Source organism: uncultured Nostoc sp. (genome assembly GCF_964247315.1).
GTDB lineage: Bacteria > Cyanobacteriota > Cyanobacteriia > Cyanobacteriales > Nostocaceae > Nostoc.
Map to the genome: position 1 here is coordinate 1 of NZ_CAXTTT010000005.1, position 57,671 is coordinate 57,671.

Consider the following 57,671-nt stretch of genomic DNA (forward strand, 5'->3'; position numbering starts at 1 on the left):
GTTCATTTTGCATTGGGCATTGGGCAATGGGCATTGGGCATTGCTTCTTTCTTTCCTCTGCTCCCCTGCTCCCCTGCTCCCCTCCTCTGCTCCCAATTGTGCAGTGGAAACTTCTATCCTCAAATCTCCGTCCCATATGATTGTAGAATAATCATTTGTTTATAATTTCTACCAGCATTCAGAATGTTACTTAATTTCTAGTCTCCTTCGGCTTGTGAGCCTTTATCTAAATATTTTTCAGATAATTGGGGAGTAACACCCATAAATTTTGCTAGATCGTTTGACAGTAATGGGAATTATTTACTCAGTGCATCAATGCCAACAAAGAACAAACACTTATCAGTAAACAGCTATCAATTATCAGTTTTCTAGCTTTATTGGGAGTCAGAGTTCTCTACCTGTAAAGGTAGAAGGTTTCGCATGGGGATTTAAACTGAATTTGAAACCCGATCAATGATTTAAGTGTGTCTAAATTCCAGCTTAAAAATCAAACAAGGGATTCAAAGGTCAAGTTTAGGTGGTGATGGTGTGATGATTTACCAATGAGTTGAGATATTGACGGCTCCCATGAATGTGAATTAGGAGAAAGGACTGTGAAATTACACTGGTTACTACCCAGCACTATTGGAACTATCTTCATGCTATCGTCGCCAGCAATGGCCGCGAGACTTGAATCTTGGCGCTTTGATGCCAATCAAAACAGGCTGGAAATTAATACTGTGGGAGCAGTTCAACCCCAAGCACAATTAATTTTCAACCCGACTCGGTTGGTCATTGATTTGCCAGGAACTACATTTGGTCGTCCGCAGTTAACCCAACAGGTGGGTGGTGGAATTCGCTCAATCCGTGTTGGGCAGTTTGATGTAGATACAACACGTATAGTTGTCGAACTGACTCCTGGTTACACTTTAGACCCCAAACGAGTGCAATTTGTTGGTAGAACTGGCGATCGCTGGACGGTGCAATTACCGAAGCCAGCAGTCGATAGAGTAGCCTCATCTCCTATCTCATCTCCCAGAAGTGCTTACACTGTTGTTACCCCAGACTCCGAACCTCAACCTAGTATTTCAAGGGTTGCCACTACTACACGAGGAGCGACTCAAATTGAGAACTTGACAGTAACAGGTGATGGGTTGTTTATTCGTACCAGTGGTGCTAATCCTCCCATTCAGGTAATTCGCAGCCGCGATCGCGCTACCATCTTTGTAGATATCTCTGGTGCATCTTTATCACCACGTCTGACGCAGCAGAGGAATATACCCGTTAACAAACATGGTATTAGCCGCATCGAATTCACCTCATTGCAAACCCAACCTCCTGGTGTTCGCCTAACTTTGCGGGTAGATAGAAATAGTCCCGATTGGCGAGCAACTAATAGTAACGATGGTGGTTTGATAGTTCTACCTAGTCGCATTGTTAGATTGCCTAGAAGTAATAATTCAGACAATCAGTCAGAAGCCGTTTCCTTTCCCAGTAGAGCATCTGTCAATAACTCGCCAGCAACAATTGAGTCTGTGCAACTTGCCGATAATGGCAAACAACTGCTAATTCGAGGCAACCAACCTTTATCTGCTACCGGAATCTGGGATAGATCCTCAGGTATCTTCCGCGTCACAATTACCAATGCCAAGTTAGCTACCAGAGTTACAGGGCCTACTTTTGCTCCCAATAGCCCGATTCTTCGAGTACGTCTGCAACCTCAAGCATCTAATACAGTGGTTGTTTTAATTCAACCAGCAGGAGGAGTGCAACTTGGGCAACCCCAGCAAATTGGCAACCAGCTTTTGGCTTTACCAATACAAGGTTCTCGGCGAGTTGTCACCCTCCCCGGAAGGCCACCCTTTGCTTTACCTGGGCTACCACCACCAAACCGCGGGCCATTCCCAGACCCAAACAATCCAAATCCTCAACCCATAATACAACCACAGCGCCGAGTTACCAATGGGCGAGTGGTAGTGATTATTGACCCCGGACATGGTGGTAAAGACTCAGGAGCGCTTGGCATTGGGGGGGCGCGTGAAAAAGATGTTATCTTGCCTATTGGTAAAAGGCTGGGTGAGATTTTGCAGCAACATGGTGTACAAGTGATTCTGACGCGGGATTCTGACTATTTTGTTACCCTTCCGGGACGGGTGCAATTAGCAGAGCGAGCTAATGCTGATGTGTTTGTAAGCATCCACGCTAATTCAGCAGGTGCAAGTCGTCCCGATGTTAATGGCTTAGAAGTCTATTATTACGACAGCGGTCTAGATTTAGCTCGCATTGTCCGCAGTAGCATTCTTCAAAGTATTAGTACTCTCAAAGACAGGGGAGTGCGGCGAGCCAGATTTTATGTTCTCAGAAAAAGTTCTATGCCCTCGATTCTCGTAGAAACGGGTTATATGACTGGTCGACAGGATATGGCTAGGCTCAGAACTTCAGCTTACCAAAATCAAATGGCAGAAGCGATCGCTCGTGGCGTTCTTCAGTATCTCAAGAGAAGATAAGTAATTTAGTCTAAATTTCTAAATTGTTGAGTAAGTACATCTAACTCTTTACCATTTTTATCCAATTTAGTAGTAAAACAATTTAAGTATTCTTGCGGCGGGATAGGAGTAGCTTCTTTGTTATTGTCATTTGATACTTTGCAAGTCAACAAATTTTGGATTTTGGATTTGTATTACCAACAACAGGTGTTAATGTAGCAAGACGCTAGTTTAGCAGAAAACTAAAATCGGGAATCTAAAATTTAAAATTAGCAGTCCTATTTATATAGGCTAATCACATGGCAAAATCAGAGGAGCGTGCTATATTTTACGCCATTAGCTGTGTCTTAAATAACAACGCAAAACTCAAGTGTGCGCGGTGACGGTGTGAGGATTAGCCAATATGTTGAGATGTTGACGGCTCCCATAAATGTGAATTAGGAGAAAAGACTGTGAAATTACGCTGGTTACTATCCAGTACTATTGGAACCATCTTCATGCTATCGTCGCCGGCAATGGCCGCGAGACTTGAATCTTGGCGTTTTGATGCTAATCAAAACAGGCTAGAATTTAATACTCAAGGGGATGTTCAACCCCAAGCACAATTAATCTTTAACCCGACTCGTCTAGTAATTGATTTACCAGGAACCTCATTTGGCCGCCCGCAGCTAACCCAACAAGTAGGCGGTGCAATTCGTTCGATCCGTGTTGGGCAGTTTGACGAACAAACAACGCGCATAGTGGTTGAACTGACTCCTGGTTATAGTTTAGACCCCAAACGAGTGCAATTTGTGGGTACAACTGGCGATCGCTGGACAGTGCAATTACCTACGCCAGAAGCCGACAATCTCCCCTCAAGAAACACTGAGGGGCAACCAGAACAAGCTATAGCCACTGATACTTCACCCAGAACATCTACACCAAAATTCCCTCCAAGGAATATTTACAATGTGGTAACAAACGGCTCTGTAAATCCACGTAATAGCGGAACGCTTGTCGCCAAAGTTACTCAAATAGAGAAATTACAAGTCACAGGTGATGGTTTTTTCATTACTACAAATGGTGGCAATCCTCAGATTCAGGTAAATCGTAGCAACGATCAAAAGGCAATTAACATCGACATTGCTGGTGCAACTCTATCACCAAGTTTAGAGCAGCGAGATTTATCGATTAATCGCTATGGTGTCAGCCGTATTCAGTTCACTCAGCTGCAAACCAGCCCATCTGTTGTTCGCCTGACTTTACAAGTAGATGAAAATAGTCCCAATTGGCGAGCAACCACTAGCAGTGCTGGTGGTTTTGTAGTTCTACCCAGTCGTGGGGTTGCCCAGCTGCCTGGAAATAACAGTCCACGTCCCATAGCACCAAGTAACACAACTGCTAGCATTCAGTCTGTGCAACTAGCTAATAATGGCACACAATTGCTGATTCGAGCCGACCAAACTTTATCTGCTACAGGAGGCTGGGATAGAACCTCTGGTCTGTTCCGCATCACTATCAACAATGCTAAGTTAGCTCCTAAAGTCACAGGTCCTACTTTCAATCCTAATAGCCCGATTCTGCGAGTACGCCTGCAACCACAAGAATCCAACACTGTTACCGTCTTAGTTCAACCAGCAGCCGGAGTCCAAATTGGGGAACTCAACCAGGTTGGCGACCAGCTTTTAGCTTTAGAATTACGACGCTCTAGTAGCAGCATCACACCGCCCATTACTTTACCTCCCCTGCCATCGCCAGACCAAGGTCAATTACCGAATCCCATAGATAATCCCCGTCCAATCTCCCAGCCACGACCACGCCCCTCAGTTCCTAAAGGGAAATTGCTGGTAGTTATTGACCCAGGACATGGTGGAAAAGACTCAGGTGCCCCTGGTCTAGGGGGACTTTTAGAAAAGAATGTAATTCTGCCTATTGGCAAAAGGGTAGGAGCAATTTTAGAGCAAAATGGCGTACAAGCGGTGCTAACGCGGGATGCTGACTTTTTCGTAGAACTTCAGGGACGGGTAGATATTGCCAAGCGGGTTAATGCGACTTTGTTTGTTAGCATTCACGCTAATTCCGTTGATAATCGCCCTGATGTCAATGGCTTAGAAGTATATTATTACGATAGTGGTTACAATCTGGCTGAAGTAGTTCGTAAAACCATCCTCCAGGACATCGGTACTATCAAAGACCGGGGAACCCGCAAAGCCAGATTCTACGTTCTCAGGAAAAGCTCCATGCCTTCGATTTTGGTAGAAACAGGCTATATGACTGGTTACGAAGATAATCCCAGATTGGGAACACCAGAATATCAAAATCGGATGGCAGAAGCGATCGCTCGTGGCATCTTAAAATACTTACAGCAGAGGTAATATAATACAAATTACTAATTAAAGAGGTGGTATTTAAACTTCTTTGACGCACAGAATTTAGTGGTCAATTTGGAGATTGTTTGCTAAATTCTGTATTTTAAATCCCAAAACCTAAATATATATCTGCCTGTGTATTCATCTTCCATTTTTGAAGGGAATCTTGACGATTTTTCCGAGCGAGAACCCCAACGTGCCCCAATTGGCATCTTTGATAGTGGTGTGGGTGGGCTGACAGTACTACGACAAATATATCGACAACTCCCGAATGAATCAATTGTTTACTTTGGGGATACAGCTAGACTTCCTTACGGAATTCGTTCACAAGCAGAAATTTTACGATTTACACGTGAAATAATTACCTGGCTACAACAGCAGCAGGTAAAAATGGTAATTATGGCTTGTAACACCAGTTCCGCCTTAGCCCTAGAAACCGTGCGTCAAGAATTTAGCATACCTATTTTGGGAGTAATCCTACCGGGTGCAAAAGCTGCGGTGCAGCAAGGAAAGCGGATTGGTGTAATTGCCACTCCAGCTACAGCTAAGAGTAATGCTTATAAGCACGCTATTCTCGAAATTGCTCCCGATGTCCAAGTCTGGCAAGTTGGATGCCCGGAGTTTGTGCCACTGATTGAGCAAAACCGCATTCACGATCCTTACACTGCACAAGTCGCACGAGCCTACCTAGAGCCTTTATTAAAGCAGGAAATTGATACCCTAGTTCACGGCTGTACTCATTATCCCCACCTTACACCAGTACTGCGATCGCTCCTTCCCTCTCAAGTTCAGTTGGTCGATCCGGCTGTTCATGTTGTGGCAGCTTGTGCCCAAGAACTAGACTTACTAGGCTTAAGAAATACTCACCTACCACTTCCAACTCGCTTCGCCGTCAGCGGTTGTCCGCAACAGTTTTCCCAGTCAGGAGTGCAGTGGCTAGGCTATACCCCGATGGTTGAAGAGGTTTCCTTCACTGATATTGCTATTTCCCAACTCTAATAAAACTAATTAGTCCTTAGTCATTTCTCAAAACAAATGACCAAGGACGAAGGACAAATGACAAATGACTATTGACTATTAACTGATATCTCCTGCTTGCGTTTTCCTTCAGATGATGAAGGGAAACTTGTAGGAACAGTTTTTGTACCCGTTCGCTTCGCGAGTGCTAATAATAGGTAGACTGTGAACAAATATCCAGAGGCTAAAATAAAAATCATCATAGGTATACTTCCGTAAATCATTGTTCTACTAGCACCCTTCTAAACGAATATAAAATTCCATAAAATTAGTAGAACCTCAGCCAAGCAAGTGCATTCTTAATGGCTGTAGTTTCTTATGGTAAAACTACCTATAGAGATAAAATCCTCTACGGACAAAGAATTTATAATTTAACGCGACTTCTAGCAGACCATAGATCCCACAGCAGTTAGCTTGCCGTTTAACAATCTAAACTACGATTCTCAGCGGTCTACTCGATCTGCTTTATTTTTGCTCAAACTGCTGTGAAAAGAGCAATCCTTGCACTCAACGTGCGCTGAGGACGTGTAGCCGCTTCCCATAGGGATATCACATAGCTCCAAACCAGGAGTTTCGCGTATCGTAGGAAAAATTAAAGAATTTATTCCTTTAACCTAACCAACGAATATTTATTTTATACTCACAACACCAAGGCAGTAAAATCAACTAGTAGCTGACTTTACTTTTAGAGTGTAAATATCTTACAAAATTTAAAATTCCTATATTTTAGCGTAACACAACGACCCTGAATTTTGAGCTTATTTGGCTGCTAAATTTCAAATTTTTTCAAGAGCTAGACCTCAATCTAGAGAAATTTAGCCTTGCTCTTGGCAACAAATTGAAATTGCTTCATTTTTGTCAATAAGTAATATTGCTTAAATGATCTTGAAACCTGTGGCAAGAAAGGTGAAATAAGAAACTACTTAACATAATTTAATTTAACATTCATCCTGTGTACTGAGAATTCATGTTTTAAATTAGTTTAAAGTTTAAGTAGCCACAAATTAAGCATAATTGCTTATTGACAAAAACTTCAGTAACCTTAATCATCACCCATAGACTCATAAAAATGGGATTACCTGATGAAAACTTTGCGCTGGCACAGGGTTATCTTAAAATGAGTATAGGATATGTAAACTTTCGTAACCTAAGTCAGAGTCCGCCCATCCATGACCCCAGCCACCTCCTTGTTTACCCCTGTGGAAGCAGACCTGCGACTACTAGCAGATAATCTAAAACAGCTAGTTGGAAATCGCCACCCCATTCTGTTTGCAGCAGCCGAACATTTATTCGGAGCTGGGGGAAAGCGTATCAGACCAGCAATTGTCCTGCTAATATCGCGGGCAACAATGTTAGAACAAGACATTACGCCGCGTCATCGTCGCCTTGCTGAGATTACAGAAATGATTCACACAGCAAGCTTAGTACATGACGATGTGGTAGATGAATCAGACGTGCGGCGAGGCGTTCCCACCGTTCATAGTTTGTTCGGGAACCGCATTGCCATCTTAGCAGGAGATTTTCTCTTTGCCCAATCGTCCTGGTATTTAGCAAACTTGGACAATTTGGAGGTAGTGAAACTGCTCTCAGAAGTCATTATGGATTTGGCTACTGGGGAGATTCAGCAGGGACTAAATCGTTTTGATGCTGGTATCTCTATTGAAACGTACATTGAAAAGAGTTATTACAAAACAGCTTCGTTAATTGCCAATAGTTCTAAAGCTGCTGGGTTACTCAGTGAAGTCTCGCGAGAAACTGTTGAGCATCTGTATAGTTACGGTCGTCATTTTGGTATAGCATTTCAAATTGTTGATGACATTTTAGATTTCACCAGTACAACAGATACCTTGGGTAAACCAGTGGGGTCTGATCTCAAAAGCGGTAATCTGACTGCACCCGTTTTATTTGCTTTAGCCCAAAAACCATCCTTGGAAGTGCTGATTGAACGAGAGTTTGCTCAAGAAGGAGATTTAGAGCAAGCACTAGCACTGATTCAAGATAGTCAAGGTATACAGCAGGCGCGAGAGTTAGCTGCTCACCATGCTAAGTTGGCAATTGAACATCTTGCGGTTCTCCCATTCTCAGAATCCCATCAGGCATTGATTAACATCGCTGAGTACACACTGAGTCGCCTCTATTAAATCAGTTATCAGTTCTCAGGTAGAAAGTGGGGATTTAGATGTAGGTGTGTTGTGGCTTCCGTAACCCACCGAAAACCTAAAATGTTGTGTTATGCAACGCTTTAACACACTAAGGCAGCTTTATGTTTAATTTAATCCACTTATTTAGCAAGTAGAAAGTGGGGTTTTGATTTGAAAGTTCTTAGAGATTTCTAAAAAATAAATTCCTACTACTTGTGGGGTGGATAGTGTTTGACTGAGTGTTTACTTTAAAGACTTGCCTGCTTTTGGTTACTAAACACCTCACAATAAAAAATGAGATATTTTTTGATGTGAAAGTTCTTAAGTATAAGACTCTACTTCACTGGGAAACTAAAACTTTAAAATAGAAAAATGTTCACTAAGAACTCTTTTTTAATCAATTTTAGGTCTCACGAGAGTTGAGTTAGTCGCATGGTGTAACGGAAAGAAAAAATTTCTTTTTTCACTGATTTAGAAAATTTTTTAAAAGAATTTGAGATTTAAAATTTTGGATGTGGGATTGTATCTAAAAAACTCCACATCCAAATTTTTTCTATGCAATATCAGGGGGTATCTGTTTAGGCGATCGCTTTTGTCGTAACTGTTTCTGCATGAGTTTTTCTAGTTCAGTACGTCGAACTTCGACGGTATGAGTGGTCTTACCCGGCGTCTCCAAAAAAACGATACTATCTACGGGTTCTAATGCCACCAATTGAAACAAAATATGGGTGGCAGGAGTAATTTTAGCTAGCATTTGAGGGTCAAGCCCATCAGGGGAAATTAGAGAGACATCCTGTATGGTAGGGAAAGCGTAAATCACACGTTTTTCCAATCCTGGGTTAGCACGATTGCTTAATGTAGTTAAAACCCAGCTTGACTCCAAATTTTGGAGAATATAGTACTGGGAGTAGCGTAATTTTTGAGCGATCGCTCTAAGGGCAGGAGCAATTGCTGCAACAAGATGTGGTGTCATACCATCGCGGGGTGCATTGTCAATCAGCAATTGAATTTGTGCTTCTAAATCCATAATGACTTGTATACGACTCTTAGGTAATGGCAATAACATCTATCAAGTGTGAACAATCCCATTAAAATTGGGAATAATAAAATCAGCCACATCCTCAATATAGGATTGGTCTGCGTTTAGCTTATACGTAAAACCAAAAAAGCCAATACCCACAGTCCTACAGGTTGTATTTAAGTAAGTTAGGGTCTTTTGAAAACCGAGACTATGAATTCAGCCGCAACCGCAACTATTCCATCTGCAACTATTCTGGGAGAAAATTCTACAGGCGTGGAGGCGATCTTTCAACTCCTGTCCAAGGAGTTTCAGCAGTCAACCAAAGCTTCGGAACAGAATTGCCATGATGTCGCAACACGTATTACCACCGAAGTCTACCGGATTTGTCATGAGAGTAAACGTATCCAAGCTTCTGGATCTGTAGAAAGCTCGGCGATCACCTTGGCTCGGCATCGGCTGCAACAGTGTCTCAGATACTATCAGTTGGGTTCCAATCGGGGCAGAGTCGAATTACACAGTACTCTGAGTGCAATTATTTATCGTTATATTAATCCTCCTCAGAGACAATTGAGCTATCAAGGGCGGCTGACGATAATTGAAGATTTTCTCCAAAGTTTTTATTTAGAGGCGTTGAACGCTTTCCGGCGAGAAAATCAACTTGGTGCTACTTATCGCCCTCAGACGCTCTTGGAATTGTCCGAGTATATGGCATTTACCGAGCGTTACGGCAAGCGACGCATTCCCTTACCAGGTCGTCAGCAACAGCTAATTATCCTGCGGGCACAAACTTTTTCCCAACAGCAGCCCCCAGAAACCAGTGTAGATATAGAACAAGCCGCAGAAGGTAGCAATAATGAAGGTGACGGTTCTTGGGAAGAACCAGCAATTCACCAATTACGCTCCACAATGGCAACGCAAGCCGAACCCGAACCTGAAGAAGACACTTTGCGTTCCGTTGTCGTTACAGAATTAATGACTTATCTCGAACAACGGCAACAATCTGACTGCGCTGATTACTTTTCCCTCCGCCTCCAGGATTTATCAGCACAGGAAATTGAGTCGATTTTAGGTTTAACTCCTCGTCAGAGAGATTATTTGCAGCAGCGTTTTAAGTATCATTTGATTCGGTTCGCCCTGTTGCACCGTTGGGAATTAGTTCACGAGTGGCTGGAAGCATCTTTGCACACCAATTTGGGTTTAACTCCTCAGCAATGGCTAGTATACACAGCACAGCTGGACAATAAGCAACGGTCTTTATTAGAGTTGAAGCAACAAGGACAAGCTGATGAAAAAATAGCAAAAACTTTAGGGCTGTCAATGGCACAACTGCAAAAACGATGGTTTAAGATTCTTGAGCAAGCTTGGGAAATTCGTAACTCATTAGTTTCCGGATCGGGTGCATCTACTCATGAATAGTGACTCAGAATCCTTACAACACCAGTGTCTCGATTTGTTATTGACAGATGATGTCAAAAATAACGAGCAATCGGTAGAATGTGAGGAAAATGACGGGGTAAAAAACCTCCTCAAGGAAGCCACTGCTTCAAAAAGCAGTCAGCCAAAATTGGGAGGAACGCCCCAGACCTTTCAACTGGGAGAAATTCCTACTGTGCAAGATCGTTTTCAAGCTGTCCTTAAGCATCGGCTACAAATCCAAGCCCAAGACCACCCGCCGTTGTTTCCCTGGGAAACACAATTAATCGAATATCCTGATTTTGTTGATGAGCCGTCAATGACACTCGTTCCTAGCTGGGGATGGATGGTACAACAGTCAAAGTTGACCTTGCCGACTCGCTTACCGGAAAGAGTTTTCCAGCAATTGTTAGAACAGTGTCAGGCTTTAGTGACATCTTCAGTGCCGTTGGGGGCAAAATTAGTTCAAGTGGTGGAGAACTTTTTTCCCAATGAGTCTCAAGCACTAAATGACATAGCTGGATTGGTGCTAAGAAGCACCTATAGGTCTGTAAATACTCTGGAGCCAATGCCCGCTATTCAGAGCGATTACTCAGATTTACAACCGCGTCAACAGATGGCCTTATCATTGCTAGCAGCTAAACAACTGCTGGAAAATCTGACTCTACCACTTTCAGCAACCAGTCCGGTGGTAGAAAGACAATGGCTAACCAGTGTTGGTGCTTTAAATATCAAAGTAGAGTACCAGTCCCTAGGTAAACTTACGAAGTTACTTGTTCAAGCTGAGTTACCTGTTAAAGGAACTTTGACGCTGCGGGGAAGCGGCACTTTAGCAATGACAACATCTTCGACTTCCGGATACTTAAATGTAGAGTTAGGCTGCGAGCAACTTAACCCAACTTATACGCTGGAAGTTGAATTTCCAGAAATAGACGAACAGTCGTTGTTGTTTGTGATTAATCCCACGATTTAGTTTAAATTTCCACCGCTAGCACACTATGTCAATCAACACCGATATATATTAAGAGGATTTTCCTGGTTTTGAAGCTTATGCCATTTTGCAATAAACGGTCATTAGGGTGTCTACAAGAAGCAGTTATTACAAAGACACAGGGACACGGGGATATGGGGACATGGGGATATTGAGAAAGTATTTGATTTCTCGATTCACCGCGTCACCCATTTCTCGTGTATCTCCATTACCCCTTATCTATAGCGGTTATCGCTTGAGTGAAGTACAAGAACCCCTCCTCGCTTACGGGGAGGGGTCGATGATGTACCTTACTTATGATTAGGAAACGCTACGTCATTTTTTGACACAGTAGTAGGGTAAGTAATTATGTCCCCTGCATTGTGTTTGTTGCATCTACATCATTGCTTCTATTAGACTCAAATGTTTAACTTATCCAGGATGAATCGGTTTTGGCGTATCCCTGTAGGTAATTTCTGGCGGCAAAATCCGCAGGGGTCGCCTTTGATTGAAGTGGAAGATTGTATTTTATTGCGGGTGCTGGTGCTAGCGTTGGTTATTTTGGGAATTGTAGCGACGGATATTGCCGCCGAGACTTCATTCAGTTTTTGGGCTTTACCCCTAAGTTTTGTGGGTGCAATTTGGAGTTATTATCGTCGCCGCGATCGCAATGTTGCAATTAAATTCTGCATCGCCATCGGAATGTTAGTAGCATTGGGTGCTTTCTTTGGGCGATTAGTGGGAGAGTTGAATGATACGCGCTTGGGTCTGGCAGAGTTATTAATTCAACTCCAGGTGTTGCATAGCTTTGACACACCCCGCCGGAAAAATTTGGGCTATTCGATTGTTATCGGACTGATTTTATTGGGTGTGGCAGCAACTCTAAGTCAGACTTTAGCATTTGCACCTGTGTTGCTGTTATTTTTAGCGATCGCTCTGCCAACTCTAGTATTAGATTACCGCTCACGCTTGGGTTTGCAGCCATTAAAAATAAAAAATGAAAAATTAAATCAGCAGAATTCCTCAAGTCTGAATTTCAAATTTTTAATTCTAACTTTTTTACTAATTGTTGGTCTGGGGCTGGCAATTTTTGCTGTTTTACCGAGATTTCCCGGCTATCAATTACGAAATTTTCCTGTAAGTTCTGCTGTTCAAGTAAAAAGTAATTTTACCGGACGTAGTATCATTAATCCCGGTTATGTCCGCCAAGGTAAAGGTGAGAATCAAGGCAGTGGTAGCGGTGGTACGGGACAAAATCAAACTGGCCAACCAGGTAAAGTAGATAATAACTTTTATTACGGTTTTAATAGCCAAATAAACCAAAACCTGCGGGGCGAGATGAAACCCAAGGTTGTCATGCGGGTGCGATCGCAAGCTGAGGGTTTTTGGCGAGTATTAGGATTCGATCGCTATACAGGTAAGGGATGGGAAGTTTCTCGCAATGAAGATGTGACGACTGTTAGGCGATCGCCTTGGTCTTACCAAATTTTTCTTTCTCCATCTGTGCTTACTGGTAAAACCCAACAGGTAGTACAAACTTATACAGTGGTGTCAGATTTGCCTAATCTGATTCCAGCGATGACTTATCCCAAGGAACTTTACTTTCCAGCACCAGTGATCGCTGTTGATAAAGAAGACGGATTGCGATCGCCTGTAGAATTATCACAAGGTCTCACCTACACAGTAGTTTCCGAAGTACCATACCGCGATCGCACTTTGTTAGGTGAAGCTTCTACTAAATATCCACTACAAATTAAAAAGTATTATCTGCAAATTCCTCCCGAAATTGCCGAAAAAGTTCGGCAACGTACCGAAGAAATCCTCGCTAACTACAATCAAGAAAAAGTCGCAAAGTCTGCTAAAAGCTTGGATTCACCTTATGAGAAGGCTCTCTACTTAGCTCAATATTTAAAGCAACGCTACTCTATTCCCCGAAATCCTTTAGAATTACCTTATTTGAGTGAAAAAGAAGACTTGGTAGAAACTTTTTTGTTTAAGCAAAAAGGAGGCTATCCAGACCACTTTTCAACAGTTCTCACGGTAATGTTGCGTTCTATTGGCATTCCAGCGCGGTTGGTAGCAGGGTTTAGTGCGGGAGAGTTTAATCCATTTACAGGGCTGTATGTTGTCCGTAATACTGATGCTTATGCGATGACGGAAGTGTATTTTCCGAAATATGGTTGGTTTGCCTTTGACCCTATTCCCAATCATCCTCTGATTCCGCCATCCATTGAAGATACTCAGACTTTTAGTGTGTTGCGCCAATTGTGGCATTGGGTTGCTGGCTGGCTACCTTCTCCGGTGACAGGTTTGTTGAATAATCTATTTGAGACAATATTTAAGTGGGTGATTAGAGCGATCGCTTGGTTTTTAGCTTTATTCTCTCAAGGTTGGTTCGGCATATTAACTGGCTTAATTGTGGGGACTACAACGGCTTTCTTCGCTTGGCTAGGTTGGGGTCAGTGGCGAGAGTGGCGCAACCGCCGATGGTTAAAGAAATTGCCAGCGATGGAGAGCCTTTATCAACAAATGTTGCAATGGACAACCGAAAAAGGTTTAGGCAAACATCCAGCACAAACTCCTTTAGAGTATGCCAGAGTCTCATACCAGCATCATGCTCTAGCAACTGCTGAGGTCATAGATGAAATTTGTCAAGCTTATGTTGGCTGGCGTTATGGTGGTCATACACCTAACTTGCAGCAACTACGACACAGATGGCAAGGTTTAAAAAAGGCTGCTAAGACTACTAAGTAATTTAAGAGTTCGTATAAATTACTCATAAAAAGACATAGAAGAATGTAGAGACGTAGCAGTGCTACGTCTTTACAACATTTTTCAACATAATCGTTAAGGCTGAATGTGGGTTTAAATCTAATACACTTGGGTTAATATTAAGCTGACACTGAAATCTGCTAAGTGTGCATTTCCATAAATCTAGCAATAGCTAGATGCTGAAATTCTCTCAAAGGCTATAATTTACATCTGTTGCACCGAGAGATTAACTTGTGGATGTCATATTAGAACGATCGCACGAATTAAAACAAGCCTTAGTTGATTTTGTCCTTGATGCTGAAGGCGAACTGGCACAAGCGCTGGAAAGTTATGCAGCAGCACAGTTGCGTCGTGGAAGTGGGGATAGTACGCAGCAGGACTTAACCATCGATAGCTTTTTGACCGATGGAAAAGTCGGCGATAAGTCACCATTAGACTTGTTTATCGAAAGCCATCCAGATTTAGCAGAAAGCGATCGCAGCCTGATAAACAGTTGGCATCATAGTTTTATTGGCTTGTTTGCCATCACTAGTATTTTACCTGATGGCTTTGAATTGACAAACTGGTTGACAGATAAACGCTACATTGTCAAGCCAAACAATACTCAAACATTACAGGCAATATCTCGGTTGAAAGTTGGAGAAATCTTACTAACTCGCATTTCTCCCGTTACCGATAGCTACTGGATGTTTTCTGGCCCCTACACAATAATGGGTAAATTAGGTAAACCAAAACTTGCTGTAGCAATTGGTAATTTTAAAGAAAACTATAAAAGTAATCTTTACAGCGATGCTCCAGACTTGTTAGAGGAAGCTTGGCAGTCAGTAGAAAAATATCATCAGCAGTTTGTGGACTTTTTTGGCACTGATGAAATCACACTACCTGGATACCAGCTTAATAAAAAAATAGCGGAATTTCAAGAAGTAATTACTGAAAAAACCTTTGCAGCCGCAGGAATTGATACTTCTAAATCTCTCGCTGAAGTGGCAGAAGCAGCTGGAATTGGTGACGAGGAAATAAAAGCAGCCGCACAAGAATTCGGTGCAGATTCCAATGTAGTCTCTGAGATGTTTAACAGCAAAAACAGCAAGAGCAAAATGGTGATGCCAAAGGTTGATTTGCCTGCTGAACTTAAGAAAGCAGAACAGGTAACGGCTCTTTCTCATCCCCGTTGGGGACAAATGTTTTTACCAACATATAGTAAAGTACAAGCAATTTTATCGGCAGAGGACTGGCAAAGTGTGCAAGGAGCAGAAAAACTAATTCGCTACTACCTCGAAGATAAAAGTATTAATGCTTTCATTTGGCATCGATTAGCGCAACAGTATCCAACTCAATTAGAAAATGTCTTGCAAACATTTTTGCAACGTCCATTTAGGCTTGAAAGTGACTTGGATGCACTTTTACAAGAATTCTACAAACCTATTGAGCCAGAGTTGCCAGACATTGCCAGTGTACCCATACATTTGCATAACTTATTTCAGGAAGCTTTGGGAGAAGTTAACAAATCTAAGCCTAAGGGTAAGGGGCAACAAAAGCCAGCAAAGGGTTTTCAACGAGGTTAACAAATATATCCAACATTTTACCCTACTCACTTAGGGTTGTATGGTTTCTTTTCTTAAAGTTCTTTGTAGGAGTGTATAGTTAGCTGTGCGCTCCCACAGCGTATTGCGTAAAATCAATATGAAAAACGAGATCGAGGCTATCTAGTTATATTTAAAGATCGATAGATAACAGGTGAACAATCTCATCTACAATTTCTTCTGGACTCTCAAGCTTGACTAGAAATCGATCAAAACCAGCATTCAAAGCCTTATAGCTTGAGACTTCCCGTGTATAAGAAGTGATAGCGATCGCAGGCAACTCTCTTATAGATGGGCAAGAATGCACTCGAATTTGCTCAATTAACCAATTTCCATCACGAGCGGGCAACTTCATATTGCACAGCAAAATATCGGGATGAAGCGATTCCACTAAATCAAGGGCTGTTTCTGCGTTGCTTAAAGTCATTACCTCTGCACCTGCTGTTTCCAAAATGAAAGTGAGCAAATCTGCAATATCTGGCTCATCTTCTACCAGTAAGATAGTGGTTCCAATCAGGTGCTGGAGCGAATTTAACTCAGTTTCTTGATTGATTTTCTGATCCGTTGTCATGCCGTCCTTTTATTGCCTGCTATACTTTGCTATTTCTATTGCAACGCATTTAGCAGAATAAGTATTCTCCCTAAATACACAAACTTGGGGTGAAAAGCTTTATCAATATGAGGAACTTAATTCACCGCTCAATATTGAGCGTCCTGTTAGGTGAGCGATCGCCCCAACCAATTCATCTATGTCCACAGGCTTTAATAACCATTGGTCAAACCTTGCTTGCGACTTTGGAAATCGAGCTTCTAACTCTCCAAGTCCCGTAACTGCGATAACGGGAGTGGATTTGTCGAGCCTATCTTCGATTTGCCGGATCTGACGTAGCAGCGAATAACCATCTTCATCGGGCATGGCAATGTCACTGAGTACTAAATCTGGGCGAAGTTCAACAAACGCTGCTAAAGCTTGATGTACCGTGAAAGTTGAATGAACTTCAATCCCATACAACTCAAGCAAATAAGTCATCCAGACACAGGAATCGAGGTCATCATCGACCACTAGTACTCGCAATCCTTCCAACGTAGAAGTGTTGGGAATGGGCATACCAGGAGCCTTACTCTAAGTGAATGTCACAGTATCTAATGAGAATTTAAGAATTAGTGCATTTTTCATAGAAAAATAAGATTTACATAATTTTACTTAACATTGTGCAATGCAATTCTCATAATTTAACGGCTTGAACAGATGGCGTAGGAATCTAGAGAATTATACTATATAGTTTCCATAAGTAAAGTGTTGTTTTCCATAATAGTGGAAGTCCAGGGCTTTGCAATCATAATCATAAGTGTTTAGCCGATGCTGATTTATCGTTATTATCAAATGATGAAAAACTTAAAATAATTTTTATCTATTTAAAATTCTTAATATTTTCTCTAATATTTTTAGGTTTTGGTAATGGCGTTTTTGTAGTACTTACAAAGGGACTAATTTTTTGGTAATGGGAGAAAAGCTATTACCCATTACCCATAACTCATTACCGAGGTTCAGCTTGAGTTGAGACTGTTAATACTTGCGGTGGTGTAGCATCTGGTGGATAGAGAAAGTCTACTTCTACTAAAGAGCGATCGCCTGGTTTCATCTTTAATAAAACTAATGCTTCCCCTACTTGACCTCTTTTTTGCACTAAATGCACAAACTGAGTTTGTGGCTGATTTTGGTCATTTTTGTAACGTACCCGCACTGTGCCTCGGAAGAATACTTGAGGAGCAGGTGTACTCAGAAAGCGTAACCCTGGTTTGACTAATTGATCCTCCTTGAGTGGTGTTTGCATGGACACACTAACAGTTTGAGGACTTTGAGTATTGTTGTATAGCGGCAACTTGAGATTATATTGAATTCCATAGTTGCCATGAGCGCGATATGCGGTGTCAGGATAGCGCACCAGCATAGGCGCACTTTGAATTTGACCAGTTCCTAATGTACCGCCATGCAGGGTATTCAAAGCGTAGGAAAACACTTGACCAGGCTGGGGAATAGTTAGATAGCTGGCTTTAGGATTATCTACTAATAAGGCTCTCCATCGCGAACCTCCAACCACTCCTGCAACTCGCCCATAAATTCTTGGCTTGCCAGTTTCCTCTAAAGGAGTGGGAGTTTTATCTCGTGGCCCAGCCAAATCACCATTATCTAGTAAATTCTGCCATTCTTCTAAAGTAGGCGATCGCTCACTGCCATCAGGATTCTCCTGTGCAAACATCGCTAGGCTAGCTGCATAGACAGCGCCATTACTTTGGAGTCGGATTAATGTAGACCTACCATTAAGCGGTGGTGTCAATCCCTGTACAGGAATTGGTAAATTGAGTAACATCCGACTTTGCTTTGGTGGAATTTCAATTTGGGCAGGGAAAATCTCTTGTCGTACTCCCCTAAGTACATCAGACATGACGCGATCGCCTGGGCCAGCAAAAATTTTACCTAAAAGATTTTGGCTAAAAGATGGTAACTGAATAAATGGTGCATCGGGTTGACTCAAATAACTCGCCGCCTGCAAAATATTTACCTTCACTGGTTCCGAACCAGGGTTATGCAAAATTATCCCTAAATAGAGCGATGTCTCTGACGGGCTACGCCTACGCAAATTCTCCGGTGGTTCAGCCTTCGCAACATGATGAGCAAAAATATCAAATCGTCCCCGAAAAGGAAAATTCAGATGCGCTGTTGGCACTTTTTTCCCATTTGGTGGAAAGGTGGAAAGTAAAATTCCTTCTTTCAACACCAATTCTGGACTATTGCTGTTAAACGTTGGCACTGTATCCAACTTCCCTGGTAAAGGACGTACTTCTTGTGCTTGGACGACTTCTTCAGGTGGTGGTGTGGCAGGAGTTAATTGGGCTATTGGAAAAATTAGTAACAATGGCAACATATACTTAGATATTTCTTCCACCATACAGACATTAACAACTTGATGAAAGTGCCAGTTTGTTAATAATTAATACGAAATCGGCAAGAATCCCCATCAAATTTTCTTGATTGAGAACCGGAACGTGGACAAAAATACAACGTGCTGTGAGTTGATTTTGGCTTAAGTAGTCCAATACTGAATAGTAAAGACCTTCACAGACAAATTTCCCACAGTCATGGCTAATCTGAATTGCTGCTGCTCCCGCCACTAATTTTTCTAAATCAACTTCTGTCTGTAAAACAATTTCTTCATAGCTAGCAACTGCTTCCACACTTAATTGTGTGCGACTTGCAGCCATGCCACAACAAATGATGTAATCAGGTTGGATTGCCTTGATTTTTTCCATTACCAGAGTACTGGCAAGTTGCACATCTACAGGTAACTGGCGTAAAAAAGTTAAGTCATGCTGTATCAGATCGAGTTTGGTCACTTCAAGTAATAAATCATCAGAAGAATTTGACTGTTGATCTTTTAGCCAAATGTCAAAAGAAGTTAATAGAATTCTTTTTTTCATAACAAATATTATTTAGAATAGAAAAACCCTCCATAATAAATTTACAAGGAGCAGGTAAATGCCAGTAATTGCGGTCGTAGATTATGAGATGGGAAATTTGCACTCAGTTTGCAAAGGCTTGGGAAAAGCTGGGGCAACTCCTAATGTTACTTATTCTCCAAAGGAATTAGAGCAGGCAGATGCTATAGTCCTACCGGGAGTGGGAGCATTTGATCCAGCAGTGCAACACCTGCGATCGCGTGGTTTGGAACAACCTATTAAAGAAGCGATCGCATCTGGTAAACCTTTTTTGGGAATTTGTTTAGGATTGCAAATTCTTTTTGAATCAAGTGCAGAAGGTACTCAACCAGGACTAGGAATTATCCAAGGAAAAGTGCGGCGGTTTCGGCCAGAACCTGACATCACTATTCCTCACATGGGTTGGAATCAACTGGAAGTGACTCAACCAAAAAGTATTTTGTGGGAGCATTTACCGTCCGATCCTTGGGTGTATTTTGTCCATTCTTACTATGTTGACCCAATAGACCCGCTAATCCGTGCAGCAACTATCACTCACGGTACTCAAACCGTGACAGCTGCGATCGCTTATGAAAACCTCATGGCAGTCCAATTTCACCCCGAAAAATCCTCTAATATCGGATTGCAAATACTGTCTAATTTTGTTGCTCAAGTGCGCGAAAAAATTCCTGCCTAATATTCTTTTTGTCATTTTTTCTTTGTCTTTAGTCTAAAACTAATGACTAATGACCAATGACTAATGACCAATGATTAATAACAATGAGCTTGAGAATTTACGGCAATCGCCAGCTAAAAACTTTACCAGGAAAAGAAACTAGACCGACTAGTGCGCGAGTAAGAGAGGCAGTTTTTAATATTTGGCAGGGAGAAATTACAGGTTGTCGCTGGCTAGATTTATGCGCCGGTACTGGTTCAATGGGCGCAGAGGCTTTATGTAGAGGAGCCAGCCTAGTAGTGGGAATTGAACAATCGAGCCGAGCCTGTGCCACCATCCAACAAAATTGGCAGCAAGTAGCTAATGCCGACCAAGAATTTCGGGTATCACGGGGAGATATTACACAGCAGTTAAAAACTTTATCAGGTAAGCAATTCGATAGAATCTACTTCGATCCACCTTATGCCAGTGGATTGTACCAGCCAGTATTAGAAGCGATCGCTGATTATCAACTTTTAGATCCTAGCGGCGAAATCGCAGTTGAACACGCTTTACAAGGTTGGATACCGCCAGAGATTCCCGCTTGGGAAATTTGCCGCCAGAAAGTTTACGGCAACACATCACTTACTTTCTACAGAATTATGGAATGAAAAGAGTGGGGAGTGGGGAAGAAAAATTGCTTCCTTGTCCTCCTTGTCCCCCTTCCCTCATCCCACTCAGCACTCAGTTCAACACTCAGCACTGGGCATTGCCTCATCCCCCCAACTGATTGGGGCGCTTGTATTGCTTATATGCAGCGTAAAAAAGTCCGGCGAGAGTGACGAAAACTAAACCAAGGACAATACCTGATAGCAGGGGTTCGACCACTGTAAATCTCCTTTTTGTAATTATTAAATATTCGTTGCCTGTTTTTTATTTTACCAAATTTCGTATGAATCCTGTGCCCTACAACCTTTTAGAGGGCGACTACCCGCAAAAAAATAGTCTTCTGTGCTTGCAGACACAATCAAGAACTTTTAAGCTATGTGTAGGAAATGAAAACTTTTTAGCACACCTAGACTTTCACAGCAAACCTTTTGGATAACCAGATTACCAAACCTGAAATTTTGATTCAGCGGATCGTTTTATTGACGCTGGCTATACTGCTAGGAGTCCCTTTGGGCTTTTTTGGTATTCAGTTGGTTCAAGCCTCCGATCCATACGTCAAGAGTGTTCTATCCCTAACAGGAAATCCAGTTCAAGGACACGCGATCTTTCAAATTAACTGTGCTGGTTGTCATGGCTTGGAAGCAGACGGGCGAGTGGGGCCAAGTTTACAAGCTGTTTCAAAGCACAAGTCTCGGTATGGGCTGATTCACCAAGTAACCAGTGGCGAAACACCGCCAATGCCAAAATTCCAACCTAGTGCTCAAGAAATGGCGGATCTTTTGAACTATTTAGAGTCATTGTAGACCTAAGAATTTTTGGTTATAGGATACATAAATACCCTTATGTGAAAAGGCAGTATAAAATGTGTGTCTTTTCACACTAATTACCCTTATAAACAGACCCCCTAGATGCTCGATAGCGTTCGCGCAGCGTCTTGTAGAGAAGCTTTAGCAACGTAGGAGCGTTGCCCTCAGCACATCATGCCTGCTCTACTTAAGAAAATTATAAACGCTTAGATGCGAGATGCTGCGCGTCGCTTGCTTTCCCGTAGGGATATGCAGACTCATTAAAGTCCTCAGCGTCTACCCTTATCTACCAAACACTCTTTTGAGGTTGAGACAAAAACTGCGACACCAATACCACTGTGCCTCTACACATAATAATAGAAACCTCAAAACACCCTAGTACATCGCGGTGAAAATAAACATACCATTCCAAATGAAGGAAAAGCCCGGAATACAATTATGCGTGACTTTTGACTTTTGACTTCCGCGCAGCGGTACTAGCTCAGTCTGATAAACTTCGTCTTCTAAAGTCCTAGTCCTAGTGGCGAGAACTGTCTTTTGTCTTTATCTTCACATCTGCTGGTATTTGCGTAGAATCTTTGATAAAAACTCATATAAACTGTATATTTTTAAGTATGTTAGTAAGTAACTATCTAATTATTGCGAAAGTGAGGTTATTATACCTAACTCTGTAGAATTAAGGTAAAAGTTCCTAGACAATCGGCTAAGGTAAAGCTTCTTTAACAGACTAGATATTCTTGAGATGACCGAAAGCTAATGACTGAAGCGATCCAAATCGGTAATCGTACAATTACAGCTAGTGAACTGATTTCTTTACTGGCAAGTTACCAAATGCTGCCACAGTTGCAGCGGGAATTAATTATTGATGAGGCGATAGAGCGAAACTCACGCTCTGCCGAGGTAGTAATAGAGTGTACCCCTGAGGAAGTAGCCCAAGCTAAACAGCAGTTTTATGCTGAAAAACAGTTTAAAAATGAAGAAGATATCCAGGCTTGGATGGCACATCAAGGGCTGACTCCCGATCAACTAGAAGTTATTACCACTCGTAAGCTAAAAATTGAAAAATTTAAGCAAGCCACTTGGGGTAATAAACTAGAATCTTACTTTTTTCAGTCCAAAGCAAAACTGGACAAAGTAATTTATTCCCTACTGCGAACCCAGGATGTAGGAATTGCCCAAGAACTCTACTTCAGGATTCAGGCAAAAGAAAATTCTTTTGCTGATTTGGCGCGGGAATACTCACTCGGGCCGGAAGCCCAAACTGGTGGCTTAGTAGGCCCAATTGAACTGAATGCACTACATCCGATAATGGTACAAATGCTCTCTAGCAGTCAACCAGGTCAGATATTGCCCCCTACCCGGATCGCTGAATGGTTTGTGATTTTGCGGTTAGAAAAATTTATTCCAGCACAACTGGATGAATTTATGAAAATGCGTCTTTTGAACGAACTCTTTGAAAACTGGCTACAAGAACAGCAAAAGCAAATCATGTCTGCACCACAAGGGGAGGTGGATACGTGACAGGCAGGCGATAAACCTTTAACCTAAGTATGGGACTCACCTACCATGCTTGGCTTCAAAACTGAAGTTAGCGATCGCCATCACTACGTTTGTGGAGCGTTTGGAAGACAAGATAGGCTCTACAGTGAGTCTAGCACTGTAGAGGAACTTCAAAATTTATAATAAGTTGTTGAGAAAAAGCTAAAAACTAGACTAGGCAAGAAGAAATACAGATGATCCGACCGCGTAAGGTCTTTGCTCAACATTGGCTCAAAAGTGAAAAGGCACTCGACGCAATTATTAAAGCAGCAGAGTGTACAGAAAGCGATCGCTCCCTCAAAGGCGATCACGTCCTAGAAATTGGGCCTGGAACTGGCATTCTGACTCGTCGTTTATTACCCTTAGTGCAATCTCTGGTTGCAGTTGAAATAGACCGCGACTTATGCCAACTGTTGTCAAAGCAGCTTGGTAAGACTGAAAATTTTTTACTGCTGCAAGGCGATTTTCTCACTCTAGATTTACCATCTTATCTAGCAGCCTTTCCCAATTTCCAACCGCCAAATAAGGTAGTAGCCAATATTCCCTACAATATTACAGGGCCAATCATTGAGAAACTACTGGGTACGATCGCTAACCCTAACCCCGAACCATTTGACTCAATAGTGTTGCTGGTACAAAAAGAAGTGGCAGAAAGGTTATATGCTAAACCAGGATCGAAAGCCTTTGGGGCGTTGAGTGTGCGGGTACAGTATTTGGCTGAGTGTGAGTTAATCTGCACAGTCCCAGCAGGCGCATTCCATCCACCGCCAAAAGTCGATTCAGCAGTAGTGCGATTGCGCCACCGAAAAATAGAGATACCAGCACTTAATCCCCGACAGTTAGAAAATTTCTTAAAGTTGGGGTTTGGTGCAAAACGCAAAATGTTACGAAATAATTTGCAATCAGTTATAGAACGCGATCGCTTGAGCCACTTACTGGAACAATTAAAAATAAATCCCCAAGCCAGAGCTGAAGACCTCAGCGTTCAGCAATGGGTAATTCTAGCAAATAAATTGGGAGTGGAGAGTAGGGAGTAAGGAACAAGGCAGATTTTTTTCCATTCCCCATACTTCATTCCCCATTCTCCATTCCCCCTTATCCCCAGAGGGGACCCCACCTTCCCCACTCCCAGAAAATGCGTTCTTACAGCCTAATTGCCCCTGCTAAAATCAACTTGTATCTGGAAATCATTGGCGATCGCCCTGATGGCTATCACGAATTAGCCATGATACTTCAAAGTATTGGTCTTGCAGACCAAATTGGTGTGCGTTCGAGCAGCACTGACAGTATCCGTGTTCGCTGCAACCACCCACAAGTACCGACAGATAAAAGTAATCTGGTATACCGCGCAGCAGAATTAATGATGAGGCAATTTCCCCAAGCCTTTGCTAAATATGGAGGCGTGGAGATTACGATTAATAAGCAGATTCCTGTCGCTGCTGGGTTGGCTGGGGGTTCGACAAATGCAGCAGCTGTGCTGGTAGGGATAGATTTACTGTGGAAGTTGGGGCTAACTCAGTCAGAATTAGAGGAGTTGGCAGGCACACTTGGTTCAGATGTACCATTTTGTGTAGCGGGTGGAACTGCAATCGCAACAGGTAGAGGTGAGCAACTTTCTTTGCTGCCAAGTTTAGACAATATCTATATAGTGTTAGCAAAATACCGCAGTTTGGAAGTTTCCACCGCTTGGGCATATAAAACCTATCGACAGCAGTTTGGTCATTCTTATATTAGAGATAGCAACAACTTGATAGCGCGTGCTAATGCAGTTCATTCAGGAGCAATAGTAAAAGCTGTCCTAGATAAAAATGCGGCAGAAATTGCCCGAAAACTGCACAATGATTTAGAACGAGTTGTATTGCCAGACTATCCCCAAGTCTTGCAACTGCGAGAAGTGTTTGCAAATCAAGAAGGTGTTTTAGGAACAATGATGTCTGGTTCTGGGCCAACAGTATTTGCTCTTTTGGAGTCTCAACAGCAGGCAGAACAAGTGAAGTTACAAGTTAAAGAAGCAATTCATGATGAAGACTTAGAATTGTTTGTGACTCGAACAATTACACATGGTATTCAGGTGGCATCTTCAATTTAAATAAATCTTTATCGTTAAATCAAGTTTTTTAGTTGCATAGTTCAAATCGCTAGTAAAGAGGCATAAATGCAATTTGAATGACGATTAGCTGAGGGCAAAAATTATTCCTAATGCTCCAATCCAATATCTAACATCTCAAATCTAAATATTATGAATGACCAAAATCTCACGCCGCAAACAGATGCTAAAGAACAGGTAACAGCTAGTCCGTTACGCTGTTTTACTGGGGCGGTGATTTCTGGAGGGATGGGATTTGCAGCGTATTCGCTGATGATTGCGATCGCGACAAATTTTGCTAGTAAACCGATCCATTCAATCAATCCATTGGTGGTGAAGATTTCTTCTGCTGTTCGCACTCTGGTTGTTGGTGTAGTTGCTTTAGGTAGCGGGATTTTTGCTATAGTGGCAATTGGTTTGTTGGCTTTGGGAGTGCAATTATTAGTGCAGCAATTAACGAAGCAAAAAAGTAGTGAAAACTAGCAACTTGCTTTTAATCAGTAACCTAAAGCACAAGTTTTTCTAAAACAGCACGATTTACCTTTACTGTGCAAGGAGTTGATTTTACTCTTGCCAAATTTATTTAACATGAACAGCAAGTGCAGATGCAGTGCTACTGGTTGCAGCAATTCTCTGGTTTACTGCAACCCTACTTATTTTAGTCAAGCTTTTTAGGATTGATATAGACGCAAAGCGGTGAGGCAGTGCGTTGGGCAGGTTCTCCGACTTGAAGCAACTGCCGTTAGCGCAGCGTTAGTGAGGTACGAGCGTCACCCGGAGGGCTTGTCGTCAGACATCGCTCCTTGAATAGCAGATGTTGTAATTTTGGTGTATAGTATAAAATTTGACTTTAAAAAAGTTCGTTTTGACACTTTATAGACTGGCTCAATATTCACGAATTTATGCGGAATTGATACCAGCAATACTGAAATTGATAATAGCAACATTATTTATAAGCAAAATTGATGAACACAATCAAGAGATATTTTTTACCCCTTATTTTTGTGACAATGGTTGTGAGCCTCGGTAGTTGTAGTTCTAACCCCACCGCAAGTAATATTGACAGCGCAACGTCATACCCTACCACAGCATCAACGAATAGCGTATCTTCTCAAACTCCCAGCCAAATTCCTAGCGTAGCTCAGTTAAGAGAAAAATCTCCTAATCAAGAATCTCCTAAAGAAAATACGCCTTTCCCATCAACTTCTAAAATCGCTATTAGCAAAACTACTAGCGTAACAGTATACACAAGTGATACCCAATGTCAAAAACTAATTCCAGAAAAGGTTTCAGTACCAGCCGGTGAACCAGTGACAAATGTCGTGAGTAAAATCTTAGAAAAACGAGATACAAGCGACTTTAGCTTGTCTGGGTATCGTGTCAACATCAAAAATGGCATTGCTACAGTTGATTTACGCATATCTCCTGAGTCAAAGCGGCAAATAACTTCTCTTTCTAGTTGTGAACAGTTTGCTCTGTTTGGTAGTCTCCGCAAAACCTTAACGAGTAATGCTCAATGGAATATTAAAGAGGTTCGCTTCACCGAGCGAGGCGAAGATATTGTTCTTTAGTTAAATATTGTAGTAAGTGCTGTCATCAGCTAGCTAAAAAAATTTCCTAATCTGAACAGCCACAGGACTCATGCATCAGCAGTTGTCAAAATGGTGTATGTTCTAGCCAATTGAAAACAGCTGTAAATAGTGGTATGATTAATTTTAGCCATGAGTCTATGGTAGCAATTCGCGGGTGTAATTCAGTGGTAGAATGTCACCTTCCCATGGTGAACGTCGTGGGTTCGAGTCCCATCGCCCGCTTTTGTACATTCGCTAATTATATGTCGTGATTCGCAAATTAGTGTCGTTTTTCGGAAATTAGTGTTGATTAGGCTATTTTTTAGGGTCGATTTAATTATGCTAATTTTTTGCAAATTAATGTCGTCTTAGATTATGGTCTAATTTACACACTAGCTTCTATATTAAACTCATTCACCAGTATTTTGCTAAACCAAGTTTCAATGGGCAAATTTTCTTACTCTGCACTCAGTACTAACCCTTACCCATTGAACATAATTATAATGAAGCAACTAATCAATGAAAGTACTTGGTAGTATATTGTTTTTACAAGGAAATACTCATTTATTTCAACCTTCCATTAGCCAGTATAGCTTTTGACACTTTAGGTGATTTCCAGAATAAAAATTACCACCCAACATCATTCCATCGTAAGTGTCTTCTTCAGCAACCAAGCGACATTGAATTGTAATAACGCTCATGGTGTTCTCAGCCTTGTGGATTCGGTAACACTGACAGGGTTGTTAATTGTTTTTTTACTTCCAAGATTATAGCGCAATGCCGCAATAGCGCAATGCCGTAAATGTTTTTTTACTGAGAGGCTGTGCAAAAATGAAAGCCGCAAGCTTTGGCTTCAAATTAGGATGGCAGAAGAAACTAGAGAAGTTCGGGGTAGACTCCCTAAAGACTTAAAAATCGCCTTTGAAATTGCCTGTGCGCGTCTGGAATTGACCCAGACTGCGGCTTTGGAGGAGGCGATTAGAGATTGGTTGAAAAAAAAAGATTCCCCTCCTGGTGGAGAGTCACAGGGGAGTTAAAGGGTTATGGTCAAAAATACTAGAGTGTTTGTATGATATATATCGTAAATTTGTGTTGGTTACTGCTTTGTCAGCCTTTGTGAGAAGGCGAGGTTTACACCTACATCAATCGACGCAAAATCGCTTTATCGAGGAAGTTGTGCGCCAAGAAGTAAAGATGTTCCCAGAACAGGCTTTAAGAGAACTTATTGCTAATGCTTTGGTACATCAGGATTTTCTAGCCACAGGTACTTCAGTGATGATCGATATGTATAGCGATCGCATTGAGATATCTAATCCCGGCATCCCACCGATTAAGGTAGAGCGATTTATTGATGAAAATCGCTCCCGCAACGAACAACTTGCCAAGCTAATGCGAATTTTCGGTATATGTGAGGAAAAAGGCAGTGGCATTGACAAAGTTGTAAGCGCGGCAGAAATGTTTCAACTACCCGCACCAGATTTTCGAGTAGGTGACACACGCACTACAGCAGTGCTGTTTGCCCATCAGGATTTCGCCGATATGAGCAAGAGCGATCGAATTCGAGCCTGCTACCAGCATTGCTGTCTGCTGTATGTCAGCAATCAACGAATGTCTAACCAAGCCCTACGAGAGCGGTTTCGTCTAAGTGAGTCACAAGCAGCTAATGTTTCTTACATTATAGGATTCACCAAAGAAGCTGGCTTAATCAAGGCAGATGAATCCGAATCAACCTCTACCCGCTATGCTCGCTATCTCCCTTTTTGGGCATAAAAGTGCTTAAAAGCAAACCGAGATTAGTCACTCTCAAAGCCTGAAACCCTTGTAAAAACAATAAAAAAGTCCTTAAAAGCAAATCGAGATCAGTCACTCTCAAAGCCTGAAACCCTTGCAAAAACAATAAAAAAGTCCTTAAAAGCAAATCGAGATTAGTCACTCTCAAAGCCTGAAACCCTTGCAAAAACAATAAAAAAGTCCTTAAAAGCAAATCGAGATTAGTCACTCTCAAAGCCTGAAACCCTTGCAAAAACAATAAAAAAGTCCTTAAAAGCAAATCGAGATGAGCGAAATATGAACGAAGCCGAAACCCGTGCCGAACTAATTGACCCCGCACTAAAAGCCGCAGGCTGGGGAGTTATTGAAGGTAGTCGCATCCGCCGCGAAGTTATTGCCCCTGGTCGCTTAGTTGGCAATGGTAAACGCGCTCAATCAGACATCGCCGATTATGTACTGGTTTATCGCGGTGAAAAACTCGCCGTTATCGAAGCGAAAAAACGCGACTTACGAGATACCGAAGGTTTAGGACAAGCCAAAAAATACGCCGAAAAATTGCAGACTCGATTTGCCTACTCCACAAATGGCATCGGAATCTACCAAGTAGATATGCACACAGGGGCAGAAGGCTACATCAACCAATATCCCACCCCGGAGCAACTATGGTCAGCCACCTTTAACGAAGATAATGAGTGGCGCGATCGCTTTGCTGCCATCCCTTTTGAAGACAAAAGCGGCACATGGGAAGCCCGTTATTATCAACATAATGCCATTAAGCACGTCTTAGAAGCAATCTGCCAAGGACAAAACCGGATTTTGTTAACGATGGCAACTGGCACAGGTAAAACCTTCATCGCCTTCCAACTCGCCTGGAAACTCTTTCAAAGCCGTTGGAACCTCAGCCGACAACCCACCCGTCGTCCGCGAATTTTGTTTTTAAGCGATCGCAATATCTTAGCCAACCAAGCCTATAACTCATTCTCTGCCTTCCCCGACGATGCCCTCGTCCGCATCGACCCCGAAGCTATCAAAAAACGGGGTCGAGTCCCCAAAAATGGTAGTATCTTTTTTACCATATTCCAGACCTTTATGACCGGACGGGACGACGCTGGCAATCCTACGCCCAAATTCAGCGACTATCCCCCCGACTTCTTTGACTTCATCATCATTGATGAATGTCACCGAGGCGGAGCCAGTGACGAAAGCACCTGGCGGGGCATTTTAGAATACTTCTCCCCAGCAGTACAACTGGGACTCACCGCCACTCCTAAACGAAAATATAACGCAGACACCTACGCCTACTTCGGCGAGCCAGTCTATACCTACGCCCTCAAAGACGGCATTAACGACGGGTTTCTTACTCCCTTTAAAGTCAGACAAATCGAAACTAACCTAGATGAATATATTTACAGCACAGAAGATGAACTGATCGAAGGTGCAGTAGACGAAGCCAGAACCTACACTGAAGCTGACTTCAACCGCATAATTGAAATTGCCGATCGTGAACGCTACCGGGTGCAGTTGTTCATGGAAGAAATCGACCAGAATCAAAAAACTCTGGTGTTTTGCGCCAACCAACCCCACGCTCTAGCTGTGCGGGATTTAATCAACCAAATGAAGATTAGCAGTGACCCTAATTACTGTGTTCGCGTCACCGCAGATGATGGGAAACTCGGCGAACAGCACCTCAGCAACTTTCAAGACAACGAGAAAACTATCCCCACCATTCTCACCACCTCCCAAAAGCTATCCACTGGGGTTGATGCTCGGAATGTTCGTAACATTGTGCTGATGCGCCCCATCAACTCGATGATTGAATTTAAGCAAATAATCGGTCGCGGTACTCGCCTATTTGATGGGAAAGACTACTTCACCATTTATGATTTCGTCAAAGCCTACGAACACTTTAACGATCCTGAATGGGATGGTGAACCCCAGGAACCTGTTCTTGTCAAGATTGCCAGAGGGGGAGAGGAATCAGGTACATACAACGACTCTATAACAGATGGTAATATAAATAGAGGCAAAAATAGAAACGAAACTACAGAAGTTCCCAACCCCAAAACCATCAAAATCAAACTCGCTGATGGTAAAGAACGCACTCTCCAGTATCGAATGTCTACCAGCTTCTGGAGTCCGGATGGTAAACCTATGAGCGCCGCAGAATTTGTGGAACGTCTCTTTGGTGAAATTCCTGAACTATTCAGAGATGAAGACGAATTAAGAGCAATCTGGAGCCGCCCTGATACCCGTAGAGCTTTATTAGAAGGACTGGCAGAGAAGGGCTACGGGGAAGAACAACTCACAGAAATTAGTCGCCTGATTGATGCTGAGAAAAGCGATTTATATGATGTGCTAGCTTATATCGCCTATGTCTCACCACCTATAAGCCGCCGAGAGCGTGTCCTCGCTCACAAATCATTAATTTTCTCGCGCTATATCGGCAAACAGCAAGAATTTCTCGACTTTATACTCGAACAATACATCAAAGCTGGGGTGGGGGAACTTGATCGCACTAAATTACCTCAACTGTTAGAGTTAAAATATCATACTGTTCGTGATGCTGTTGAAGAATTAGGGAGCGTTGCGAATATTAGTGAAGTATTTATCGGGTTTCAGCAGTATTTGTATTCTCAGGACATAGTAGCTTAATTAGGCAGATCGCTACAATTAAACACCATTAATGTACTGAAATTTTGGTTGTTGACTGTTGGAAATCAATTTTTTGTACAATTATATCTTGCATCTGTCGATTGAATTGCTTGAGTTTATCAATGTTTACTCCAGACAACTGCCAATATTTTTGATGATCGTAGGTTGTAATCCACAAATGGTCATCAAACTCGACAAGAAGCAGTTCGTCTAGCTCAATTGAGTCATCCATATTTAGAGAGTGCATATTAATACATCCCCAGTTTAGTAGCTGTTAGATGTAGATTTCTCTACTTGTCAGTATCTAAGTTTACAAGTAGATTTATAACACTCTGAATTTTATAAATCTACACTTAATGCATATCTACACGTCACGTAGATTAATTGATAGACAAAACAAAAGCGATCGCCACTCCGGGAAGAGGCTGCGATCGCCTTTTGTGAAACCCCATCGATGAGGTTACATAGATGATTGTACAAGAAGAGTCTGATAACCAAACCTTAGCTCAATCGGAGTTTGAGGAATACATTGACCAGCTTGGTGAAACTAATAGCTTCAGAAATTGAAATCGATTCAGTACCAGATGAGCTTGGAGACCTATAGATGCTGGTGAAATTAGATGTTTGTTTTTAATACTTTCTTCATAAATTGTTTTGATAAATTCTTGCCAGTCTTTCTTCGCTAACTCGATATTTTCCCTTATCTGAGCGTTGTATTCCTGCTGATTCTGATAATTTGTTATCATGGTATTGCTTGAGGAGGCGTTCCACCTGATGAGTAGAAACACCAAGGGTATTTGCAACAGCCTGCTTTCTCTGAGACTTAATCGTGCGATATTGACAAATAATTAGTTAATGTACAATTCATCCTTTATACTTCAATGGGTATTCTACTTACCCGCCTAAAGTCCGCGTATAAATTACCTGACCTTGGGAATCATAAAGAAAAAGGGACAGATTGGCATTCTCACCAATTACGGCTAGGGCTTCCCGCAAGATTTGCAAGTGATTGGTAACATCAATAGCAGTATCCGAATTCTTAGAATAAGGATTAGCCAAGTTATTTTGCCTTATTTGATCGTACTCTGGGGTTAGTCGGACAATAATTCCTGCATTGTCCATGTTAAAGGTGCAAATCCGAATTCCATTAGTACAGGTCTTATCCAAGTCAGTGCGGGTTTGTTGCAAACTACTAACAGCTTGTAGTTTTTCTTGTGATTGTTTGAGCGCAGCTGAATAGGGTTCGATGACAGACTGAGCTTGAGTGTAGTACAAGCTATCTTGGGGAACTTTTTTAGCAGTTTGCAAAGCCTGATCCCAATATATCGCCGCTGCTTGCCATTGGTTTTGTTGTTGATAAACTTTGGCTTGCTTGGCGGTGCTAAGGGCCTGTTGGTAGGTTTTAACAGCTAATTGTTCTTTAGTAGCGCGATCGCGTACTAATACTAACTTAGGTTTATAATCTATCAACAGCTTTTGAGCTTCTTGGTATCCAACGCTATTCCGGAAAATGGTATTCAAGGCATTAATTACTATCAGCCAAGTAGACTGCGCCTTTTGCCAGTCATTCAAGGATTTAGCAGTAGCTTCCTGCTTCTCGGCTGTAACGGCTACAGCTTTTGCCGCAGTTAGTTTTTTCAGCCATTTTTCCTCAATAAATATCTGTTGATTTACAGTGTGCAAACGGACACGATAATTCAGTAATTTACCCTGCACCAGCCCATAGAGTTCACTACTGGAACTTATACTTTCGAGTGGCGCTATAGCCTGTCGCCATAAATGTTGCCTAGTTTGTAATTCCTCTAAGCTAGATGCAGGAGTTTGAACTTTTTGTGTCGCCAAAGATCCAGTTTGCAAAGCTTTGACCACCTGATTGATTCTTTGCGATCGCCCAGACAAACTTGCTTGTAGTTCTTTTGACACCTGGTAACGAGGCGACCAACTAGGAATTACATTTAGGTCTGTACTGGCTGCTGTAAGTTGCTGTTGTACAGCTACTAATTCTTTTTCAGACTTGGCGCGGCGCATCATCTGTGGAGATTTTGTTTTTAATTGCTCGGCGTTTTGTATTTCTTTACACTCAGACATCACACAAGGGCGAGTTAATAAGTAAGCACCACCGCCTAAAACTAAAATTCCCACCAACACCGTACCCAGTAGGATAGGTTTGACCTGGAATCCTCTCTTTGAAGCCGATAAATTCGGCACATCTGCAAATGGGTCAAACAGTTCTTCTTCTTTACTCTCATTGATTGATGGAGAATATGTCAGAGATGATGAGGAGGATATTACTTCCTTATCTTCTTGTGCTTCCTCATCTCCCTCTGCTACCCATCCCTCAGTCGGCTTCAATGCCAAGAAACATTTAGTATAAGGGAGTTGTTCGCCAAAAACTCTGAGGAAACATTGCACCCGCTGCTCTTTGTGGGGTGCTAGAGATTGAAGTACTTCCTCAATGACTGCAAAAATTAGTTGAGCGTCAACTATTACATCTGAGGCGTGTTGCGTTAAAATCATTAGCTCGCCTTTATTGACGACGCACTTAACCTCGAAGACTTCAGCGGTTGAGACTTCTACAAGTAATTGTTCTTGCAAAGTTTTGGCTAAAAGCTGTAAATCTTCCTGCTGGACTGCTACTTTCATAGAGCTTTGCCGCTGAACTTCTATATTGTTTTGATTATCTTTAAGGGGATGAAATGAACTTTTTAGGTTTGTTGAATGCAAATGCACAGTTTAATCAACCACAGCCTGAGAATCTGAACGACCAACTTTCTAACACAAATTCTGGCTTTTCACCAAAAGTTAAAAAAGTAATTATTGTTCGTGGCGATACATTTTTACAGCGCTAGATGCAAAATAAAATAATCTGTCTTCAGACATAAATTACAAATACAAAATGGGAATAATAAGAAATTTGAGTATTTTAACTGCGTTATTTCGCGACAATTAAATTCACAATAGCCACTGCTCTGCAAAATCTAGTTGCAGAGCAGTTGTTACTAAATTATCTAGAGGTTAAGAAAACCATGCTATGTCAGAGGGTTTTGACAGAAATACTAGTTATCTTCTATGCTGGGAAACTTGCTGAGAAAATTAATTACCTGTTGTGGCTCTGCTACAAACAAGTTGGCTATCGAAATTAATATGCTGAATTTGCTGAATTCGATAAAATTGATCCGTAAAAAATAAGTTTTCATAGCTGCAAAAAGGTTAATTCTGCAATAAAGGTGCTGCAAAATATTAAGACAGGACTAACCAAAAGCTTGGAAAGTGTCAATACAAGGTGTATCAATGGATTTATTAGAGTACCAAGTTAAAGAATGGTTTGCAAAGATAGGCATTCCAGTATTGCCTTCCCAACGAATTGACCATCCTACAGATTTAAAACGGTTAAAAATTCGCTTTCCAATTGTACTGAAATCTCAAGTCCACGGAGCAGAACGGGCAAAAGCGGGTGGAGTCAGGTTTGCCCAAACAACTATCGATGCGATCGCAGCTGCTCAAAATATCTTTAGTTTACCAATATGGGGTGAATTGCCGGAAGTTGTGCTGGCAGAATCTAAATACGACGCCAATCAAGAATTTTATCTAGCAGTAGTTTTAGACACTGCTGCCTGCCGACCGGTACTTTTAGGTTGCAAAGAAGCAGACATCGATTGGGAATCGGCTGGGGAAAGAATGCACTACGTTGTCGTAGAACAGGAATTCTCGCCATTTTATGCTAGACGATTGGCTTTGAAAATGGGTTTGCAAGGGACGCTGATGCAGTCGGTAAGCAGTGTTGTGGAGAAGATGTACCACTTATTTGTCCAAAAAGACCTGGATTTAGTCGAAATTAATCCCTTGGCAGTCAGTACTACTAGTCAAGTTATGGCTCTTAATGGTAAAGTCAGGGTCAACGAACGGTCGATCAAGCGTCATCCCGATCTGGCCGAGATGGCAGCAAAAATTATCAGTCGTCATACTACTACTGAAATTAACGGTATTTTAGGCGACTGGGATGGTGTACAAATGCATGGGAAAATCGGTATTTTAGGTAATGGTACTGGTTCAGTGATGGCAACTTTAGATTTAGTTGCGAACGCTGGTGGCAATCCAGGTGTTTGTTTGAATCTACGTCATGCTTTCCTTACAGATACTACACCAACTACCTTCCGCGATCGCCTAGAAACAGGTTTGAAAATGCTGGAGGCCGATCAAAGCATTCAAGTAATACTAATTAACTTTCTGGGTAGCATTCCGCAAACTGAGGAAGTGGCTGAAGTTATAGCTAGAGTTGTGCAGTCAGACAACAGCGAACTTCAATCACAGGTTGTACGTTCTAATGGTAGTAAAGTTCGGCGACAGCTTAATTTTCCATCCTTAGTTGTCCGTCTTGCTGGTTCTGAATTTAACACTGCGAGAAAATATTTGACGACACTAAAAACCTACACCGATGCGCTTGTCGTGGTAGAAAATTTAGATGAGGCAGTGGCAGCAGCAGTTCTCCTTGCTAAACCAACGGCTAATAAAAGATAGTGAATGTCCTCCTTGTTTCAATTCAAAAATCAAAAATTATTAATTTTTACCGTCAGGTATAAATTTTTGAATTTGATGTTCAAATCAAGTACAGCTTTGCTTTATGGGACTAAATTATATAGTGCATTCAAACTGAATATTCCTAGCTAGAGGCTGGTTTTCTGAGTTTTGGAACACTCAGCTTCCACGCTAATTTTTGGAATTTCAGTAAAAATTAAATCAATACGACACTATAAATGTGTTGTTTTTATGCCCAGTGCTTGAAGGCGCTGGGTTGCCAAACTTACGGTAATTTTTTATGAACCTAACGCCAGAAAGTAAAGTTTTAATTCAAGGCTTTTGTGAATTTATATCAAGCACTCATGTCGATCAAATGAAAGCTTATGGCACAAATTTAGTAGCTGGTGTCAATCCTGGATGCGGCGGACAGGAACTGCATGGACTGCCGGTATTTGATTTAGTAGAGGAGGTAATAGAACAACTTGGGGCAATTGACACAACAATTATTTGTGTAGATCCTTACGATGTGTTAGATGCAGCATTAGAAGCGATCGCATCTAATATTCGCCAGATTATTATTATTACTGCTGGTGTGCCGCCTTTGGATATGGTGCAATTACTCCGCAAAGCCGAAGCTTGTGAAACTTTGGTAATCGGGCCAAATAGTCCGGGGATCATTGTACCGGGAAAAATTCTCTTAGGGACTCAACCTAGCGAATTTTATACCCCTGGAACAGTGGGGATCGTTAGTCGTAGCAGTACCCTTACCTACGAAATTGCATACGAATTAACAAAAGCAGGTTTAGGGCAGTCGATTAGTGTCAGTATTGGTAGTGATGCGATCGTCGGTTCCTCATTTTTGCAATGGCTGCAAATTCTCGATGAGGATGAAACCACACAAGCGATCGTTTTAGTCGGTCAACCTGGTGGTGGTAGTGAAGAAGCAGCAGCGCGGTATATTGCTGAGGCAATTGATAAACCAGTAATTGCCTACATTGCAGGTAGACAAGCACCACCAGGAAAAAGTTGGCGTCAAACTGGGACTTTAGCAACGGTTATCGGACGCGATCCTAACTTTGGCACAGCCCAAAGTAAATTAGCTGCTTTAAAAGAAGCGGAAGTTCCAGTAGCCGAACGCCCTTCTCAAATTCCAGAATTATTGCGAAAGGAAATTAACTAATTACTAATTCGTAATTCAATTCTTAACTACGAATTACGAATTACGAATTATTTTAATTGGTCAGTCTTGGGAACGATTTTGAGGGAACAGGTAAGCGATCGCAGCGTAACCCGAAGCACTGAGTAAACTAACCAAAAAAGCAGCCAAAATAAAAGTAGACATAATGTTACACTCTATGCATTTCTAAAATCCTGGCATTCATCAACAAACCAAGATTTTGGATACTTTCAAATTAGCAATTGGGTATGACACAGCCGTGACTACCTTGTGTCAATCCCTCGGATTTCAAGGTTTTATGGCTCAACTCAAGCCAAAGGCAGAAAAAAGCGAAACGTACTACCAACTCCCAATTCGCTTTCTACCTGAATTTGACCGCCTTGTAATTCAATCAAACGGCGGGAAATAGTTAAACCAATACCAGTACCTCCCGAATGGCGATCGCGCGATTGGTCAGCTCGCCAGAAACGCTCAAACACATGAGGTAAATTTTCTGGAGCGATACCAATGCCTGTATCACTAACCGCAATCCAGAGTTGAGATGCTTCAGTCCCAGCACCAATGGTAATTGAACCTTCGTTAGTGTAACGCACTGCATTACCTAGCAGATTAACCAATACCTGTTCCGTCCGGTCAATATCTGCCAATACAGGGGGTAGCACAGATGGACATTGCAATAGCAGAACTGGCCCATCTTCTAATAGTTGGTCGGTAAATTTCTCCACTAATGACTCTAATAACGGACGCAAATTTACCCGTTGGATATTAATTGGTAGATAACCTGCTTCTGCCTTAGATAGTTCTTGTAAATCGTTCACCAGCCGCTCTAAGCGTCGAGTTTCTTTAGCTAAACGCCGATATATTTCAGGAGATGCTTCAATTTCTCCATCAGCCAGTTCTTCCAAATAACCACGCACCACAGTTAATGGTGTTCGTAATTCATGGGTCATATCTCCAATCACTTCTCGCCGCCGCGCTTCTACACCTTCTAAACTGGCTGCCATTCGGTTGAAACTGGTACTCAATCCACTAAGTTCTGGAATGTCAGACACAGGTAGCCGTGCATCCATCTGACCAGCAGCAAATTTTTGGGTGATTTGTTCCATCTCGGTCAATCGCTGCATAATCCGTCTGGACACCCAGTAACTCAATCCTCCGGCGGCGGTAGTACCGACTAAGACAGACCAAATAGTGCTTCGCTGCCAAGCAAGTTCAAATCCTGTAACCAATTCAGCACGGACATCGATTAAGTCGAACCCCTGATTTTCTAATCCTTCCAAATGCAAGACAAACAAGCGGGGGGAAGAGATTTTGCTGATGCTCACCAGACTAGCTACCCCCACGATCATTACCACTAAGTGGGAGAAAAATAGGCGCCCTCTCAGCCCCATCTTCATAATATTTACGCTACCAGAGGATCTTCAAATTTATAGCCCACCCCAACAACAGTTTTAATAAAAGTAGGATTTGCTGGATCGGGTTCAATCTTTTTTCGTAACCGAGCTACATGAGTATCTACAACTCGTTCATCGCCAAAAAAATTATCTCCCCAAAGTTTATCAATTAGTTGAGTGCGGTTCCAAACTCGACCAGGATTACTGACAAAGGTGGTTAGCAAGTTAAATTCTAGGGTAGTTAAGTCCAAAATTTCAACTTCTTGAGAATTCATTTGGCGACTGGCAGTGCGCTGGTCTACATCGACAATAAAGTGTTGGGTACGATTGACTTGATGTTGTCCCCCTTGGCGGAGGCTACGCCGTAATAGTGCCCGCACCCTAGCTACCAACTCTCTGGGGCTAAAGGGTTTGACCATATAATCATCAGCACCAGTAGATAGACCGATGACACGATCGATTTCTTCACCCTTAGCCGTGAGCATTAAAATGTAAGGATCTTTTGCACCTGGTTTCTGGCGAATTCGGGCACAAACTTCCAACCCATCCAAACCAGGAATCATTAAATCTAGAATGATTAAATCCGGTGGTTGCTCTTGAAACATCCGCAAAGCATTCATGCCATCGCGGCTAGTGCGACAAAAAAATCCTTCTTTTTCTAAAGAGAGTTCGATTAAATGAGCTATTTCTGGTTCATCTTCAACTATTAAAATATCCATCTGAAATATAGGGTCGAGCAAAATGGTCAGAGCAAAGACACGGAGACACGGAGATGTCTTTAACCGCGTCCCTGTGTCTCCCACTCTTCGCCTCTTTTTAATTAGAGGTTTGAATTTGACACTGTGCGATAACTATAGCCAAGATTAGAATCTTTTTGAATGTATGCTTTAATACTATCGAGGTCAATGAAGCAGTCAGCAACATCAATCAAACTTTCACTAGTCGTTGTTTGCAGACTGACTACTTCCACTCGAACCCCCATTCTGCTGACAGCGTTTACAGCATAAGCTAAATCTCCATCGCCACTGACTAAAACTGCTGTATCGTAGTAAGGAGCTAAAGTTATCATATCTACAGCAATTTCTACGTTCAGATTTGATTTTTTGAAATTCTCTGTTGGTACAACGAGTTCCTTTGCCACTACGCGATAGCCATTACGACGCATCCACAAGAGAAAACCCTGTTGCTTTTCATTACTGATATCAACCCCAGTATAGAAGAAAGCACGCAACAGTCTGGAACCGCTGGTTAAATGACAAAGCAATTTAACGTAGTCAATTTCTATGCCGAGTTGTAAAGCTGTATGGAACAGGCTTAAGCCATCAATAAAAATAGCAACTCGACCGCGATTTAAGTTATTCAAAATCGAACTATCAGGTGCAGGATCTCGCATCTTGGTATCTTTACCTTTGACAGCAGTATCGCTCAAATTTTGCCCTTGCCAATGTGGTTTAGCTTTGAGTACTTTAGATTCCTTAAATTCATTTCTTTGTTTGCTAAAATTAGTTATAATCATTGATACCTCTGAATTTTAAAGCTGAAAAGAGTTTTGAGTAAATTGTCTATAGTATAGTCTGTACTGATTTATAACCTAGCAGGTAATGGTCTTAAGTCACTATATGCAGATAAGCTTAACTGGTGCTAAACAAGATTCAAAATAGATAGACCAAGGTTTTCAGTGTTGTTAGGGTTAATTTAAGAAGATATTGCTTCTGCCCACAGATATGTTAATCTTTACCCACCGAGACAGCAAGAGTTTCGAGAAAATAAATCTTTTTGTAAGGGTAGGGACTGTTTTTTAGGTCTGTATTGCACTCAACCCAGAAGTGCTATATTTATAGTTCGGGCAAGCATGAATTATAAGAACTGTAATCGGGGCAACCCAACATAGGCAAGTTCCGCACAAGAATACCACGGCTTTTAGGGAGAATGAGCGTAGCAATATTTACGCAGCCGTGGGAATGTCAAGGAGTTAGAAGCAGTAGTACCGCAAGCCGAAATTCCAAATTTAAAATTCAAAACGAATGCAGTATAACCGTTTCGTTGATTTGGAATAGGTGGTTTATTTACGCCGTGCTGTACTACTAATGTAATAGTGCGATTCGATGTCGCACCTCAAAAGGTAAGTTGCCTTAATTTATGTAAGAGCCAAATGAGAAGGACAGGGAGGTTTGTTGATCTCTAGCCTCCCTGTTTTTTTAACGCACGCCAGCGGTTTCTAAAGACAAATCTTGAAACATGGGTGTGCTGAGATAACGTTCGCCAAAGGAAGGCTGAATCATCACAATTAAACGTCCGGCATTTTCTGGACGTTTACCTATTTGAATTGCAGCACACAAAGCTGCACCAGAGGATATGCCAGACAATAAGCCTTCTTCTTTTGCCAAACGTCGCCCATAGGCGATCGCTTGTTCATCGCTGACTCTAATTACTTCATCAACCAATTCTAGGCGGAGGACATCTGGGATAAATCCAGCCCCAATACCTTGAATTTTATGTGGCCCAGCTTCACCGCCAGAAAGAACTGGGCTGTTGCTGGGTTCAATTGCGATCGCCTTAAAAGTTGGCTTGCGCTGTTTGAGTACTTCGGCAATCCCAGTAATCGTTCCACCAGTACCTACCCCAGCAATGACGATATCTACTTCCCCGTCTGTATCTGCCCAAATTTCTTCAGCAGTGGTTTCTTGGTGAACTTTGGGATTGGCAGGGTTGCGGAACTGTTGCAGCATGAAAGCATTGGGAGTATTAGCCACAATTTCTTCGGCTTTGCGAATTGCTCCTCGCATACCCTCAGTTCCTGGTGTCAATTCTAAAGCTGCACCATAAGCTCTAAGCATAGCCCGTCGTTCTTGGCTCATAGTCTCTGGCATCGTCAAAATCAAACGGTAGCCACGTGCTGCTGCTACCATCGCTAGAGCAATTCCTGTATTACCTGAAGTAGGTTCAACTAAAATGGTCTTTCCTGGGAAAATTGAGCCAGCCGCTTCTGCCGAGAGTACCATACTTAACCCAATGCGGTCTTTCACCGAAGCCGCTGGGTTCATCCCTTCTAATTTAACAACTATCCTTGCTACTACTCCCTCAGCTTGAGGAATCTTGTTCAGTTGAACTAAAGGAGTTCGTCCAATCAGTTCTGTTACGTCTTGAGCAATCCGCATTAGATATCTCCGAAAATCCTAAATTTTAGTACAGAGTATTTACTTCTAACAATAAGCTTTGATGTATTTATTTTGCCGTTTCATGCCAATGAGCGCATATAGTATGTATTCTAACTAAACCACACAATATGAAAGCTTAGGAAGAACTTTTATTAGATATTCCCATTGATTCTCGCTTGAGAAGAGGCTAGCTTATCATTCTTATATTTTACCATTTGGAATTGTTAACTATTGTCTCTTGGGCTAAGATTCAATTTTTGTAATTCTGTATATATAAATATTTTTTCTTTATTTTCTACTTGTTAGGAAAATATAATAATTGATTTTTAAAATATTTAATTGTTTTTCCTGATTTATTAGTCTATCTTTATCAAGAGACATTAATATTTTCTTTTGAGTACAGATTTTGTCAGTCCAAAATTACATCAAAAATAGTCTTTAACCATTGCCTACATTGCTTTAAAGTTGAGTGCAAAAACACCAGAACCCTACCTCGTAAATACTAGAACCCCGTCCGAAAAACACTAGCACCCATACCCCAATGAATTTTTAAAATACTTATTAGGTGAGGCTTATAGACTTTGAGTACTATTCTAATGAATTTAATAATCTTAACAGGGCCGGGGTAAACTGTTTTGTGGAGAGCGGCTGATATAAATCGTATAGGATTTACGCAGAGATTCCCCTCTACCCCCCAACATTCCTGAGCGCAAGCTTAGTGAACTAGGGGGGACTTCTTAATCTCTCTTTTGAGAGTAAGATGAAACCAGATGACCGAATCTAAGTGCGTTACTTCTGAGTGAATAATCCTATGTTTTGTGAAAAGGTTGGTAACTTTTTATTAGTCAGAGATCAGTGGTGATGAGAAAAATAACTGAAAACTAACGATTGTGAAAATTACCAATTACACATATTTTAATATCAAAACTGTTTGATAGGTAGAAATATACAACTACTTTAGAGAAACAGCAAAAGATATTTTCTTACTGGGTGCATACTACCTAGCGAGGGAGAGCCAAGATGAAAGCCAAACTTTTAAGTTTTCTCACAGTTTGCGTCATTACTTTAGCAGTGCTTTCACCAGAACTAGTAGTATTTGGCATCGTTTGGGAGCGACATCTGGAGTTAGTAAAATCTCAGAATTTAGCTTGCGAAGTTAACAACACAACTACAGATGCTCCCACCTTGGCTCCCTACACAGAGGGTACACATTCCCCTCAAACTAACATTCAATCCTCCGATCGTAATGTGGTTCATCAAATGTTGACTGTTGCTGAACAATATAAATTTGCCACTATCCTACAATGGTTCTTCCTGTTAACCCCCATTTGTGTTGGGTTAGGAATTCTTTTTTACGACAGATATCTTGTTCATCGTGCTGCTGTCTTAAAAGAACAAGTTGAAATGTTGGAAAGACTGTGGCACCAAAGTATCGAACAGTAACTTATTCACAATTTACTCACTCAAATCAACAAAATTACCATGACAGAACAACGCGAACAGCTGTATTTTAATCTGATTGATGAATTACTTAAATGCCCTAATGGTCAGGAACCAGAAATTTTAGAATCTAAGCCCGAATTGATTGATTCTGGTTTAGTACAAACAATGTTACAAGTAGCAACTATGTTTGCCCATGAAGGCAATCAAGATGGTGCCCAATTTTTATTTTTTGTGGCGCGTGAGCTAGCTAAAGAATTAGGTTTATACCCGGAAGTTCCCAATACTGAAGTTGTAAATCCTGAAGTTGCAAATAAGGAGTAAAAATGTTGTTGACTTCAACGGATGCGGGACAAATAGCTTTAGAACTGCTCATGGCAGACTGGAATATTTCAGAAGAGAACAGAGACTGGTTTACAATCTTTAACTCTCGTCTGATTGGGGAGAGTTGGTACACTGTGGAACTAGGTATAGAAGGATTTCCTGATAGGTGGTTTATTCAAGTATATGACAATGGAGTGTGCGATCCAAACTATACATTTATTTCACCAATCCTTGGTTCTGAAGGATTTACAGACTTTGTAAATGTGCCGGATATCATCGCAGAGGTCTTAGTTTGCGAACGCAATGCTCGGTAATAATAATTGAAAATTCAAAAGTTAGAATTCAACAATAGTTCGTAATTCGTAATTAAATTAAGACTTAGAGTCAGCGACCTTCTAAAAGTCGTAATATTTATTATGGATAGGGTTTCAATCCGAATCTATATATAATATAATTAAGTTGGCTATTTTGCGAATGTCATTACGAATCACGAATTAGAGATTACGAATTTTTAATATAAAGGTGCTTTACACAAATCTGAGGTGATATCGAATGAGGTACACCTCTTTTTTTATGTAATATTTAATATTTTATTCCAGCTTGCCATACTATTTTGTCATGTTTAACTGATAAAATTATGCTATATTAAATAGCGTGATGGACGCTACAGAAATATCAGTTCTAATGATTGCTGAAGATATCTTAGCCAAAGAATTCACAAGAGTCGTCAACCATTACTACCCGCAAGTTGGAGAATTGCTGGATGGGTGTTATGTGAAAGTCATCACCTGTTTTTGGGGACGACCTGCCAGACGTTTGCAATATATAGGAATTTATTGCTCTGACGAAATGATTTCCTGCGTGCAAGCTCAAAAAGAAATACTCAGAGAAGTAGCAGACAATATGGGTCTAATCCAGGTTGTTTGCATGAATGCCAAGCGATTGTTGCGCGATCCGATGTCGAAGGTCAAAGAGAACAACCCACGCCTATGGTTGGAGTTGCAGTGGGTTGCAACTTAGTGATTCATCGCATTAATTGAGAGGGGTAAATGCTTTTGTAGAGAGGACTTTATTCCTCAAATATTTAAGCACTAAAGTGCTTACTACAAACCTATCGACCACTAGAAGAATCAGCACCTACGGTGAATATAAAGTATCAACGCAAGTAATGAAAACTGGAATTTTCTGCAATTACGATAATTTTCACCAAGATGCTCGTCGTGCCATCTTTGAGCAAGTTGCACTGGTAAAACAGGCAGAAAGCTTAGGTTTTGAGGAAGCGTGGGTAAGCGAACACCATTTTAGTGAATCTAATCTCAGCCCGTCTATGTTGATGTTAATGGCACATTTGGCGGGATTGACCTCAACTATCCAATTAGGCACTGCGGCGGTGTTGCTGCCATTCCATAACCCTATTAGGGTAGCGGAAGATATTGCCACTTTGGATAACCTGTGCAATGGACGATTATTATTTGGAGTTGCCAAAGGCGGCCCCTTTCCTCAACAAAACAAGCATTTTGCGACACTCCCAAGTGAATCCCGTCCCAAGATGCTAGAGGCGATCGCATTGATTCAAAAGCTGTTATATGAAACTGATGTATCATTTAATGGGCAATATTATCAATGCGATCGCTTGACAATTTACCCGAAACCATTGCAAAGTCAAATCCCAGTCTATGTTGCCACTGGTGGTGATGACGGTATCGAGTTGGCTGCTAAACATTCCTTCAGCTTGATGGGTGGGCCGCCATTTTCCCTAGAAAGATTGAAGAATACTGTTACCAAATATCGAGCCTTAAATTCTAGTGGTGCGGAAAAATTTGTGCTGGCACGCTTCTTTTTTGTTGGCAAAACATTTGACGAGGCGGTGAGTGAAGCGTTACCTTTTGTTCGCCAATTTAGCCAGAAAATGAAAGCTAATTCGGCTCAACTATTGCAGAATAATCCGAATCCCAACCAAAAACCATTTGATCGCACAAATATTTGTTTCGATGAAGACTATTTGATTGAGAACTCAATTATTGGTGATGTGGAGACTTGTCGAGACAAAATCAAGAAATTTCAGGACGAATTAGATTTAGGTACGCTAGCACTCAAACCCTCGTCTGCGGATATGCAAAAAAACTTAGAGAGTTTGACGCGCTACAACCAAGAGGTGCGAAATTATGTCTTCTAAACTATACTTGCTTCCTCCCGATGATTTACCTCCCGCTGAGGTAACAAAACAGGATGGAATGCTGCAAATGGAGTTAGAACAGTCTGCTGGCAGATGCTTTTATCTAGCCTGCGATCGCATTACGCGAGTACTGTTATCTAATTGTCAATGGTATCTTACAACAAATGCTAACATCCTCACACTAATTATTGACTGCCCTGACTTAGTATCTTACTGGCATATCGTCAGCAATATTCCCCAATTGGGTAACAGGTTAGAGCGGTTTGCTACCAATGGCAAAATTCGCGTTTATCCGCCATTTGGCAAAGGGATGCCGTTTGAAATCAGCGTAAATGAAATATCTGCTTATCGAGATTGGCTTTGAGGTAAATATAAACTGGGAATCATCCTTATAGCTGTCTTTCACCCTGTACTTTTAGAGTGCAGGGTGTTGCAATTTTTATCAAAATCATCTTCTAGTTTTCATTAACCTGTAGAGGGATTGATGATAGCTTTTATTTGAAACGCAAAGGTACGCAAAGGAAAACGCAAAGGAGCGCAGAGTTTTTACTATAAGGTGGGAGTGTTTTTTTGTTAAAAGGAGGTAAAGTTATATAAGAGTGGACTGGTTGATATTCTGTTTAATTAGGTTTTTAAAAAATTATTTTATCACCTTTTCAGTTGCCCATTTATACCAATTATCTAACCCTACACCAGTAGTTGCAGAAACCTGAAAAATCTGAATTTGGGGATTTACTTCAATAGCATAAGCTATACACTTTTGCACATCAAAATTTACATAAGCTAGCAAATCAATTTTCGTGAGAATCATTACATCACTAGCACGGAATATATGCGGATATTTTATCGGCTTATCTTCTCCTTCCGTAACAGAGAGAATTACAACTTTTGCATTTTCTCCTAAATCAAATAAGGCTGGACAAACCAAATTCCCCACATTTTCAATCATCACAACTGAGTTGAGTGGCGGATTCAGTTGTTGTAAACCCCTGTCTATCATGGATGCATCTAAATGACAGCCTGTTCCAGTGTTAATTTGGATGACTTTAGAGCCTGTTTCTTGAATTTTTTTGGCATCGTTAGCAGTTTCTTGGTCGCCTTCAATGACACTAATAGATAATTGATGCTTTAAATCATTAATGGTTCGCGTTAAAAGAGTTGTTTTCCCTGCACCAGGAGAACTCATTAAATTTAAGGCGAGAATATTTCGACCTTTAAACCATCCCCGATTTTGGGCAGCTAGCAGGTTATTTTTTGCCAATATATCTTGTTCTAAAGATATTGTTGTGTTATGTATTTTGGCATGAATTTGAGATGCTTCTATATGAGTGTTATGACTGTGGGAGTGAGTGATGACAGTACCATCTGGTAAAGTGTGAGTATGATGGTGATGTTCCGCTTCACCTGTTTGCAGATTGGTAATTTTAGTTTCGCCATCATCAGTACAACCGCAGGTTACACACATAATTCCTCTACTTCTATTTCTTTAATTTTAAGTTCTTCACCACTAATTAAATCTAATTGCGCGCTTCCGCAGTTACAGATACCAAATGGTTTATCTAAATAAATTTCTGCACCGCATTGGCGACATCGCCCTAACCCAGGAATTTCCAAAATTTCTAATGTCGCCCCTGCTAAAACTGTGCCTTGAGTGCAAATATCAAAACAAAATCGGATAGCGTCGGGCATAATGGCTGAAAGTTTACCAATTTCTAATAAAACTCGTTGCACTTTTGCGCCTTTGGCGTGTTCAGTCACGATTGCCACAATATTTTGAGTAATTCCAAGTTCGTGCATCCTATAAAATCTATTAAAGATTAACAAATTCGTGGCAATTGGTCGCCTACTAACATATCAACAATCCTTTCAGCACCAAAAGCTGTTTTTAATAAAACGATACCTGGGGGTGAGGTAATAACTTCGCCAATAATACAAGCATCTTTACCTGCTGGGTGGGATTTCATAGCTGATAAAACATTATCAGCATTCTTTTTTGGAACCACCACAACTAACTTACCTTCATTAGCTAAATACAATGGGTCTAAACCAAGAATTTCGCAAACTCCATTGACTTCTTCACGCACTGGGATAGATTCTTCAAAAAGATAAATTCCCACATCGGAACTGAGGGCAAATTCATTTAAGACTGTAGCTAAACCACCGCGTGTAGCATCTCGCATAGCATGAATTTGGGGACATGTATGGAGAATAGTTTCTACTAAACTATGCAATGGCTGACAATCACTTTCAATATTAGTCTCTAAGGCTAATTCGCCACGGGAAATTAAAATTGCTGTCCCATGATTGCCTATTTCACCATTAATTATTATTGTATCTCCAGGTTTAATGTTATGAGCAGAAATGTTAACTCCTCGCGGGATGATACCAATCCCAGCAGTATTAATAAAGAGTTTATCGGCAGCACCACGATGTACAACTTTTGTGTCACCAGTGACAATTTGAACACCAGCATTTTTTGCAGCTGCGTTCATACTGGCTGCGACACGGCGTAAGGTTTCTACAGGTAATCCTTCTTCTAAAATTACGCTACAAGTTAAATATAAAGGTTTAGCGCCGCTGACAGCTAAATCATTAACTGTGCCGTTTATAGCTAATTCTCCTATATCACTACCGGGAAAAAATAATGGGTCTACTACATAAGAATCTGTAGTAAATGCAAGTCTGTCTCCTTGTTGCATGAGACTGGCTAAGTTAAAGCTGGCTTGGTCTTCTAGTTGCGAGAGAATTGGGTTATCAAAATTGCTGACAAAGATATCATCTATTAAATCACGCATGGCTTTACCACCGCTACCATGTGCGAGAGTTATATGAGTGTCTTGCACTTTATTTTGGCGACGGCGGGCTTGTTCTATTTTTTGGAATAGGGGATTTTGTATTGAGTTTGTGGGGAAAATATTCATATTAAAATTTTTTTAAACGCAAAGGGACGCAAAGGGAAGCGCAGAGGTACGCAAAGTATTATTAGTCTGAGGAGAAGCCGCAAGCGGGGAGGGGTTCTTGAGTTATTTTTGGTTTTTGGGCGATTGTTTTTTTGGCAATTGTGGAGAGTCGTCCGTATTTGTAATAGGCTGCACAAGCACCTTCGGAAGATACCATACAAGTACCGATTGGCGTTTCTGGGGTGCAAGCTGTACCGAATACTTTGCACTCCCAAGGTTTTAAGACTCCTTTAAGAATTTCTCCACATTTACAGGCTTTATGGTCGGCTACTTTGAGATTAGGAATAGTAAATTTAAGTTCGGCATCAAATTGGGCATATTCAGGTTGAATTTGTAATCCTGAATAAGGAATATCACCTAAGCCACGCCAATCAAAACTATCTCGCACGGCGAAAACTTTATTTATGGCTTGCAATGCTACTGTATTCCCACTTTTTTCTACAATTCGGTTATATTGGTTTTCAACTTCACAGCGATTTTCTACTATCTGGTGCAATAGCATCCAAATTGATTGGAGAATATCTAAGGGTTCAAATCCTGAAACGACTATCGGCTTATTATATTGTTGGGAAATAAATTGATATGGGTCAGTGCCAATTACCATGCTGACATGGCCAGGCCCAACAAATCCATTCAGTTGCAAGTCGGGATTATCTAATAGTGCTTTGAGGGCGGGAATCACGAGGACGTGATTGCTAAACATACTAAAGTTATGAATTTTTTCGGCTGCGGCTTGCAAAATGGTGAAGGCGGTGCTGGGGGCTGTGGTTTCAAAGCCTAATGCGAAGAAAACTACTTCTTTGTCGGGGTTATCTTTGGCAATTTGTAGGCTATCTAGGGGAGAGTACACCATACGGATGTCTGCACCTTGTGCCCTGGCTTGTAGTAAATTCGTTTTGGAACCAGGAACTCGCATTGCGTCGCCAAAGGTGGCAAAAATGACGTTATGATTTTGAGAGATTGCGATCGCATCATCTAATCTCCCTTTTGGCATAACGCATACTGGACAACCAGGCCCATGAATTAGTTCAATGGCTTGGGGTAAAATTTCTTCGATACCATATTTAAATATTGAATGGGTATGTCCGCCGCATACTTCCATGATTTTGATAGGTTTTTCTAGTCGATGGCATAATTTGGCGATTTCACGGCATAAGGCTTCAGCTTTTTCCGGTTCGCGGAATTCGTTAACATATTTCATAGAAAGTAAAGAGTAGTGAGTTTTATGTATCTGTTAATTTCGCTTTTGTAGTAGAGAGTTTTTTTAACAAATCGCGTTGACGCAGCGTCTCCAAGAGTTGCCTCATCTAGATTTAAACCTCCTGCCTCCTGCCTGATTCACGTACTAATCCCTGCTTCTGCTGCTGTTAATTCTTGCAATAGTTGTAATGTTTCTGCCGCTTCTTGTTCGTTAATTCGATTCATCGCAAAGCCAACATGCACTAGCACCCAATCCCCAATACAAGCTTCGGGGGGATGTTGTTCATCTACGATACAAGCAATATTTACTTCGCGCTTAACACCACCAATGTTAACTATGGCTAATTTATGGTTAATGTTGGTAATTTCTATAATTTGTCCGGGGATTCCTAAGCACATTTTTTGATTTGTAAAGATGAACTAACTGTAGAGGAAACTATTTGTGAAACAACGTTTGTCAATTATCAAGACTCATGTATTAATTGTGCGGCTGAAATCACTGCTTGTCCTAAAGATAATCCGCCGTCGTTAGCTGGTACTAAGCTGTGAGTAAGTACTTTTATTCCCAATGTTTGTAATCTTTTGGTAACTTGCTCTAACAATATACAATTTTGAAATACTCCTCCTGTTAGGGCTACCTGATAAATCAGATTTTCTTGGCTAAGATGCTTAACCATTTCCACAATCGCATTAGCTAAACCTTGGTGAAATTTGGCAGCCATAACTGCTTGTGGAATCTGCTGCTGTAAGTCATCGAGCAAGGCTAGCCACATTGGGCGCGGGTCTATACAATAAATACTACCTGAAAAGCTAAAACTAAAAGGATATATTAGCGTTTCTTTATTATTATTTAAGCTGCTAACATCTACTATAGCTTCCATTGCGATCGCAGCCTGTCCTTCATAACTACATTCGTCTCTATAAATACCGATAGCCGCCGCCACTGCATCGAACAAGCGCCCCACTGATGAAGCTGGAGGACAGTTAATCTTTTTCTCTATAAGTTGATTGAGTAGCTTAAGTGGCTTGTTTTTCAAAAAATTAAATATTTCTAAATCAGCATACTTTTGCTCGCAATCATCCCAAAGATTAGCAGCTACTAATTGAGCATAAGTATTACGCCAAGGCTGATAAATTGCTTGTTTGCCACCAATCATTGCTACTGGTTTAAATGTTGCTAGTCGCTGAAATTTCCGGTAATCTGCTAAAAGAAATTCTCCACCCCAAAGTGTGCCATCGTCACCGTAACCTAAACCATCTAAAGCAATACCTAATATTGGAGGTGAATCTAAAGTAATCCCATTTTCCGCCATACAAGCGGCGATATGAGCGTGATGATGTTGAATAGGATAAATTTTGATTTGATTTGTGTCCGCAAGTTCTTTACCAAGTTTGCTTGAGAGATATTCAGGATGTTTATCAATGGCGATTACTTCTGGTTGATGCTCAAATAAATTTAAGTATAAATTTAAAGTTTCTTGGTAAGCGTTGAAAGCGGCAGTATTTTCTAAATCTCCTAGATGTTGAGAGAGAATCGCTTCTCCTTCACGCAATAGGCAAAAGGTATTTTTTAACTCACTGCCCATTGCTAAAATTTGCGGTACTTTATGAAATCCCAGTGGTAAACTAATTGATGCTGGTGCATATCCTCTGGCACGGCGAATTGTTTGAGCTTTATCACCCATAACACGCACAACTGAATCATCTACCCGATTAATAATCTCTCGATTGTGCAAGAGAAAATAATCAGCGATTGTCCCTAATTTTTCCCTTACTTCGTCATTATCAATACATTGTGGTTCATCAGCAAAATTGCCACTTGTTAAAACAATTGGACGATTCATCCGCCGCAGAATTAAATGATGCAAGGGCGTATAAGGTAGCATGAAACCAAGAGTATTTTGTCCTGATGCTACTGACGATGCTAATTGTTTTTTCTCTGAAGCTTGTAATAAAACAATTGGTGCAGCAGAACTTGTTAATAATTCTTTTTCTTTGGTGTTGACAATACAATATTGTTCAATTACTTCAATATCCCGCGCCATTAAAGCAAAGGGTTTATGATAGCGCTTTTTTCGCTGACGTAGTTTTTGTACAACGGTTTCCTGTGTTGCATCGCAAGCTAGATGAATACCACCTAACCCCTTAATTGCTACAATCTCACCTTTTTGCAACAAGGTACAAACAGCATCGACATCATCCAACATCGAAAACATGGAAGCAGTAACCGATTTGCCATCGGCGCGTTCTAACCAAGCTGCGGGGCCACAAACATGACAAGCTACAGGTTGCGCGTGAAAACGGCGGTTTTCGACATCGTGGTATTCCTTTCCACATTCTGAACACATCGCAAACGCAGACATACTGGTATTGCATCTGTCATAAGGAATGGCACGAATAATACTCAGGCGGGGGCCGCAATGAGTACAGTTAGTAAAGGGGTAGCGATAAAAGCGGCTAAAGGGGTCGAATATTTCTTGTTGACACTGTGGACAAGTGGCTGCATCAGGAGTAATTTCTGTTGTAATGGCATTACTGACACTACTAGAAATCACGAAATTATCAAATTTCAATTCACCTTCATAAGGAGTTCTAGTTAGTTGATTAATTCTTGCCAACGGTGGACATTCCGTTTGCAATCTGGCAACAAATTCTGTGATTGCTTCCTCACTACCAGATACCCTAATTAATACACCTTGACCATCATTACAAACATCTCCAGTCAAACCACAGGCTTTAGCAAAACGATAGACAGTAGGGCGAAATCCTACTCCTTGAACAGTACCGCCAACTCTAATTTCTTCAGTCGCCATATAAATTTGACTTTCCAAAATTACGAATTACGTTAGCGTAGCGGGGCGAAGCCCATTACGAATTACAAATTATTAAACTGCCACAGCAATATTCGGTTATTTCCAGAATCAGCGATTACCGCCGTATTACCACAAATTTTTATTCCGTAACACCAATTTAAGCTATCTCGTTTAGATAGTCTGAAATTACGATTTTCACCTTTACTTTGAAAATTTATTTGTCCTGCCAACCCATCTGCCATTACACCTTGCAGTGAGAAAATTGATTCTGGTTTTCTCCATCCTAACAACCGAGAATTAGCAGTATCTGCAACTACTAACCAATCTCCAGCTACTCCGACACCATAGGGCATACTCAAACTACTAGCACTAGGATAATAAACTCCTTGATTCATTTCCACAAAATCAAAACTTTTTTGTCCTAAAACTACTGCACAAGGGGCATTATTTTCTGTTGGTATTCCCTGCCAAATCATCACCCGGTGATTACCTGCATCGCTGATAACCAAATCTTCTCCCCAAAAGGTAATATCGTGACACCAACGCATACTCGCTGCGGTTGGAGAAGTACCGCCGTTTTCATTGCGAGATATCATATCTGGTTGTCCCAAAACTAAATCAGCAGGTTGACCATTTTCTGTTGGTAATTGATGCCAAATTAATACCCTGCGATTACCTGTATCAGCAATAAATAGCCGTCCTTGATGATAAAAAACACCATAAGGCCAATGCATTGTATTAGCAGATGCTTGTTGACTTCCTCGATTTGGTTCATTATTAATAAAATTAGCTTGTCCTAACACCAAATCTGCTGGAACATTGTTATCTTGTGGTAAGTTTTTCCAAATTAAAACTCGATGATTCCAAGCATCTGTAACAGCTAACCCTTCACCACAAGCACAAATTCCAGTTGGTACACTTAAGGTTGCGCTTCCCGGTGTACTTTTAGCATTTTGTCCTTCATGATAAAAATCAGGTTGTCCAATTACCCAATCAGCAGGTTGACTATCTCTTGTGGGTAATTTTTTCCATCCTAATAATCGATGATGTCCTGTATCTGATACCCATAAAGGGCCAGTTTTTGATAGCAAACAAGCACCACGAGGCCCAAACATTGTTATGGGACTAGGTGCTACAGGTATGACTAATTGTTCTGGTTCAATAATGTTGCCTAAAATTACCTCTGCACCTTGAGGTGATAGAGGCAAATCTTGAGAAATTTCTGTTGCTTCTAGCGGTAATTGTGATATTGGATTAATTTTGATTGGGATATCCATGAACCGCAAATAGACGCTGATAATTATTTAAAAACATTAATGTTGATTAGCGTGTAACAACAGTAACAGTTTGGCATTATGCTTTTTTCAAATTAAGTTAAAACCTTTAATCAACTTCCGTATTAATCAATTTTGAAAAAATCTAGCTAATTTTAGTAATTTTTGCTACATAGTGAATTTTTGGCATGAGTGCGCGATATACTGAAATGAGAAAGCAAACTGAGGTTTAAGAAAGTAAAAGCTCATTTTGCTTGCGGAAAACACTAAAATGAGTAAGTCAAATGACCTTTTGCTTGCGGAAAACACCAAAATGAGTAAGCAAACTGGGGTTTGAATAAGTCAAATGACCTTTTGCTTGCGGAAAACACCAAAATGAGTAAGCAAACTGGGATTTGAATAAGTCAAATGCCATTTTGAGAAAGTAATATGTCATTTTGCTTTCTCAAAACCCTAAAATCATTACCTAAACTACACAAATGAAAATAATTTTAGAGATATTGAAAAAGCATTCAAGCATTTTGCTTGCATAAAACACTAAAATGAATGCGCGAACTACTGAAATGAAAAAGCAAAGTAGCCGTGATTGACTAATCGCCAAGTATATTTGCTGAAATGTTACCTTTGCATCATCATTTTTGCAGTTTCACAAAAACCTTATCGTCTTTAATTTTGACTGGATACGACTGAAGCGAAATATCAGGTGCAGTTAAGCATTCACCTGTCTCTAAGTTGTACTGGAATCCGTGGGAAGGACAGGTAAGAATACCATTTTCAATTTTACCCTTTTCTAAAGGAGATCCTAGATGAGTGCAAGCATTACGATAACATTTTACCGTAATACCTTGACGATTTAAAATTAGTGAATTACCAGCAATTTGTACTGCCAATACACTAAATTCAGGAACTTCATCAATAGTTGCTACTTTGATCCAAGTACTAGTTATTTGGGCAGAAAAGGGACTGATTAAACCAGAATTAGCATTGTTAACAGTAGGGTTGTTATTGACTGCAAATACTTTGGTAATTTCAGGACAATGATTTTTGATTGCTTGTTCTACTCCTTGAGATAAAGTCAAAGTAGAAGTTGGACAACTGCTGCAAGTTCCGATTAATCTTACTTCTACTGTATCTGGTGACTTTATTGCCACTAATTCTACATCACCATTATGGCTTTTTAAACCTGGGCGAACTTCTTCAAGGGCTGTCTGAATGCGCTGTGCTAATGGTGGTTTTGGTGGTTTAACTAGTTCGTGATACAGTAGCACTGCATACACTACTTCATCTGCAACAGCATGACGCAAAGCTGGCATTGATTCTTGTTTTAGGCTTTTAATCAAACTAGTCAATGCAGCTTTATGCAAAGCTTCAATTGCCCTTTTTAAACCCACTGCTACACACCGTTGGCTTTCATCCCACTCGGATATAATTGCCTCAAAGCGGTTAATTTCTTGAACTAATTCTTCAAGGTTTGTCATTTGTCATTTGTCATTTGTCATTGGGCAAAATAGTTCAGAGTTCCGTTAGCGGTAGCAGGGCGTTTAGCCCATTCTCAGTCCTGAGTAAACAAGTGAGATTTCCCACTCAGCACTCTTTAGGGGCATTGGTTATTTATAAATTACCAATGACAAATTATTTCATTTTGAAATCTTTGAGTAGAAATGGCATAATCATTCCTGTGACTAAGCTAGATAATGTTATTGGTAAGTAGAAGGGAATGTCGATTTGTGCAAATAACACTAGTAGTAACGAACCTACAGCGGTAGCAATAGCAGTTCGCTGAACAAAATACATTGGATCGCGCAGTAATTTTCCTTTGAAAAATAACTTGGCAGAAAACCAGCCAATTTCTAACATATTTACTCCTAATAGTTTGTCAATAAATTTAGGATTACAAGCCCTAAAACAATAGCAGGAATTACACCAGCAGGGGCAAATAATGCACCAAGCATTGCTGAAAACTGATAGCCGATATCTTTTCCAGCTAACAGCATTCCACCAATAGCACCGCCAACCATAGACAAGACTGTTGCTATGACTATCCACACTAATCCTGTTACTATGTTTAAGTCACCATCTGCTAAACTTGTGATAAAATCTCTCAGAGAAGGGTTTGTTAAAATATCTCTCATGCTGTTTTTTTCCTGATAAGTAGGGAAGTGGGGGTATAAAGGAGATGAAGGAGATAAGAAAACAAGGAGAATAGCCAATTCCCAAGGCCCAATGCCCTATTTCCTACTCCCTATTTCTGCTTCAATATCTTGTAGGGCTTGAGCTACTATCTCTGCTTGTCCTATTTGTTGGTTTTGGGTAAATATTTCAAAAGCTTGTTGATAGTAAATACGTGCTTTTGAGATATTTTTAGGATTTCCAAATTCTGGTTTTTCTGAGTCGTCGGGTAAGTTGAATAAGGCGTTAGCTTTGTTTGAAATTGTGTTAGCGTACTCTAGAGGTGTATCTTTGAGATTACGAACTTTTAGCGCTTCGTCATAAGCTGCGATCGCTCTTAAATTATTCTCCACAGGATGGGAACTCACTAAATATTGCAAAGCGTTACCTAAGTTGTTTTGCAACATCGCATATTCTCTAGGATGGTCAATCAAATTAATATGCTTTAGTGCTACCTCAAATGATTGCACAGCTAAACCTTGACGCAAGTATTCCCGTTCTGATGCTAGGGGCATAGAAAGGTAAGCGATCGCAATATTGTTATATAAAATCGCGTATTCCTGGGGATAATCTTCCCAAGTAAACACCCGCAAAGCCTCATGATAAGCCTGAATACTGTCAGTTATCCGCGCCAAATTAAATGGCACAAGTGACTGCAACACCAGCCCAAAATTCATCTGCGTCTCTGCTACTTCCTCTGGCGCAGCCAATTGCTGTAAAATCGGTAACGCTTCTTCATAACCGACTTTCGCTTGCATCAACAGTTGGTAATCAGCATCCGGTATTGCCTGTAACGTCCCTGCCATCCCCACTTGCGCCCTGGCTTTTAGCAGGGGATATTCCTCACCACACATTTCATAGGCCCGGTAATATAAGCCAACTGCATTCCGCAAGTCTTGGGCAGCTTTGGGCTTTTTTTGAAAACCCTGTGCGATCTCAATCAGCATTTGGATTTTTTCCTCTGCTGAGGCTGACTCCGATGCAACAGCTGCTAACGCAGCTTTCACCGCCGAATCTGTAATGCTGGGGGTCATAACTCTGCCGTACTCTAGCCAATTGGGAATTGAGTCTGTCAACACCCATGAACGATCGAAACACGCGATCGCATTTCATCACGGGCCATACTGATTTACGCAGGCTTCGAGTCCTTTAGGCGGAATTCCCCTTTTTTGTCTGAGACTAGGATTAAAGACTAGGAACTAGGGAAGAAACTTAATCCCATATAGCCAATGTCCTATGTCATGCTCAATAAAATACTATAAAACACCCTATTTCTAAAATTCTAGGGGGGAATTGCTAATATTAATGTCAGCTTTAAACACCTAATATTTTTTAAATACTTTTTGTATCATCATCTTATACAATTTAAATATTTTTTATTGAATTATTGACATACATAATATTTAGTGTATTTTAAATACTTGCCACGGGATCGTCGAAGTGTAAAATATGTTCATCAACTGTAAAACAAGCTCCCTTGAAAACAGACAGTATCTTCTATCGGATTTTTCAGAGTATCCCCACTACTTTCTTTGAGTTGATTAACCAACCGCCCCAACTAGCTAGTGTTTACCAATTTTCTTCAGTCGAAGTCAAACAACTGGCGTTTAGAATCGATGGCGTTTTTCTCCCAAATGCAGCAGAACTGCCCATTTATTTTGTCGAAGTGCAATTTCAACCAGACAAAAAGTTCTACTCACGTTTATTTACTGAAATCTTTAACTATCTTGACAAAACCGAATTAACCAACAATTGGCGTGGTGTTGTCATTTTCCCCAACCGCAGCGTTGATACTGGAGATACCGAAAGATATACAGAATTACTCAACTCACAACGTGTGACTTGCGTCTATCTTGACGAATTAAGCTCAATTGAGGCATCATCAATCGGCATAGAGACAGTTAAACTCATCATTGAACCCGAATCAACTGCGACAACAAGAGCTATCGAAATAGTCAACAGTGCCCGACAGCAAATTTTAGATGTCGCTACTATTAGGGAAATTATACAATTGATAGAGACGATATTAATCTACAAGTTGCCGCGATTGAGCCAGGAGGAGATTGGAAAAATGTTTGGAGCAAATGAGTTAAAGCAAACTAGATTTTACCAA

The 57,671-nt window shown here is 41.1% G+C and carries 53 protein-coding genes and 1 tRNA gene (1 of these 54 running past the window's edge); 30 read left to right on the top strand and 24 right to left on the bottom strand.

The window, feature by feature from the left end:
* The first annotated feature begins 593 nt into the window (after positions 1-593).
* The 4 genes from ACFE93_RS02680 to sds all read left to right on the top strand — a co-directional run bounded on the left by ACFE93_RS02680 (position 594) and on the right by sds (position 7,971).
* Entirely contained in the window at positions 594-2,486 is a 1,893-nt protein-coding gene (locus tag ACFE93_RS02680) for an N-acetylmuramoyl-L-alanine amidase (RefSeq protein ID WP_375471903.1), read from the top strand.
* Positions 2,487-2,917: 431 nt separating this feature from the next.
* The gene (locus tag ACFE93_RS02685; protein WP_375471904.1) at positions 2,918-4,819 is read left to right on the top strand and encodes an N-acetylmuramoyl-L-alanine amidase; all 1,902 of its coding nucleotides are present in this window, start codon (positions 2,918-2,920) and stop codon (positions 4,817-4,819) included.
* A 129-nt stretch (positions 4,820-4,948) separates the two neighbouring features.
* Complete coding sequence (gene murI, locus ACFE93_RS02690) at positions 4,949-5,812, top strand: glutamate racemase (RefSeq protein ID WP_375471905.1); 864 nt, start codon at positions 4,949-4,951, stop codon at positions 5,810-5,812.
* A 1,187-nt stretch (positions 5,813-6,999) separates the two neighbouring features.
* Entirely contained in the window at positions 7,000-7,971 is a 972-nt protein-coding gene (gene sds, locus ACFE93_RS02695; protein ID WP_322727486.1) for a solanesyl diphosphate synthase, read from the top strand.
* A 553-nt stretch (positions 7,972-8,524) separates the two neighbouring features.
* On the opposite strand, the gene ACFE93_RS02700 is transcribed toward sds, so the two are convergent.
* The gene (locus ACFE93_RS02700) at positions 8,525-8,998 is read right to left on the bottom strand and encodes a hypothetical protein (RefSeq protein ID WP_375471906.1); all 474 of its coding nucleotides are present in this window, start codon (positions 8,996-8,998) and stop codon (positions 8,525-8,527) included.
* A gap of 204 nt (positions 8,999-9,202) precedes the next feature.
* On the opposite strand from ACFE93_RS02700, the gene hetZ reads away from it, so the two are divergent.
* The 4 genes from hetZ to ACFE93_RS02720 all read left to right on the top strand — a co-directional run bounded on the left by hetZ (position 9,203) and on the right by ACFE93_RS02720 (position 15,712).
* Entirely contained in the window at positions 9,203-10,408 is a 1,206-nt protein-coding gene (gene hetZ / locus ACFE93_RS02705; protein WP_375471907.1) for a heterocyst differentiation protein HetZ, read from the top strand.
* Entirely contained in the window at positions 10,401-11,378 is a 978-nt protein-coding gene (locus ACFE93_RS02710) for a PatU (RefSeq protein WP_375471908.1), read from the top strand. Before hetZ ends, ACFE93_RS02710 begins: the two co-directional genes overlap by 8 nt.
* Positions 11,379-11,816: 438 nt before the next feature.
* On the top strand, positions 11,817-14,129 hold the full coding sequence (locus ACFE93_RS02715; RefSeq protein WP_375471909.1) for a DUF3488 and DUF4129 domain-containing transglutaminase family protein: 2,313 nt from the start codon (positions 11,817-11,819) through the stop codon (positions 14,127-14,129).
* 251 nt (positions 14,130-14,380) lie between these two features.
* Entirely contained in the window at positions 14,381-15,712 is a 1,332-nt protein-coding gene (locus tag ACFE93_RS02720) for a hypothetical protein (protein WP_375471910.1), read from the top strand.
* Positions 15,713-15,863: 151 nt separating this feature from the next.
* Here the strand turns inward: ACFE93_RS02720 and ACFE93_RS02725 are convergent, their stop codons facing one another.
* The 4 genes from ACFE93_RS02725 to ACFE93_RS02740 all read right to left on the bottom strand — a co-directional run bounded on the left by ACFE93_RS02725 (position 15,864) and on the right by ACFE93_RS02740 (position 19,210).
* Positions 15,864-16,301, bottom strand: a complete 438-nt coding sequence (locus tag ACFE93_RS02725) for a response regulator (protein WP_375471911.1) — start codon at positions 16,299-16,301, stop codon at positions 15,864-15,866.
* Positions 16,302-16,403: 102 nt separating this feature from the next.
* Positions 16,404-16,838, bottom strand: coding sequence for a response regulator (locus ACFE93_RS02730; protein ID WP_375471912.1), 435 nt, complete (start codon positions 16,836-16,838; stop codon positions 16,404-16,406).
* A 430-nt stretch (positions 16,839-17,268) separates the two neighbouring features.
* Entirely contained in the window at positions 17,269-18,657 is a 1,389-nt protein-coding gene (locus ACFE93_RS02735; protein ID WP_375471913.1) for a DUF3370 domain-containing protein, read from the bottom strand.
* Between the two features lie 31 nt (positions 18,658-18,688).
* Positions 18,689-19,210, bottom strand: a complete 522-nt coding sequence (locus tag ACFE93_RS02740) for a peptidase C15 (RefSeq protein WP_375471914.1) — start codon at positions 19,208-19,210, stop codon at positions 18,689-18,691.
* 58 nt (positions 19,211-19,268) lie between these two features.
* Here ACFE93_RS02740 and hisH point away from each other — a divergent pair, with 58 nt between their 5' ends.
* Positions 19,269-19,904: an imidazole glycerol phosphate synthase subunit HisH gene (gene hisH, locus ACFE93_RS02745; protein ID WP_375471915.1), complete on the top strand. Its 636-nt coding sequence runs from the start codon at positions 19,269-19,271 to the stop codon at positions 19,902-19,904.
* A gap of 83 nt (positions 19,905-19,987) precedes the next feature.
* The gene (gene rsmD, locus ACFE93_RS02750; protein WP_375471916.1) at positions 19,988-20,533 is read left to right on the top strand and encodes a 16S rRNA (guanine(966)-N(2))-methyltransferase RsmD; all 546 of its coding nucleotides are present in this window, start codon (positions 19,988-19,990) and stop codon (positions 20,531-20,533) included.
* A gap of 103 nt (positions 20,534-20,636) precedes the next feature.
* Here the strand turns inward: rsmD and petG are convergent, their stop codons facing one another.
* Positions 20,637-20,750 (bottom strand): cytochrome b6-f complex subunit V, encoded by a 114-nt coding sequence (petG, locus tag ACFE93_RS02755; protein WP_063721252.1) that lies wholly within the window; start codon positions 20,748-20,750, stop codon positions 20,637-20,639.
* Positions 20,751-20,959: 209 nt separating this feature from the next.
* Here petG and ACFE93_RS02760 point away from each other — a divergent pair, with 209 nt between their 5' ends.
* The 7 genes from ACFE93_RS02760 to ACFE93_RS02790 all read left to right on the top strand — a co-directional run bounded on the left by ACFE93_RS02760 (position 20,960) and on the right by ACFE93_RS02790 (position 26,776).
* The gene (locus tag ACFE93_RS02760) at positions 20,960-21,334 is read left to right on the top strand and encodes a c-type cytochrome (protein WP_375471917.1); all 375 of its coding nucleotides are present in this window, start codon (positions 20,960-20,962) and stop codon (positions 21,332-21,334) included.
* A gap of 759 nt (positions 21,335-22,093) precedes the next feature.
* A complete protein-coding gene (locus ACFE93_RS02765) occupies positions 22,094-22,858 on the top strand; it encodes a peptidylprolyl isomerase (protein ID WP_375471918.1) in 765 nt (254 codons plus the stop codon).
* Between the two features lie 212 nt (positions 22,859-23,070).
* Positions 23,071-23,913 carry a 16S rRNA (adenine(1518)-N(6)/adenine(1519)-N(6))-dimethyltransferase RsmA gene (rsmA, locus tag ACFE93_RS02770; protein WP_375471919.1) on the top strand — a complete coding sequence of 281 codons (843 nt, stop codon included), beginning with the start codon at positions 23,071-23,073 and terminating at the stop codon, positions 23,911-23,913.
* A gap of 98 nt (positions 23,914-24,011) precedes the next feature.
* On the top strand, positions 24,012-24,965 hold the full coding sequence (gene ispE, locus ACFE93_RS02775; RefSeq protein ID WP_375471920.1) for a 4-(cytidine 5'-diphospho)-2-C-methyl-D-erythritol kinase: 954 nt from the start codon (positions 24,012-24,014) through the stop codon (positions 24,963-24,965).
* A gap of 150 nt (positions 24,966-25,115) precedes the next feature.
* The gene (locus ACFE93_RS02780) at positions 25,116-25,445 is read left to right on the top strand and encodes a DUF3082 domain-containing protein (RefSeq protein WP_094353499.1); all 330 of its coding nucleotides are present in this window, start codon (positions 25,116-25,118) and stop codon (positions 25,443-25,445) included.
* Positions 25,446-25,972: 527 nt separating this feature from the next.
* Positions 25,973-26,533: a sporulation/spore germination protein gene (locus tag ACFE93_RS02785; protein WP_375471921.1), complete on the top strand. Its 561-nt coding sequence runs from the start codon at positions 25,973-25,975 to the stop codon at positions 26,531-26,533.
* 171 nt (positions 26,534-26,704) lie between these two features.
* Positions 26,705-26,776 (top strand) — tRNA-Gly (locus tag ACFE93_RS02790).
* Between the two features lie 326 nt (positions 26,777-27,102).
* On the opposite strand, the gene ACFE93_RS02795 is transcribed toward ACFE93_RS02790, so the two are convergent.
* Entirely contained in the window at positions 27,103-27,234 is a 132-nt protein-coding gene (locus ACFE93_RS02795) for a hypothetical protein (RefSeq protein WP_375471922.1), read from the bottom strand.
* Positions 27,235-27,396: 162 nt separating this feature from the next.
* On the opposite strand from ACFE93_RS02795, the gene ACFE93_RS02800 reads away from it, so the two are divergent.
* From ACFE93_RS02800 to hsdR, 3 genes are all read left to right on the top strand, one after another.
* Complete coding sequence (locus ACFE93_RS02800; RefSeq protein ID WP_292754898.1) at positions 27,397-27,570, top strand: hypothetical protein; 174 nt, start codon at positions 27,397-27,399, stop codon at positions 27,568-27,570.
* A gap of 52 nt (positions 27,571-27,622) precedes the next feature.
* Positions 27,623-28,303, top strand: a complete 681-nt coding sequence (locus ACFE93_RS02805) for an ATP-binding protein (RefSeq protein ID WP_375471923.1) — start codon at positions 27,623-27,625, stop codon at positions 28,301-28,303.
* A 297-nt stretch (positions 28,304-28,600) separates the two neighbouring features.
* Positions 28,601-30,955 carry an EcoAI/FtnUII family type I restriction enzme subunit R gene (gene hsdR / locus ACFE93_RS02810; RefSeq protein WP_375471924.1) on the top strand — a complete coding sequence of 785 codons (2,355 nt, stop codon included), beginning with the start codon at positions 28,601-28,603 and terminating at the stop codon, positions 30,953-30,955.
* A gap of 28 nt (positions 30,956-30,983) precedes the next feature.
* Here hsdR and ACFE93_RS02815 read toward each other — a convergent pair whose 3' ends face one another.
* Positions 30,984-31,202 carry a hypothetical protein gene (locus tag ACFE93_RS02815; protein WP_375471925.1) on the bottom strand — a complete coding sequence of 73 codons (219 nt, stop codon included), beginning with the start codon at positions 31,200-31,202 and terminating at the stop codon, positions 30,984-30,986.
* A 647-nt stretch (positions 31,203-31,849) separates the two neighbouring features.
* Positions 31,850-33,598: a hypothetical protein gene (locus tag ACFE93_RS02820; RefSeq protein WP_375471926.1), complete on the bottom strand. Its 1,749-nt coding sequence runs from the start codon at positions 33,596-33,598 to the stop codon at positions 31,850-31,852.
* Positions 33,599-33,651: 53 nt separating this feature from the next.
* Here ACFE93_RS02820 and ACFE93_RS02825 point away from each other — a divergent pair, with 53 nt between their 5' ends.
* From ACFE93_RS02825 to ACFE93_RS02835, 3 genes are all read left to right on the top strand, one after another.
* Positions 33,652-33,804, top strand: a complete 153-nt coding sequence (locus tag ACFE93_RS02825; RefSeq protein WP_375471927.1) for a hypothetical protein — start codon at positions 33,652-33,654, stop codon at positions 33,802-33,804.
* A 442-nt stretch (positions 33,805-34,246) separates the two neighbouring features.
* On the top strand, positions 34,247-35,473 hold the full coding sequence (locus ACFE93_RS02830) for an ATP-grasp domain-containing protein (RefSeq protein ID WP_375471928.1): 1,227 nt from the start codon (positions 34,247-34,249) through the stop codon (positions 35,471-35,473).
* A 298-nt stretch (positions 35,474-35,771) separates the two neighbouring features.
* Positions 35,772-36,653 carry a CoA-binding protein gene (locus tag ACFE93_RS02835; RefSeq protein ID WP_375471929.1) on the top strand — a complete coding sequence of 294 codons (882 nt, stop codon included), beginning with the start codon at positions 35,772-35,774 and terminating at the stop codon, positions 36,651-36,653.
* Between the two features lie 305 nt (positions 36,654-36,958).
* Here ACFE93_RS02835 and ACFE93_RS02840 read toward each other — a convergent pair whose 3' ends face one another.
* From ACFE93_RS02840 to cysK, 4 genes are all read right to left on the bottom strand, one after another.
* Positions 36,959-38,047, bottom strand: coding sequence for a sensor histidine kinase (locus ACFE93_RS02840; RefSeq protein WP_375471930.1), 1,089 nt, complete (start codon positions 38,045-38,047; stop codon positions 36,959-36,961).
* 5 nt (positions 38,048-38,052) lie between these two features.
* The gene (locus ACFE93_RS02845; protein WP_375471931.1) at positions 38,053-38,763 is read right to left on the bottom strand and encodes a response regulator transcription factor; all 711 of its coding nucleotides are present in this window, start codon (positions 38,761-38,763) and stop codon (positions 38,053-38,055) included.
* 101 nt (positions 38,764-38,864) lie between these two features.
* Positions 38,865-39,560: an NYN domain-containing protein gene (locus tag ACFE93_RS02850; protein WP_375471932.1), complete on the bottom strand. Its 696-nt coding sequence runs from the start codon at positions 39,558-39,560 to the stop codon at positions 38,865-38,867.
* 682 nt (positions 39,561-40,242) lie between these two features.
* Positions 40,243-41,202, bottom strand: coding sequence for a cysteine synthase A (gene cysK, locus ACFE93_RS02855; protein ID WP_375471933.1), 960 nt, complete (start codon positions 41,200-41,202; stop codon positions 40,243-40,245).
* A gap of 1,020 nt (positions 41,203-42,222) precedes the next feature.
* Here cysK and ACFE93_RS02860 point away from each other — a divergent pair.
* The 6 genes from ACFE93_RS02860 to ACFE93_RS02885 all read left to right on the top strand — a co-directional run bounded on the left by ACFE93_RS02860 (position 42,223) and on the right by ACFE93_RS02885 (position 45,506).
* A complete protein-coding gene (locus ACFE93_RS02860; protein ID WP_375471934.1) occupies positions 42,223-42,645 on the top strand; it encodes a hypothetical protein in 423 nt (140 codons plus the stop codon).
* Between the two features lie 39 nt (positions 42,646-42,684).
* A complete protein-coding gene (locus ACFE93_RS02865) occupies positions 42,685-42,966 on the top strand; it encodes a hypothetical protein (protein WP_292861632.1) in 282 nt (93 codons plus the stop codon).
* 2 nt (positions 42,967-42,968) lie between these two features.
* Positions 42,969-43,280 carry a hypothetical protein gene (locus ACFE93_RS02870; RefSeq protein ID WP_292861629.1) on the top strand — a complete coding sequence of 104 codons (312 nt, stop codon included), beginning with the start codon at positions 42,969-42,971 and terminating at the stop codon, positions 43,278-43,280.
* A 343-nt stretch (positions 43,281-43,623) separates the two neighbouring features.
* Positions 43,624-43,986: a hypothetical protein gene (locus ACFE93_RS02875; RefSeq protein ID WP_292861626.1), complete on the top strand. Its 363-nt coding sequence runs from the start codon at positions 43,624-43,626 to the stop codon at positions 43,984-43,986.
* A 148-nt stretch (positions 43,987-44,134) separates the two neighbouring features.
* Positions 44,135-45,142 carry an LLM class flavin-dependent oxidoreductase gene (locus ACFE93_RS02880; RefSeq protein WP_375471935.1) on the top strand — a complete coding sequence of 336 codons (1,008 nt, stop codon included), beginning with the start codon at positions 44,135-44,137 and terminating at the stop codon, positions 45,140-45,142.
* Complete coding sequence (locus tag ACFE93_RS02885; protein WP_334822780.1) at positions 45,132-45,506, top strand: hypothetical protein; 375 nt, start codon at positions 45,132-45,134, stop codon at positions 45,504-45,506. The genes ACFE93_RS02880 and ACFE93_RS02885 overlap by 11 nt, the downstream gene beginning before the upstream one ends.
* 276 nt (positions 45,507-45,782) lie before the next feature.
* Here the strand turns inward: ACFE93_RS02885 and hypB are convergent, their stop codons facing one another.
* The 11 genes from hypB to ACFE93_RS02940 all read right to left on the bottom strand — a co-directional run bounded on the left by hypB (position 45,783) and on the right by ACFE93_RS02940 (position 56,592).
* Positions 45,783-46,607 carry a hydrogenase nickel incorporation protein HypB gene (gene hypB, locus ACFE93_RS02890; protein WP_375471936.1) on the bottom strand — a complete coding sequence of 275 codons (825 nt, stop codon included), beginning with the start codon at positions 46,605-46,607 and terminating at the stop codon, positions 45,783-45,785.
* Positions 46,598-46,939: a hydrogenase maturation nickel metallochaperone HypA gene (gene hypA, locus ACFE93_RS02895; RefSeq protein WP_375471937.1), complete on the bottom strand. Its 342-nt coding sequence runs from the start codon at positions 46,937-46,939 to the stop codon at positions 46,598-46,600. The genes hypB and hypA overlap by 10 nt, the downstream gene beginning before the upstream one ends.
* Before the next feature lie 20 nt (positions 46,940-46,959).
* On the bottom strand, positions 46,960-48,063 hold the full coding sequence (hypE, locus tag ACFE93_RS02900; RefSeq protein ID WP_375471938.1) for a hydrogenase expression/formation protein HypE: 1,104 nt from the start codon (positions 48,061-48,063) through the stop codon (positions 46,960-46,962).
* 61 nt (positions 48,064-48,124) lie between these two features.
* Complete coding sequence (gene hypD / locus ACFE93_RS02905; RefSeq protein WP_375471939.1) at positions 48,125-49,303, bottom strand: hydrogenase formation protein HypD; 1,179 nt, start codon at positions 49,301-49,303, stop codon at positions 48,125-48,127.
* A gap of 137 nt (positions 49,304-49,440) precedes the next feature.
* A complete protein-coding gene (locus ACFE93_RS02910; RefSeq protein ID WP_375471940.1) occupies positions 49,441-49,701 on the bottom strand; it encodes a HypC/HybG/HupF family hydrogenase formation chaperone in 261 nt (86 codons plus the stop codon).
* A 65-nt stretch (positions 49,702-49,766) separates the two neighbouring features.
* A complete protein-coding gene (gene hypF, locus ACFE93_RS02915; protein ID WP_375471941.1) occupies positions 49,767-52,115 on the bottom strand; it encodes a carbamoyltransferase HypF in 2,349 nt (782 codons plus the stop codon).
* Between the two features lie 62 nt (positions 52,116-52,177).
* Complete coding sequence (locus tag ACFE93_RS02920; RefSeq protein ID WP_375471942.1) at positions 52,178-53,392, bottom strand: hypothetical protein; 1,215 nt, start codon at positions 53,390-53,392, stop codon at positions 52,178-52,180.
* A gap of 629 nt (positions 53,393-54,021) precedes the next feature.
* The gene (locus ACFE93_RS02925) at positions 54,022-54,867 is read right to left on the bottom strand and encodes a NifU family protein (protein WP_375471943.1); all 846 of its coding nucleotides are present in this window, start codon (positions 54,865-54,867) and stop codon (positions 54,022-54,024) included.
* A gap of 154 nt (positions 54,868-55,021) precedes the next feature.
* Entirely contained in the window at positions 55,022-55,246 is a 225-nt protein-coding gene (locus tag ACFE93_RS02930) for a hypothetical protein (protein ID WP_375471944.1), read from the bottom strand.
* A gap of 8 nt (positions 55,247-55,254) precedes the next feature.
* Positions 55,255-55,521 (bottom strand): hypothetical protein, encoded by a 267-nt coding sequence (locus tag ACFE93_RS02935; protein WP_375471945.1) that lies wholly within the window; start codon positions 55,519-55,521, stop codon positions 55,255-55,257.
* A 96-nt stretch (positions 55,522-55,617) separates the two neighbouring features.
* Complete coding sequence (locus tag ACFE93_RS02940; protein WP_375472002.1) at positions 55,618-56,592, bottom strand: hypothetical protein; 975 nt, start codon at positions 56,590-56,592, stop codon at positions 55,618-55,620.
* A 443-nt stretch (positions 56,593-57,035) separates the two neighbouring features.
* Here ACFE93_RS02940 and ACFE93_RS02945 point away from each other — a divergent pair, with 443 nt between their 5' ends.
* Positions 57,036-57,671, top strand: the 5' portion of a protein-coding gene (locus tag ACFE93_RS02945) for an Rpn family recombination-promoting nuclease/putative transposase (protein WP_375471946.1). The gene runs 156 nt beyond the window's last position; 636 of the gene's 792 nt are visible here — the first part of the coding sequence; it begins with the start codon at positions 57,036-57,038; the stop codon falls past the right edge of the window.

Excerpts from the sequence above, each read along its gene's own strand:
- sds (WP_322727486.1), top strand. The coding sequence starts at position 7,000 with ATGACCCCAGCCACCTCCTTGTTTACCCCTGTGGAAGCAGACCTGCGA.
- ACFE93_RS02700 (WP_375471906.1), bottom strand. The coding sequence starts at position 8,998 with ATGGATTTAGAAGCACAAATTCAATTGCTGATTGACAATGCACCCCGC.
- hetZ (WP_375471907.1), top strand. The coding sequence starts at position 9,203 with ATGAATTCAGCCGCAACCGCAACTATTCCATCTGCAACTATTCTGGGA.
- ACFE93_RS02710 (WP_375471908.1), top strand. The coding sequence starts at position 10,401 with ATGAATAGTGACTCAGAATCCTTACAACACCAGTGTCTCGATTTGTTA.
- ACFE93_RS02715 (WP_375471909.1), top strand. The coding sequence starts at position 11,817 with ATGAATCGGTTTTGGCGTATCCCTGTAGGTAATTTCTGGCGGCAAAAT.
- ACFE93_RS02725 (WP_375471911.1), bottom strand. The coding sequence starts at position 16,301 with ATGACAACGGATCAGAAAATCAATCAAGAAACTGAGTTAAATTCGCTC.
- ACFE93_RS02730 (WP_375471912.1), bottom strand. The coding sequence starts at position 16,838 with ATGCCCATTCCCAACACTTCTACGTTGGAAGGATTGCGAGTACTAGTG.
- ACFE93_RS02735 (WP_375471913.1), bottom strand. The coding sequence starts at position 18,657 with ATGTTGCCATTGTTACTAATTTTTCCAATAGCCCAATTAACTCCTGCC.
- ACFE93_RS02740 (WP_375471914.1), bottom strand. The coding sequence starts at position 19,210 with ATGAAAAAAAGAATTCTATTAACTTCTTTTGACATTTGGCTAAAAGAT.
- hisH (WP_375471915.1), top strand. The coding sequence starts at position 19,269 with ATGCCAGTAATTGCGGTCGTAGATTATGAGATGGGAAATTTGCACTCA.
- rsmD (WP_375471916.1), top strand. The coding sequence starts at position 19,988 with ATGAGCTTGAGAATTTACGGCAATCGCCAGCTAAAAACTTTACCAGGA.
- ACFE93_RS02765 (WP_375471918.1), top strand. The coding sequence starts at position 22,094 with ATGACTGAAGCGATCCAAATCGGTAATCGTACAATTACAGCTAGTGAA.
- rsmA (WP_375471919.1), top strand. The coding sequence starts at position 23,071 with ATGATCCGACCGCGTAAGGTCTTTGCTCAACATTGGCTCAAAAGTGAA.
- ispE (WP_375471920.1), top strand. The coding sequence starts at position 24,012 with ATGCGTTCTTACAGCCTAATTGCCCCTGCTAAAATCAACTTGTATCTG.
- ACFE93_RS02780 (WP_094353499.1), top strand. The coding sequence starts at position 25,116 with ATGAATGACCAAAATCTCACGCCGCAAACAGATGCTAAAGAACAGGTA.
- ACFE93_RS02785 (WP_375471921.1), top strand. The coding sequence starts at position 25,973 with ATGGTTGTGAGCCTCGGTAGTTGTAGTTCTAACCCCACCGCAAGTAAT.
- ACFE93_RS02795 (WP_375471922.1), bottom strand. The coding sequence starts at position 27,234 with ATGAGCGTTATTACAATTCAATGTCGCTTGGTTGCTGAAGAAGACACT.
- ACFE93_RS02800 (WP_292754898.1), top strand. The coding sequence starts at position 27,397 with ATGGCAGAAGAAACTAGAGAAGTTCGGGGTAGACTCCCTAAAGACTTA.
- hsdR (WP_375471924.1), top strand. The coding sequence starts at position 28,601 with ATGAACGAAGCCGAAACCCGTGCCGAACTAATTGACCCCGCACTAAAA.
- ACFE93_RS02815 (WP_375471925.1), bottom strand. The coding sequence starts at position 31,202 with ATGCACTCTCTAAATATGGATGACTCAATTGAGCTAGACGAACTGCTT.
- ACFE93_RS02820 (WP_375471926.1), bottom strand. The coding sequence starts at position 33,598 with ATGAAAGTAGCAGTCCAGCAGGAAGATTTACAGCTTTTAGCCAAAACT.
- ACFE93_RS02825 (WP_375471927.1), top strand. The coding sequence starts at position 33,652 with ATGAACTTTTTAGGTTTGTTGAATGCAAATGCACAGTTTAATCAACCA.
- ACFE93_RS02830 (WP_375471928.1), top strand. The coding sequence starts at position 34,247 with ATGGATTTATTAGAGTACCAAGTTAAAGAATGGTTTGCAAAGATAGGC.
- ACFE93_RS02835 (WP_375471929.1), top strand. The coding sequence starts at position 35,772 with ATGAACCTAACGCCAGAAAGTAAAGTTTTAATTCAAGGCTTTTGTGAA.
- ACFE93_RS02840 (WP_375471930.1), bottom strand. The coding sequence starts at position 38,047 with ATGAAGATGGGGCTGAGAGGGCGCCTATTTTTCTCCCACTTAGTGGTA.
- ACFE93_RS02845 (WP_375471931.1), bottom strand. The coding sequence starts at position 38,763 with ATGGATATTTTAATAGTTGAAGATGAACCAGAAATAGCTCATTTAATC.
- ACFE93_RS02850 (WP_375471932.1), bottom strand. The coding sequence starts at position 39,560 with ATGATTATAACTAATTTTAGCAAACAAAGAAATGAATTTAAGGAATCT.
- cysK (WP_375471933.1), bottom strand. The coding sequence starts at position 41,202 with ATGCGGATTGCTCAAGACGTAACAGAACTGATTGGACGAACTCCTTTA.
- ACFE93_RS02860 (WP_375471934.1), top strand. The coding sequence starts at position 42,223 with ATGAAAGCCAAACTTTTAAGTTTTCTCACAGTTTGCGTCATTACTTTA.
- ACFE93_RS02865 (WP_292861632.1), top strand. The coding sequence starts at position 42,685 with ATGACAGAACAACGCGAACAGCTGTATTTTAATCTGATTGATGAATTA.
- ACFE93_RS02870 (WP_292861629.1), top strand. The coding sequence starts at position 42,969 with ATGTTGTTGACTTCAACGGATGCGGGACAAATAGCTTTAGAACTGCTC.
- ACFE93_RS02875 (WP_292861626.1), top strand. The coding sequence starts at position 43,624 with ATGGACGCTACAGAAATATCAGTTCTAATGATTGCTGAAGATATCTTA.
- ACFE93_RS02880 (WP_375471935.1), top strand. The coding sequence starts at position 44,135 with ATGAAAACTGGAATTTTCTGCAATTACGATAATTTTCACCAAGATGCT.
- ACFE93_RS02885 (WP_334822780.1), top strand. The coding sequence starts at position 45,132 with ATGTCTTCTAAACTATACTTGCTTCCTCCCGATGATTTACCTCCCGCT.
- hypB (WP_375471936.1), bottom strand. The coding sequence starts at position 46,607 with ATGTGTGTAACCTGCGGTTGTACTGATGATGGCGAAACTAAAATTACC.
- hypA (WP_375471937.1), bottom strand. The coding sequence starts at position 46,939 with ATGCACGAACTTGGAATTACTCAAAATATTGTGGCAATCGTGACTGAA.
- hypE (WP_375471938.1), bottom strand. The coding sequence starts at position 48,063 with ATGAATATTTTCCCCACAAACTCAATACAAAATCCCCTATTCCAAAAA.
- hypD (WP_375471939.1), bottom strand. The coding sequence starts at position 49,303 with ATGAAATATGTTAACGAATTCCGCGAACCGGAAAAAGCTGAAGCCTTA.
- ACFE93_RS02910 (WP_375471940.1), bottom strand. The coding sequence starts at position 49,701 with ATGTGCTTAGGAATCCCCGGACAAATTATAGAAATTACCAACATTAAC.
- hypF (WP_375471941.1), bottom strand. The coding sequence starts at position 52,115 with ATGGCGACTGAAGAAATTAGAGTTGGCGGTACTGTTCAAGGAGTAGGA.
- ACFE93_RS02920 (WP_375471942.1), bottom strand. The coding sequence starts at position 53,392 with ATGGATATCCCAATCAAAATTAATCCAATATCACAATTACCGCTAGAA.
- ACFE93_RS02925 (WP_375471943.1), bottom strand. The coding sequence starts at position 54,867 with ATGACAAACCTTGAAGAATTAGTTCAAGAAATTAACCGCTTTGAGGCA.
- ACFE93_RS02930 (WP_375471944.1), bottom strand. The coding sequence starts at position 55,246 with ATGTTAGAAATTGGCTGGTTTTCTGCCAAGTTATTTTTCAAAGGAAAA.
- ACFE93_RS02935 (WP_375471945.1), bottom strand. The coding sequence starts at position 55,521 with ATGAGAGATATTTTAACAAACCCTTCTCTGAGAGATTTTATCACAAGT.
- ACFE93_RS02940 (WP_375472002.1), bottom strand. The coding sequence starts at position 56,592 with ATGACCCCCAGCATTACAGATTCGGCGGTGAAAGCTGCGTTAGCAGCT.